The sequence below is a fragment of the Pantoea trifolii genome (assembly GCF_024506435.1).
GTDB lineage: Bacteria > Pseudomonadota > Gammaproteobacteria > Enterobacterales > Enterobacteriaceae > Pantoea > Pantoea trifolii.
Genome location: NZ_JANIET010000001.1, coordinates 2180698 through 2238368 on the forward strand (window position 1 = coordinate 2180698; position 57671 = coordinate 2238368).

Below are 57671 nucleotides of genomic sequence, written 5' to 3' on the forward strand. Positions count from 1 at the left end.
AGTTTGCAGCAGGCCAAATATAACCAGCGCCGCGCCGCCGAGTTGCTGCGTGTGACGTACCACCAGTTGCGCGCCATGATGAAGAAGCACGGGATTCAGGCGCGAGACGAGGATTAACCTGGTCGCCATAAATGGCGCCCCTACGTGTGATTTTTTTAAGAACGCCGCACGGTGTTTTTTTCTAACTGTTTCGAGTGGATGCAAGGCGGCAAGCGAGGACATCCCTGGGAGCATACATAAGTATGTGACCAGGGTGGACGAGCGCAGCCAACGCAGCAGCCGCTCGAAACAGGACGAAAAAAGGCCCGCGGATTAACGCGGGCAACTAATACTGGAAGCAATGTGAGCAATGTCGTGCTCTTCTTCGGTAGAGCCACCGTCGAAGCGCAGAAGAATAATAATCATTCTTATTATCATCTGTAAACCCCTAATTGAGAATTTTTCTCATTTCCACACAGAGATTGTGATTACCCCATCGCCATCTTGGCGAAAAACACAGCAGAAGCGTCGCGAATTTGGGGAGTACGTGACGTTTAAGATACACTCACGCTATTGCCTCAGAATCGTTGAGTTCTATGCCAAAATTATTCCCCTCTCTGCTGCTTGGTCTCAGCATGATGAGCGCGTCAGCGTGGGCCGCGCCAACGGACAACATCCGCAACAGCGGTTTTGTCTATTGCGTTAACGGCACGGTTAATACCTTCAACCCACAAATGGTCAGCAGCGGCTTAGTCGTTGATACGCTGGCGGCGCAGCTGTATGACCGGCTGCTGGACGTGGATCCTTATACTTATCGTTTAATCCCCGACCTCGCTCAGAGCTGGGAGGTGCGGGATAACGGCGCAACCTACCGTTTCCACCTGCGCAAAGATGTCGCCTTCCAGCACACCAACTGGTTTAAACCGACGCGTAAAATGAACGCCGACGATGTGGTGTTCAGCTTTGCGCGCATGTTTGATCGCAAGCATCCGTGGCACAACGTCAACGGCGGCAGCTATCCCTATTTTGATAGCCTGCAGTTTGCCGATTCCGTGCAGAGCGTGAAAAAGCTCGATATTGATACGGTTGAAATCCGCCTCAACAGCCCGGATGCCTCATTCCTGTGGCACATCGCGACGCATTACGCGCCGATTCTTTCGCAGGAGTACGCCAATAATCTCAGCGCCAAAGGCCAGCAGGAACAGCTGGATCGCGAACCGGTCGGCACCGGCCCGTTCCAGCTGAGCGAATACCGCACCGGACAATATCTGCGCCTGGCGCGTAATCCGCAGTACTGGAAAGGCGTGCCGCGTCTGCAGCAGGTGGTGATTGATTTGGGCGTCGGCGGCACCGGACGTTTGTCCAAACTGCTCACCGGCGAATGCGATGTACTGGCCTATCCCGCCGCCAGCCAGCTGAGCATATTGCGCGACGATCCGCGTCTGCGCATGACGCTGCGCCCCGGCATGAACATCGCCTATCTGGCGTTTAACACACGCAAGCCGCCGCTCGATCGCCCGGAAGTGCGCCACGCGCTGGCGCTGGCGATCAATAACGAACGCCTGATGGAGTCGATCTATTACGGCACCGCCGAAACTGCCGCCTCGATTCTGCCGCGTGCATCCTGGGCTTATGACAACGATGCGCGCGTCACCGAATACAATCCGGCCAGAGCGCGTGAAGAGTTGAAAGCGCTGGGGCTGGAAGATCTGCATTTACGTTTAGTGGTGCCCTCTTCCTCGCAGTCGTGGAATCCCAGCCCGCTGAAAACCGCCGAGCTGTTGCAGGCGGATTTGGCGCAGATTGGCGTGCGCGTCACCATCGCGCCGGTGGAAGGCCGCTTCCAGGAAGCGCAGTTAATGGAGATGAATCACGATCTCACGCTTACCGGCTGGGCAACCGACAGTAACGATCCCGACAGTTTCTTCCGTCCGCTGTTAAGCTGCGCGGCGATCCGTTCGCAGACCAATTATGCACACTGGTGCTCGCCCGCCTTTGATGAGGCGTTGCAGCACGCGCTGCTGTCCCAGCAGCTGTCGGCACGCATTGATAGCTACGACAAAGCGCAGCAAATTTTGGCGCAAGAGCTGCCGGTGTTGCCGCTGGCCTCATCGCTGCGTTTGCAGGCCTATCGGCATGACATCAAAGGTCTGGTGTTGAGCCCGTTTGGTAACGCCTCGTTCGCCGGCGTTTACCGCGATGAGAGCAGCGAGGAATAAGCATGATTATCTATATTCTGCGTCGCGTGGTGCTGCTGCTGATCACCCTGTTTTTGCTGTCGCTGGTGAGCTTCAGCCTGAGCTACTTCACGCCAAACGCCCCGCTTGAAGGCGCGTCGCTGTTTGATGCGTGGTGGTTCTGGTTTAAGGGCTTGCTGCAGTTTGATTTTGGCGTCTCCAGCACCAACGGCCAGCCGATTGATCTTCAGCTGCGCGAAGTGTTCCCTGCCACGCTGGAGCTGTGCGTTATGGCATTTATTCTGGCGCTGCTGGTGGGCATCCCGCTGGGAATCTGCGCCGGCGTGATGCGCAAAAAATGGCAGGATAAAGCCATCAGCGCGCTGGCGCTGCTCGGCTTCTCAATGCCGGTATTCTGGCTGGCGCTGCTGTTTACGCTGTTCTTCTCATTAACGCTCGGCTGGTTGCCGGTTTCCGGGCGTTTCGACCTGCTCTATCCGGTGCAAAACATTACCGGCTTTGCGCTGATTGATGCCTGGCTAAGCCCATCGCCGTGGCGGCATGAAATGCTGATCAGTGCCTTGACGCACATGATTCTGCCGGTGGTGGTGTTGGCGGTTGCGCCCGCCACCGAGATGATCCGCTTACTGCGCAGCAGCACCAGCGATGTGATGGACAAGAACTACGTTAAAGCCGCCGCCACGCGCGGGCTATCACGCTTCACGGTGATCCGTCGCCACGTGTTACATAACGCGCTGCCGCCGGTGATTCCGCGCCTTGGCCTGCAATTTTCCACCATGCTGACGTTGGCGATGATTACCGAAGTGGTATTCAACTGGCCGGGAATCGGCCGCTGGCTGATTAATGCCATTCGCCAGCAGGATTACGCGGCGATTTCCGCTGGCGTGATGGTGGTTGGCGGACTGGTGATTCTGGTCAGCGTGTTATCCGATATTTTAGGCGCGGCACTTAACCCGCTGAAACATAAGGAATGGTATGCCCTTAGATAATGTCTACGACGAGAAGCGGCTGCCTAGCACGCTGCGTCGCAGCTGGCAGCGTTTATATCGTGATACCAGCGGCATGGTCGGTTTGTACGGCTTTGGCCTGCTGCTGTTCCTGTGCCTGTTTGGCGGCCTGCTGGCGCCGTATGGCATCGATCAGCAATTCCTCGGTTATCAGCTGCTGCCACCGTCGTGGTCGCGCTATGGCGATGTCTCCTTCTTCCTCGGCACCGACGATTTAGGTCGCGATTTGCTGAGCCGCCTGCTGAGCGGCGTAGCGCCGACAGTGGGCTCAGCGATTCTGGTGACGGTGCTGGCGGCGATTTGCGCGCTGGTGCTTGGCGTGTTTGCCGGTATCACGCACGGCGTGCGCTCAGCGGTGATGAATCACGTGCTGGATACCTTGCTGTCGATTCCCTCGCTGCTGCTGGCGATTATCGTGGTGGCGTTTCTCGGCCCGCGCCTCGAACACGCGATGCTGGCGGTGTTTCTCGCACTGATCCCACGTCTGGTGCGCGAGATCTATACTGCGGTGCATGATGAGATGGAAAAAGAGTATGTGGTGGCGCTGCGTCTCGATGGCGCGCGCAACCTGAATATCTTGTGGAATGCGGTGCTGCCCAACGTGCTGCCGCTGCTGGTGAGCGAATTTACCCGCTCGCTGTCGATGGCGATTCTCGACATCGCGGCACTCGGTTTTCTCGATCTTGGCGCGCAGCTGCCGTCACCCGAATGGGGGGCGATGCTCGGTGACGCGTTGGAGCTGATCTACGTTGCGCCTTGGACGGTGATGCTACCGGGCGTAGCGCTGATGGTCAGCGTGTTGATCGTTAACCTGCTGGGCGACGGCATTCGTCGCGCAGTAGAAGCGGGAGTTGAATAATGCCGCTACTGGATATCCGTAACCTGACCATTGAATTTATGACCGCTGACGGTCCGGTCAAAGCGGTCGACCGCATCAACCTGACGCTGACCGAAGGCGAAATTCGCGGTTTAGTGGGTGAATCAGGTTCTGGCAAAAGCCTGATCGCTAAAGCGATTTGCGGCGTCACCAAAGATAACTGGCGCGTCACCGCCGATCGCATGGTGTTTGATGATATCGACCTGCTGCGCTTGTCACCGCGTGAACGCCGTCGGATTGTTGGTCATAACGTGTCGATGATTTTCCAGGAGCCGCAATCCTGTCTTGATCCGTCGGAAAGTATCGGCCGCCAGTTGATGCAGGCGATTCCGCGCTGGACGCATAAAGGTCGCTGGTTTAAACGCCTGTGGTTCTGGCGCAAAGTGCGCGCCATTGAGCTGCTGCACCGCGTCGGTATCAAAGATCATAAAGACATCATGCGCAGTTTCCCGTACGAACTCACCGACGGCGAATGCCAGAAAGTGATGATCGCCATCGCGCTGGCCAATCAGCCGCGTTTGCTGATTGCCGATGAACCGACCAATGCGATGGAGCCGACCACGCAGGCGCAGATTTTCCGCCTGCTGAGCCGCCTTAACCAGAATAACAACACCACCATTTTGCTGATCAGCCACGATCTGCGCACCATGAGCCACTGGGCCGACCGCATCAATGTGATGTACTGCGGCCAGACGGTGGAGAGCGCGCAAAGCGAAGAGTTGATGGAGTCACCGCATCATCCTTACACTCAGGCGCTGATCCGTGCGATGCCCGATTTCGGTAGCGCGCTGCCGCACAAAAGCCGCCTGAACACGCTGTCAGGCGCGATTCCTTCGCTGGAACATCTGCCGATTGGCTGTCGTTTGGGTCCGCGCTGTCCGTATGCGCAACGTAAGTGCATCGAAACGCCGCGCCTGACCGGCACTAAAGCGCATCTGTTTGCCTGCCACTTCCCGCTGAATATGGAGAGCCAGTAAACATGGAAACGCTGCTGGAAGTGCGCAACCTGAGTAAAACCTACCGCTATCGCACCGGCCTGTTCCGTCGTCAGCACGTTGAGGCGGTGAAAGGCGTCAGTTTTACCCTGCGTGAGAAACAGACGCTGGCGGTGATTGGTGAAAACGGTTCGGGGAAATCGACGCTGGCGAAAATGCTCAGCGGCATGGTCGAGCCGAGCGAAGGCGAAATGCTGATTGACGATCACCCGCTGGAGTACGGCGATTACGGCTACCGCAGCCAGCGCATTCGCATGATTTTTCAGGATCCTTCCACCTCGCTCAATCCGCGTCAGCGCATCAGCCAGATTCTCGATTTCCCGCTGCGCCTGAATACCGAGCTGGATGATGAGGCGCGCGAAAAACGCATTATTGCCACGCTGCGTCAGGTCGGTTTGCTGCGCGACCACGCCGGTTACTACCCGCATATGCTGGCGCCCGGCCAGAAGCAGCGTCTGGCGCTGGCGCGTGCGCTGATTCTGCAGCCAAAGGTGATCGTCGCCGATGAAGCCCTCGCCTCGCTGGATATGACCATGCGTTCGCAGCTGGTGAACCTGATGCTGGAACTGCAGGAGAAACACGGCATCGCCTATATTTATGTCACGCAGCATCTCGGCATGATGAAGCACATCAGCGATCAGGTGCTGGTGATGCATCAGGGTGAAGTGGTGGAGCGCGGCGGTACCGCCGATGTCCTGGCCTCGCCGCTGCACGATCTCACCAAACGCCTGATCACCAGCCACTTTGGTGAAGCCTTAACCGCCGAAGCCTGGCGCCGCGAGCGTTAAGGCGCGGAAAACGCGGTGCGATTTACCGCATTTATACAGACGTGCTAGACTTCGCACGAGATTAACGTCGGTCGCCTGTTTTTCAACCATCGCGACCGCCAACAACAATGACCAAAAGGATTACAGCTATGGGTTTTCTTTCCGGTAAGCGCATTCTGATTACTGGCGTTGCCAGTAAACTCTCAATCGCCTACGGTATTGCGCAGGCGATGCACAAACAGGGCGCAGAACTGGCTTTCACCTACCAGAACGACAAACTGAAAAGTCGTGTGGAAGAGTTTGCTAAAGATCTGGGTTCAGACATTGTTCTGCCATGCGATGTGGCTGAAGACGAGAGCATCACTGCGCTGTTCACCGAACTGGCAAAAACCTGGCCGAAATTTGACGGTTTCGTTCACTCCATCGGTTTCGCACCTGGCGATCAGCTGGATGGCGACTACGTGAATGCCGTTACCCGTGAAGGCTTCAAAATCGCTCACGACATCAGCGCGTACAGCTTTGTGGCGATGGCGAAAGAGTGCCGTGCGATGCTGAACCCGAATTCTGCCCTGCTGACCTTGTCTTACCTGGGTGCAGAGCGCGCCATCCCGAACTACAACGTGATGGGTCTGGCGAAAGCGTCTCTGGAAGCTAACGTGCGCTACATGGCGAACGCAATGGGTCCAGAAGGCACGCGTGTTAACGCCGTTTCTGCTGGTCCAATCCGTACGCTGGCTGCATCAGGCATCAAAGATTTCCGTAAGATGCTGGCACACTGCGAAGCGGTTACCCCGATTCGTCGTACCGTTACCATCGAAGACGTGGGTAACTCAGCGGCATTCCTGTGCTCTGATCTGGCGGGTGGTATCACCGGTGAAGTGGTACACGTTGATGGCGGCTTCAGCATTGCCGCAATGAACGAGCTGGAACTGAAATAAGATTTACCCAGGGTCGCCATTCATGGCGACCTCTTCTGCAAAAAAATCTCCACTTATACTCGTAAGCTATTAATTATTCCCCATCATTCTTTTGCCGTGGACAGCCGTTCAGCGACGATAAGCTAGCCCTTTGTTGCACGCCTGCTTTTCAGATTCGCACGTTGTGCAGCAAGTCCGTTTTTAGCGCAAGGAATGACCATGGAACAACGCCGTTCTCCCGGCCATGACCACTGGTTTTATGAAAGCCAGACTCGCCCGAATAGCACTGCCACTGCGCCGCTGGTGCCCGAAGCCGCCTATATCGACGATCGTTTCTTACTCGGTTTGCAACAGGAAGCGACGGCGTTACAGCCGCTGCTGTCGCGTTTTCAGCCTGCGTTATTGGCCGCGCGCGATCTCAGCCAGATTCTGTTTCCCGATACGCTTGCTACCAGTTTGACCCACACCTTAACGCTGTACGATCGCCTCAGCACCGCGCTGACGGTAGCGCAAGTCGCCGGCGTGCAGCGCCTGTGCAATCACTACTCCGCCCGGCTCAATCCGTTGCCTGGTCCGGACTCGTCACGCGAAAGTAATAATCGTCTGACGCAAATCACCCAATATGCGCGCCAGCTGGCGATGCAGCCGGAACTGATCACCGCCCACAGCATCAGCGCGCTGGACGCGGTGGGCTTAACCGAGCCGGATATCGTCACGCTGAATCAGCTGGTGGGATATGTCAGCTATCAGTCACGCGTGGTAGCCGCGCTGCAGGCAATGATGGGCTTGCCGGTGCGCTGGATTCCGGGCGTTTCACCGCCGCCGGATGCCAGCGCAGATCTGTTTACCCGCAATGACGGTTGGCAGCACGCGCTAAAACCGGTTGAACTGCGCTACGCCAGCGCCGATCAGCTGGCGGCGGTGACCTTCTGTCAGGGCATTGAGGGATTGGATGATGCCATTTGGCTGCTGGTGCACGATGCGCAAGCGCTGTATGGCTTCGCCACGCTAAAACAGCGGCTGAGTGAACATTTTGCCGAGGATGAAGCGCTGGCGCAGGCGGTCAGCGCGCGGGTGCTGGGTTGTCGACGTCAGTTTGATCGTGTTTCTGATGAGTGGCGTGCCGCGCTGGAGCAGGATGTCGAAAGCGCTGGCGCAGCATCGCCGGTGATTTCACTCAGTGCCCAGCTCACTCGCCTGCCCGACCGCTTCAGCGCTGCGCATTTGCAGCCGTTGCTTAACGCGGGCTGGGGCACGGAACGTATCTTCACCTTGTTACAAGCGGTAGCCTTTGCCAACTGGCAGGACCGCGTGCTGATGGCGCTTGGCGAAACCCGTTAATCGGGCAGATGCCGCCGCGCTTCATCAAAGAAATGCTGAGCCAGCGGCGATGCTCTGCCCGGCTCGGCAACCACTAACGCCGCCTGCCTGCCCATCGGCGCCATTTCAATCGGCCGCCGCGCCAGATTCTGCATCAGTTCCGGCAACAGATGCCCGCATGGCGACACCATCACGCCCAAGCCAACCTGCGCACTTTGCAGCAGCTGCATGATCGACGCGCTCTCAACAATCACGCGCGGTATCAAGCCGGTTTCACGCAGTTGCCCATCAAGATAACGACGAAAATAGCGCGTCGGTTCCGCCAGACACAGTGGCTGGCTGGCAAGCGTGGTGAGTGAGATGCTCTCTTGCTCCAGCAGCGCCGGGAAATGCGCCGGATTGAACAGCGCCTCGACGCCCGGATCTTTTAACAGCGCAGTCTGGAAATGCAGCTCGCGCAGCGACGTCAGTTCAAAGAAGCCGATACCGCCATCAACCGTATGGCTGTTGAGCGCTTCCAGCAGCTGATCGGCGCTCATCGCGGCAACGCGATAGTCGAGCTGCGGATAACGCGCTTCCACTGCTTTCAACAACGCAGGCAGCGCCACGCTGCATTGCGGCATGACGCCAAGCCGCAAGGTGCCGTTGACGCCATGCTTGAGCGACTCCACTTCCAGCTTCAATCCCTGATATACCGAGACAATTTCCCGCGCCCAGGTCAGCACGCGCTCGCCTTCCGGCGTAAAACCATCGAAATTGTTACTGCGGTTGATCAGCGACAGCCCTAATTCGCGCTCAAGGTTTTTCAGACGCATCGATAGCGTCGGCTGGCTGACAAAGCTGACTTCTGCCGCACGGCCAAAATGGCGTTCGCGCTCAAGATTAGTCAGGTAGATTAATTGTTTGATGTCCATGGAAAGCAGAATTGGCTGGAAAACGGCAGTGTATCATGGCGGTTGCCGCTGCGCTGAATCCACGCGCAGCGGCCATTGCGTTACGCCACGCCCAAGGCACTTTTTACGTCGTTAGCGATCTTTTCGACCTGCGGGCCGTAAATCACCTGCACATCGTGTTCGCTGACGCGATTAATGCCGTTCGCGCCGGTGGTTAGTAACGTTTGATCAACCACTTCATTCATCTGTTTAACCCGCACGCGCAGCCGCGTGAAGCAGCAATCGACGTCCTCTATATTGGCTTCGCCGCCCAGCCCGCTGATGATCACTTTGGTGCGCTCATCCGCCGCAACTTGTTCCGGTTTGTGCTCCTCATCGGATTCGCGACCCGGCGTTTCTACCCGCATTCGCGTAATGACAAAGCGGAAACCGTAGTAGTAAACCGGCACATAAATCACCCCGAGGACAATCGTCCACCACCAGTGCGTTTTACTGCCGCCGAGAATACCGAACACCACCAGATCGATTGCGCCGCCCTGCACGTTGCCAATCATCAAATGCAGCATCGACATCAACATAAATGACAGGCCGGTTAACAGCGCATGCAGGATATACAGCACCGGAGAAACGAAGATGAAACAGAACTCCAGCGGTTCGGTGATGCCGGTGGTAAAGGAGGTCAGCGCACCAGCCAGCACCAGCGCTTTGACGCGCTGCTTATGTTCGGGACGCGCGGTGTGATAGATCGCCAGCGCGGCGGCAGGTAAGCCAAACATCATGACCGGAATTTTGCCCTGCGCGAGGAACTGGGTGGCGCCGCGCACCGTATCGTTCGGGATGGCGCCGGGATGCGTCAGTGAGGTGTTGAAGATGTTGAGCGCGCCGACAATACTTTGCCCATCCACCGTTGCCATGCCGCCAATCGGCGTGAAGCGCACGGTTTCGTTGAGAATGTGATGTAAACCGGTGGGAATCAATAAGCGTTCGCTGGTGCCGAGCAGAAAGGCGCCGTATTGCCCGCTTTTACCAATCATCAGGCCAACCCACGCGATGCCTGCGCCGATGGTCGGCCAAATCAACGCCAGCAGCACGCCCACCAGCGGCAGCACCACCACGGTAACGATCGGCACAAAGCGACGTCCGCCAAAGAAGCTGATCGCTGTGGGCAGTTGCTGGGTGTAGAAGCGGTTATGCAGCACCACGGTAATCAATCCGGCAATCACGCCGCCCAGCACGCTCATGTTGTAGGTAAAGATGCCGAGCATGTCGATGTATTCGGCGGACGTCATCATTGCTGCAGTTTGGTCCATGCCCGCTTTCTGTAGCGCTTCTGGCGTGGTGGTCGCGGCCGTCAATCCTTTCGAGGCCAGCGTGGAACTGATACCGACGTTCATGGCGATATAGCCAATCACAGCGGCAAAGGCGGCGGTGGGTTTCTCCGCTTTCGCCAGCCCGATGGCGCTGGCCACCGCAAAGAACAGCGGCAGATTGGCGAAAAGCGCGCCCGCCACTTTGCGAATAAATCCGATGATCAGTTGTGGCACTTGTAGGTTGGCGAAGGCATCGCCGGTAATCGCCGGGTTTTGCATTGCGGCGGCCAGGCCAAGAAAGATCCCTGCGGCAGCGATCACCGAGATTGGCATCATTAAGGCTTTACCGAAGGCGTGAATTTGGCTTGCCAGATTCTTCATGCGCGTGCCCTTTTCAGAAAGGAAAGAGCAATTATTAGTCAGTTATCCCAGCAGCACGTAACCGCCGCCCTTTATCAGCCGGGAAAGTTTGACTTAGGTCACGCTTTACGCCCGATCCGCGATAAACGCCGCCTATCGCACCATTAAACCAATCAATTAGACAACTTTTAAGGAGAGTCGCACACTTCCCGCTAACAGAAGACATATTCTGATAACAACTCATAAACAAATAAGCCTGCAACTATGAAATTTAAACGTAAGATTCAACCCTATCGCGCTGCTGCGGGCGGCTGGGGTTCATTAGAAGCCACCACCCGTTTCGTCCTTGATAGTAAAGCAGCCCTGAAAAACATGCGTAACCTGATGCGCATGAACAAAGCGCGCGGTTTCGACTGCCCGGGTTGCGCATGGGGCGATGACAACAAAAGCACCTTTAGCTTCTGTGAAAACGGGGCGAAAGCGGTGACGTGGGAAGCCACGCGTCGTGTGGTTGAGCCGGAATTTTTTGCCCAGCACAGCGTCAGCACCCTTTATCAGCAGAGCGATTACTTCCTTGAGTATCAGGGACGCTTAACCCATCCAATGCGCTACAACAGCGCCACCGACCACTACGAACCAATCAGCTGGGACGATGCGCTCGCCTTGATTGCTCGCCACCTGCAGGCGATGGATCATCCAAATCAAATGGAGCTTTACACCTCCGGGCGCGCCAGCAACGAAGCCTCCTGGCTTTATCAGCTGTTTGGCCGCGTGATGGGCACCAACAACTTCCCCGACTGCTCCAACATGTGCCATGAAGCCAGCGGCACCGGCCTGAAGCGCAGCATCGGCGTGGGTAAAGGCACTATTCGTCTGGACGATTTTGATCACGCCGACGCGATTTTCGTGCTGGGTCAGAATCCGGGCACCAACCATCCGCGCATGCTGCACAGCCTGCGTCACGCCGCCGATCACGGTGCGAAGATCGTCACCTTTAACACGCTGCGCGAACGCGGCCTTGAGCGCTTTGCCGATCCGCAAAAGCCGTTAGAAGTGGTCACATCGATGGCGGGCACCATTAGTTCTGCCTATTACCAGCCTAATCTGGGCGGCGATATGGCGGCGGTGCGCGGCATGGTAAAAGCCCTGCTCGAGCTACAGCGTGCACGTTTGGCGGCCGGTGAGAAAGGCATTTTCGATCAGGCGTTTATTGATGCGAATACGCATGGTGTAGAAGACTATCTTGCTGCAGTGGATAACACCCGCTGGGACGATATCGTGCGCCAATCCGGTCTGAGCGAAGTGCAGATCCGTGAAGCGGCGGCGATTTATCAAAGTGCTGAACGCGTGATTGTTACCTGGGCGATGGGCATCACGCAGCATAAACATTCGGTGGATACCGTCCGCGAGATCACCAACCTGCAGCTGCTGTTTGGTCAGTTGGGCAAGAAAGGCGCAGGCCTGTGTCCGGTACGCGGCCACAGTAATGTGCAGGGCAACCGCACCATGGGCATCGATGAGAAACCGGGCAAGCCGTTCCTCGATGCCCTCGGCGCGCACTTTGATTTCGAACCACCGCGCGAGCACGGTCACAACACCGTGGAAGCGCTGAACGCGATGCTGCGTGACGAAGTGAAAGTGCTGATTGCGCTGGGCGGCAACCTTGCGGCGGCCGCACCGGATTCACCGGTCACCGAAGAAGCGTTGCAGCATTGCGGTTTAACCGTGCACATCAGCACTAAACTCAACCGCAGCCATTTGGTGCCGGGCCATGAAGGATTGATTCTGCCAACGCTGGGCCGTACCGAACGCGATCGCCAGGCCAGCGGCAATCAGTACATCACCGTGGAAGACTCGTTCAGCATGGTGCACGCCTCAGAAGGCGTTGGCATTCCCTTAGCGGAAACGCAGCGTTCTGAAACCGCGATTGTCGCCGGCATCGCCCATGCGACGTTAGGCAGCGATAAAATCGACTGGTTGGCGATGGCAGGCAATTACGATCTGATTCGCGATCACATCGCCGCCACCATTCCTGGCTTTGCTGATTTCAACAACAAGTGCGACATTCCGGGTGGTTTCTACCTCGGTAGTGCTGCCGCCGAGCTGCGCTTCAATACGCCAAGTAAACGTGCCGAGTTCAGCGCCGCCGCCCTGCCGACTTCGCTGTTCCCGCAGTTAGGTGATGTCGCGGTGCCGTTTACGCTGCAAACCCTGCGTTCACACGATCAGTACAACACCACGATTTACGGCCTCGATGACCGTTATCGCGGCGTGTACGGTCAGCGTGAAGTGGTGTTTATCCATCCGGATGATATGGCGTCGCTGGGCTTCGCTGAAGGCCAGCTGGTGGATATTGAAACGCTGTGGAATGACGGTTTAACCCGCCGCGTCAGCGGTTTCAAACTGGTGCCGTATAACATTCCGCGCGGTAACCTCGCGGCTTATTATCCGGAAACTAACCCGCTGGTGCCGCTCTCCAGCTTTGGCGACGGCAGCGGCACGCCGACCTCAAAATCGGTGCCGGTGAAGCTGGCATTAACCGCCGCCGTAGCCTCACAACGCATCGCCTGACCAAAGCGTTATCAGAAGGTAAAAAGCCGCGTAAAGCGGCTTTTTAGCCTGTTTTGGCCTTGCCGCGCGGACCCGATTCGCGTAAAACTGTCAGCCGCTCTTAGGCCACGAAACTATATAAATTATGTTCCAGGATAATCCGCTGCTCGCGCAGCTTAAAGAGAAGCTTCACGCGCAGACTCCGCGCGTCGAAGGTGTTGTTAAAGGTACGGAAAAAGGCTTTGGCTTCCTCGAAGTTGATGCCCAGAAAAGCTACTTCATTCCGCCACCGCAGATGAAGAAAGTGATGCACGGCGACCGTATTTCTGCCGTGATCCACACCGATAAAGACCGCGAGAGTGCCGAGCCGGAAACCCTGGTTGAGCCGTTCCTGACCCGCTTTGTCGGCCGCGTGCAGAAGAAAGACGATCGCCTGTCAATTGTGCCGGATCATCCGCTGCTGAAAGATGCGATTCAGTGCCGCGCCGAACGTGGCGTGACCCACGATTTCCAGACCGGCGATTGGGCGGTGGCAGAGATGCGTCGTCACCCGCTAAAAGGCGATCGCGGTTTTTATGCCGAATTGACCGAATTCATTGTCACTGCGGACGATCACCTCGCGCCGTGGTGGGTAACCTTGTCGCGCCACAACCTCGAACGTCAGGCTCCGGACGTCGGTTTTGGTGAGATGCTTGATGAAAATCTGCAGCGTGAAGACTTGACCGCGCTGAACTTCGTCACCATCGACAGCGCCAGCACCCAGGATATGGATGATGCGCTACACGTGGAAGAAGCCGCCGACGGCAATCTGATCCTTACCATCGCCATCGCCGATCCAACCGCTTACGTGGCGGAAGGCAGCGAGCTGGATAAACTGGCATCGAAACGCGCGTTCACCAACTATCTGCCGGGCTTTAACATCCCGATGTTGCCGCGCGAACTCTCTGACGACGTCTGTTCTCTGCGTCCGAACGAACGTCGCCCAGCGCTGGCGTGCCGCGTCACCGTATTGAAAGATGGCAGCCTGGCCGATGACGTGCATTTCTTTGCCGCGTGGATCGAGTCAAAAGCCAAACTGGTTTATGACCAGGTTTCTGATTGGCTGGAAAACAGCGGCAGCTGGCAGCCAGAGAACGACGCCATCGCCCAGCAGATTCGCCTGCTGCACCAGGTTTGCCTGGCGCGCAGCGAGTGGCGTCAAACTCACGCGCTGGTGTTTAAAGATCGTCCGGACTACCGCTTTGTGTTGGGCGAGAAAGGCGAAGTACTGGATATCATCTCCGAGCCACGCCGCATCGCTAACCGTATTGTTGAAGAGTCGATGATTCTGGCAAACGTCTGTGCCGCGAAAGTGCTGCAGGAGAAGCTGGGCTTCGGTATCTACAACCTGCACACCGGTTTCGATCTGGCCAACGCTGAGCAGGCCGCTGGCGTGCTGGCGGGTCATGGCATCACCGTGGATCCGCAGGCGATTACGACGCTGGAAGGCTTCCGCCAGCTGCGTCGTGAACTTGATGCGCAGCCAACCCAGTATCTCGACAGCCGCATTCGCCGTTTCCAGTCGTTTGCTGAAGTCGGCACCGAGCCGGGCCCGCACTTTGGTCTGGGCCTCGACGCCTACGCGACCTGGACTTCGCCGATTCGTAAGTTTGGCGACATGATCAACCATCGCTTGCTGAAAGCGATTGTGCGCGGCGAAAGCACCGCTCGTCCGCAGGATGAGCTGACAACCATCATGAGCGAACGTCGTCGCCTCAACCGCATGGCCGAGCGCGATGTCGGTGACTGGCTGTACGCACGCTTCCTTGCGCCGTTTGCTGGCACCGATCGCAAGTTCAGTGCCGAGATCATCGACGTTTCTCGCGGCGGCATGCGCGTGCGCCTGCTGGAGAATGGCGCGGTGGCCTTTATTCCTGCACCGTTCATCCACGCGGTGCGTGATGAGCTGGTATGCTCGCAGGAAAGCGGCACCGTGCAGGTGAAAGGTGAAGTTGCTTACCGTGTAACGGACATCATCGACGTGACCATCGCCGAAGTACGTATGGAAACCCGCAGCGTGGTGGCTCGTCCGGCCGCCTGAGCATGAAAACTGGCGGGATAACAGCCGTTATCCCGCATTTCTCTCCGCCCGCTTTAGCAAATGCTAAATTTGCATTCCGCTTCACATTTCTAACGCCTCTGCCTGTCGTTAACAATTCATTACATTACTTTTAACTTGTTGTATTCGATCGCCTCTTTTCCCGGTCCCTACAAGGAGTTAACTCATGAACAACGTCAAAACCAGTCTCATCTGGTTAGCGGTGGCGTTAATTGGCGCGGGCGCATTTGCCATGCTGGCCCTCAGCCGTGGCGAACACGTCAATGCAGTCTGGCTGGTGATTGCCTCCGTCGCCTGCTACAGCATTGCCTATCGCTTCTACAGCCTGTTTATCGCTAAGCGCATCTTCGAACTGGACGATCGCCGTCGCACGCCGGCGGAGCGCTTAAGTGACGGCCTTGATTATGTGCCCACCAATAAATGGGTGCTGTTCGGTCACCATTTTGCGGCGATTGCCGGTGCGGGCCCGCTGGTCGGCCCAATCCTCGCGGCGCAAATGGGCTTCCTGCCTGGCACCATCTGGATTCTGGTGGGCGTGATGTTTGCCGGTGCGGTGCAGGATTTCCTGATTCTGTTTATCTCTACGCGCCGTGACGGCCGCTCGCTCGGTGAGATGGCGCGCCAGGAACTCGGTTCATTCGCTGGCGTTGTCACCATGCTCGGCGCGCTGGGCGTGATGATCATCATCCTCTCCGCGCTGGCCTTGGTGGTGGTGAAAGCGCTGGCCAACAGTCCGTGGGGCTTGTTCACCATTGCCGCGACCATTCCGATTGCGCTGTTTATGGGCGTGTATATGCGGTTCCTGCGTCCGGGCAAAATCGCGGAGGTGTCGATTATTGGCTTCGTGCTGATGATGGCGGCGATTATCTACGGCGGCAATGTGGCGGCCGATCCCTATTGGGGGCCGCTGTTCACGCTGAAAGGCACGGAGCTGACGTGGGTGCTGGTGATCTACGGTTTTGTCGCCTCTTCGCTGCCGGTGTGGCTGCTGCTGGCGCCGCGCGATTATCTCTCCACCTTCCTGAAAATCGGCGTGATCATCGGTTTAGCCATCGGCATCGTGTTTGCCATGCCCGAGATGAAGATGCCTGCGGTGACCAAATTTATTGATGGCACCGGACCGGTCTTCTCCGGCGCGCTGTTCCCGTTCCTGTTTATCACTATTGCTTGTGGTGCCATTTCAGGTTTCCATGCGCTGGTGTCGAGCGGCACCACGCCGAAACTGGTGGAGCGCGAAAGTCATATCCGCTTTATCGGCTATGGCGCGATGCTGATGGAATCCTTTGTGGCGATCATGGCGCTGATTTGCGCCTCGGTGCTTGATCCGGGCGTCTACTTTGCCATGAACTCACCCGCCGCGCTGATTGGCACCACGGTGGAAAGTGCGTCGCAGGTGATTAACGGCTGGGGTTTCGTGGTGACGCCAGAGATGCTGAGCGGCATTGCGCGCGACGTCGGTGAAAGCACCATTCTTTCGCGTGCCGGTGGTGCACCGACCTTTGCGGTTGGCATGGCACACATCATCACCGACGTGTTTAACAGCCGCGCCATGATGGCATTCTGGTATCACTTCGCCATCCTGTTTGAAGCGCTGTTTATCCTCACCGCTGTGGATGCCGGTACCCGCGCCTGCCGCTTTATGGTGCAGGATTTGGTGGGCACCGTGGTGCCATCAATGGCGAATAACCGTTCATGGTTGGGCAACATGGCGGGCACCACCGTTGCGGTGGCGGGTTGGGGTTTCTTCGTTTATCAGGGCGTGGTCGATCCGCTCGGCGGCATCAATACGCTGTGGCCGCTGTTTGGTATCGGCAACCAGATGCTGGCGTCGATGGCGCTGATTCTCGGCACTGTGGTGCTGTTCAAAATGAAGAAGCAGCGTTATGCGTGGGTGACGATTGTGCCGACCGCCTGGCTGTTTATTACCTCGATGACCGCGGGCTGGCAGAAGATTTTCCACGAGAAGCCATCGATTGGTTTCCTCGCGCAGGCCAACAAGTTCCGTAAAGGCATTGATGACGGCATCGTCATCGCCCCGGCGAAAACTGTTGCTGATATGCAAACCATCGTCTTCAGCAATCAAATTAACGCGGCCCTGTGTGCCTTCTTCATGCTGGTGGCGGTGACCATGCTGGTTTCAGCCTTCTTTGTGATTCGTCGGGCGCTCAACAGCACCGTGCCGACTACCCATGAATCTGAGATTTCTCTGCGTAAAGAGGTGCGAAATGTCTGAGTCCATTTATCACTGGAGAAAACCTACCGGCGCGTGGCAGATTCAGCAGTGCTTACCAATCGCACCCGCTACGGCTGGGCAAAATCTTACGCGCTGGCAACGCCTCTGGCAGGGATTACAGCAAAGTTTTCGTTTAATGGTCGGCGTTCATGACTATCAAACTTATCTGAAGCATATGCGCGAACATCATCCAACTGTCGCCCCCATGGATGAACGCGCTTTTCACCGTCACTGCCTCGATGCCCGCTTTCCCAGCCAGGCCGGAAAACTGGGTAAGTGCCCTTGCTAACCAGGATCAGCCCCGCTTGTCGGGGCTTTTTCGTGCCATTCTTTAATAAAAACAAAAATATATTTGGATTGCATCTTGTGCTGGCGCAGGAGGTTGAATACTGTTGCTAAAATAATGAGATACCGCCCGCTGAGCATTCCCCCGGAGGAAGTTTCCATGACCGATGAACAAGGGCAAACATTGCTATATACCTTGTTTGGCACCACCAGCCCTCATTGGCGTTTAACTTCAGATAGTGATGCTCTGCATTTTGCCGAAGATGAGAACGCGAACACCAATATGGCGGTTCCGCTGACTCCCGCACAAGCCAGTTTATTACGTGCGATGACGGTCATTACCTCAAGTATCAACCTCACGCTGTCGCTGCATGGCGAACCCGTTCCGATGCATTTTGTCGGTCGTAAAGTCAATCAATCGACCTGGGCAGGCACCTCTTCAGCCTGGGGTGATACCTCGGCTGTCGCGCGTGATTTGACGCTGGGATTATCGTTCGCCGAGCAAGTGGTTTCTGAGGCGAACTCAGTGATCGTGATCCTCGACCAACGCGGCAATATTCAACGTTTCAATCGTTTGAGTGAAGAGTACACAGGCCTGAAAGAGCAGGAAGTGATTGGCCGCAACGTATTCCAGCTGTTTATGACCAAGCAGGAAGCGCAAGCATCACGCCGCAATATCGCCGGATTCTTCCGTGAAGGCAGTTCTTACGAAGTTGAACGCTGGATTAAAACCCGCAAAGGTCAGCGACTGTTTCTGTTTCGTAATAAGTTCGTTCACAGCGGTAGCGGAAAAAATGAAATTTTCCTCATCTGTTCCGGAACCGACATCACTGAAGAGCGCCGCGCTCAGGAACGCCTGCGCGTGCTGGCCAACACCGATACCGTGACCGGCTTGCCCAATCGCAACGCGATTCATCAACAGATTAGTTTGGCACTCGAGCTGGCGAATGGCAGTCAAACCGGTGTGGTTTACCTCGATTTAGACAATTTTAAGAAGGTGAACGACGCTTACGGCCATATGTTTGGCGATCAGCTGCTGCAAGCGGTGTCATTAGCCATCCTCAGTTGCCTTGGCAAAGACCAGACGCTGGCGCGCCTCGGCGGCGATGAGTTTGTGGTGCTGGCGGAACACACCAGCCAGGCGGCGCTGGAAGCGATGGCATCGCGCATTCTTGAGCGGCTACGCCAGCCGTTTCGCATTGGCTTAATTGAAGTCTACAGCGGCTGCTCGATTGGTATCGCCCTCGCCCCGCTGCATGGCGAAGATCGTGAAAGCCTGATTCGTAACGCCGATACCGCGATGTATCACGCCAAAGAGAACGGCCGCGGCAAGTTCTGCGTGTTCGCTAACGAGATGAATCAGCGCGTGTTTGAGTATCTGTGGCTCGATACCAACCTGCGTAAAGCGCTCGAACTGGATCATCTGGTGGTGCATTACCAGCCTAAACTCAATGCCGAAGGCGAGGTACTGAGCGCCGAGGCGCTGGTGCGCTGGAATTCCCCAGAGCGCGGTTTGGTGCCGCCGGGCGACTTTATTTCGTATGCCGAAGAGTCCGGGTTGATTGTGCCTTTGGGCCGCTGGGTGATGCTGAATGTGTTACAGCAGATCATCAAGTGGCGCAGCGAAGGCATCTATCTGCGCGTCGCAGTGAACGTCTCAGCTAAACAGCTGATTGACCAGAGTATCTATACCGACCTGAAACATGCTTTGAATGAGGCCGGTTTGACCGATTGTCCGATTGATATCGAACTGACGGAAAGCTGCTTGATTGAGAATGAAGCTGGCGCGCTAATGCTGATGAAGCAGTTTCAGGAACTGGGCGCGCAAGTGCATCTTGATGATTTTGGTACCGGTTACTCCTCTCTTTCCCAGTTGGCGCGCGTCCCGATTGACGCCATTAAACTGGACCAGAGTTTTGTGCGTAATATCAATAAGCAACCTGTTGCGCAGTCGCTGGTCCGTGCAATTGTCGCCGTTGCCAAAGCCTTAAAGCTGCAGGTGATTGCTGAAGGCATTGAAACGAAAGCCGAAGAAAAGTTTGTTATGGCCAATGGTGTCGATGGGCGTCAGGGTTATTATTATGCAAAACCAATGCCCGCAGAAGAGCTCGGGCATTGGCTGGCTAAGCATCCTGCCCGCGTTTAACGCTGGTTTGCGAGATTAGCCGGCTTTGCGCAAGGATGCGCTATGACGGTTCTGCAGTTGTACCAGTCGTTCCATGTAAGCAATGTCTTTCGGTTCCAGTGTGAAGGCATAATCAACCCAATCCTCGGTGATATCCATCAGCTCGGCGCGTGATAATTGCAATACGCGCTGACGCGCTTTCAGCATCGCACGCACGCCGTTGAGCTTTGGACGTAACGTATCGATAAAGGTTCGTGTGGTGCGATAACCATCGCCCGGCTGGAACACTTTGTCGACCAGACCACGTGTTTCATACCACTCCGCGCTGTGTGACTCGCCTTCCATAATCAGCTCTTCGGCCAGCTTCATGCCAGAGCGACGTGCCACTAACGAGTAGCCGCCCATGCCGGGGAACAAGTTGAATGCGATCTCCGGGAAGCCCATGCGCGCGCTGTTCTGCGCCAGAATGAAGTGATGCGCCAGCGCCGCTTCAAAGCCGCCACCGAGCGCACTGCCCTCAATCATCGCCAGCGTGACCGCACCGGTATCGAAACCCCGCGCTGCGGAGTGGATGCAGTCAACACAGGCACGTGCATAAGCGCGCAGTGCTTCACGACGGTTGTTACGAATGCACTCCACGAAGAAACGCAAATCGCCTCCGGCGTTAAACATCTGTGGCACTAACGATCCCGTCACCCAGAAATCAATCGGCAGGCCGGAACGCTGAGCGGAATAGCTCAGGTTCATGATCTCCTCAATTAATTCGTGGTTGAAACTCGGACGGGGTTGCGCACGCAGCATCATCCACATGGTACGTCGGCCCTCTTCATAGTAGGCGGCGAGCTGTGTGGTTTGTCCAACTTCGGTGAACAGTCTGCATGTCGGTTGGTTAATTACTGTCATTGTCTCATCCTCTGTTTATGTTTATGTAGTGCGTTAAACGCCACATCAGCGTAATCCAGAGTGAGGCCAGACCAAATGAGAGATTGATTTATAAAGCAAAATCCAGAGATATCCCCGACCAGCGGCCGGGGAAGCATTAGCGGGCTTACTTGATGGCTGCGCGTTGCCCCACGGCAACATGAGAACGCTTAACGCGTCGTGAATAAACCGCCGTAATGATTGGCACAATGACAGACGTGACAATGACAGAAGTGGCGACCAACGCCGTGGCAGCCGGTGCGACCGGTTTAAACTGTGGCAGCATCTCGGCAATCAATACTGGCGTAGCCACCGCAGCGCCAGCGGTGCTGGATGCCGCAATCCCCGCCGTGCCATCGCCACCGCCAATCAAGCGATCGGCAATAATCAGCGGAATGCCGGTCACAATGATCACTGCGACGCCAAGCATGATTCCCAGCAGGCCAGTTTGCGCGATGACGGTCAAATCAATGGTGTTGCCCAATGCGAAAGCAAAGAACGGAATCAGCGTGTGTACCGCTTTGCCAAAGAACTCGCGCAGTTCGGGATCGAGATTACCGAGCGCAAATCCAACGACAAACGGCAGCACTGCGCCCACGAAGACATGCGGCTCGAATGAGGCGATGCCAGCGGTGCCAAGGATCACCATCGTCATCAGCGGCCCCGACTCCAGTGACATCAAGACGAACGCACCGGCTTCTTCTTTCGAACCGTACTGCTGCATGATGGAAGCGTATAAGCCGCCGTTGGTCATATCCATCGCCGCCACTAACGCCAGCGTGGAGAGTCCGGCAAACATGCCCACTTCCACGCCGTTTTCCGGCATCACACGCGATGCAATCGCCGCGACAACCCACGCCACTGCAATTTTGGTGAGCACCAGCGTGCCCGATTTACGTAGCACCGTGCCGGTGGCACTGAGTTTGATGGATGCGCCCATGCAGAAGAACCACACCGCGAGGATCGGTACGGTGCCGGTCATCAACCCATTGGTGAATGAACCAAAGTATTTACCTGCGCCAGGAGAGAACGTATGGCATAACGCGCCCAAAAACAGCGGAATCAACATCATGCCGCCGGGAATTTTATCGATTGCACGTTTGATATGCATAGGGGTGTCACCTTAACTGAGCCAGAGGGAGGTGTTTTTATGAATTGCCAGATGGCATGGCGAGCAAGATAACGATTGGCTGAAAGGAAAAAAGTGATCGCAAATGCATTTATGAAACGCTGTTTTATTTTTATTGACTGATCATTTTGTATTTATGATGCGCATCGCCATACCAGATGATTGATTGCAAAAAGAAAGGCGCCTGCAGGCGCCTATGAATCTGAATCAGCCTTAATTCTGCCCATACCACGCATTTTTACCGTGCTTGCGCAAGTAGTGAAGATCCAGCAAGGTTTGTGAGATCGGCGGTAACTCAGTGCGCAGCTGCTCGGTATGCAGCGCCATGTAGGCTACTTCTTCTAATACCACGGCACTGTGTACCGCAGCATGCGCATCTTTGCCCCAGGCAAAGGGGCCGTGGGAATTGACCAGCACGGCGGGAATCGCTGTTGGCTCAATTACGCGCTGCGCAAAAGTTTCAATGATCACCTGCCCGGTGTTCCACTCGTATTCCTGCTCAATCTCTTCACGCTTCATCTGACGTGTACAAGGAATGGTGCCGTAGAAATCATCGGCGTGCGTGGTACCCAACGCGATGATTTCGCGTCCAGCCTGCGCCCAAATGGTGGCATGCCGCGAGTGCGTATGTACGATGCCGCCAATCTCTGGCCAGGCGAGATAGAGCGCGCGATGCGTAGCGGTATCCGATGACGGCCGCATGTTACCTTCAACCACCTCACCGCTGGCGAGATCGACAACCACCATATCGTCACGCTGCATCTGTTCGTACTTCACGCCCGACGGCTTAATCACCAATAAACCGCGATCGCGGTCCACCGCACTGACATTGCCCCAGGTAAAAGTGACCAGGTTGTAACGGGGTAGATCGAGATTGGCTTCCAGCACCTGCTGCTTTAACGCTTCCAGCATCTTTTTTCTCCTGCAAACTGTGATAGCTGAATTGTGCGGAGCGGTGAGGAAAAGCGTTATGGAAGGAATGGCTGTAAAAGCTGCGGAAAGTCGCTAAGGCGTTAAATGTGTGGCGCGGGTTGGTTTTGATGATTAAGGCTTGCAAATTCGCATTTTAGGACCGTTTTACCCTGCCGAGTGCGACGTAACATCTATACTTATACCGTTACCGCAGTGATAACAATCAAGGAGAAGTTAATGACTACAACAATGAAACGTCTTACTGCTGCCGTGCTGGCAACAACTTTAGTTGTCGCGCTGAGCGGCTGTTCAAACTGGTCTAAACGCGACCGTAATACCGCAATCGGTGCGGGCGCCGGTGCCATTGGTGGTTCAGTACTGACCAACGGTAGCGGACTCGGTACCGTTGGCGGCGCAGCTGTCGGCGGCATCATCGGCCACCAGATCAGCAAATAAAATATAATTATCAGGCTACGCAGCGCATCTACTTAACAACGGGCCACCTAATAGGTGGCCCGAACTGTTTCAACCGCCCGCCAGTTTGACTTTCATGCCTTTGGCTTCCAGCAGCGTTTTAATCAGGTCGCGTTTATCGCCCTGAATCTCAATCACGCCCTCTTTAACTGCCCCGCCACAACCACACTTTTTCTTTAGTTCAGCGGCCAGTTTTTCGAGCGCGCCATCATCCAGATCGATGCCGGTGATCAGACACACGCCCTTCCCTTTGCGTCCGCTGGTTTGGCGCTGGATACGCACGATACCATCGCCTTTCGGCCGCGGCGCTTTCTCTTCTTCATGGGTGATTCGTCCGCTGTCGGTCGAATACACCAATCGATTGTCCTGAGCCATTAAGCCTCCTGTAAACTCTGCAGGATTTGCTGCAGCGTGGCGGCTGGGTCGGCGGATTGGGTGATCGGACGCCCGATGACCATATAATCCACACCGGCGAGTTTTGCCTGCTGCGGCGTCATAATACGGCGCTGATCGCCTGCATCGCTGCCAGCCGGACGAATGCCTGGGGTAACCAGCGCGAAATCCTGACCAATCACCTGCTTAAAGTGCACGGCTTCCTGCGCCGAGCAAACCACGCCGTGCAGACCGCAATCGCGCGTTAAACGCGCCAGTCGTTCAGCCTGCTCAGCTGGAGACAAGGTAATGCCCAAACCTTTCAGATCGTCCTCATCCATGCTGGTCAACACGGTGACCGCAATCAGCAGCGGTGCATCATTACCAAATGGCACCAGCGCTTCACGTGCCGCATTCATCATGCGTGCGCCACCGCTGGCGTGCACGTTCACCATCCACACCCCAAGATCGGCCGCTGCCGCGACTGCATGTGCGGTGGTGTTTGGGATGTCATGAAACTTGAGATCGAGAAACACGTCAAAACCCCGTCCCTGCAGCGTTTTCACCAGCGATGGACCAAACAGCGTGAACATCTCTTTGCCTACTTTCAGGCGACACTGGCTTGGATCGATGCGGTCAACAAACTGCAGCGCGCTGTTGAGATCATGATAGTCGAGTGCCACCAGAATAGGTGAAGTGGTTACAGGCATAACGTTTCCTCAATGACAGGCACCCGCAGGCGCGATGGACAAACGGCAAGCATTCTACCTGCGCAGGCCGGTGCCGACAATCACGCTGCCGCCAGAACTTGCCTGTTCGACCGCTTGCTGCACGATGCTGAAGAAGTGTTAGTATTAAACATAATAGTATGTTGTAACTAATTAGCTCTGAATAAGAAAAACATACGGCCATTTATTGGCCGTCGAGTCCCCGAATGGGTTTAACCGAAGACCAGGCGCGACAAGATGGGCAATGCCAGTAAAGTGCATGCGCAGTGAAGCCACACTTTTGGCAACGATAACGCGGCTTAGTGCGGATTTGCTCACCAACCATATCGCGCAGCACCATCAAGCTCTCTTTCGCGCGTCCGTCTTCCGCTTCGTGTAAGTGGTAGTCCATTAAACGATGGAACACGCGCATGGTTGGATGACGTTGTAACTGGCGATTGATATACAGCTGTGCCGCTTCCGGGCCCTGCTGCTGCTCAAGGATATCGGAGAGATAAAGCTCTGCTGCGGCGCCGGTATTTTCATCGACACAGCGTTGTAAGAATTGTGCCCAGTTTTCAGGTTGGTTCAGTCGCTGATAGCAGGTTTCCAGCATCGGTAAGGTTTCACTCACCAGCTCTTTATCCTGCTCGAGTACGCGCTGCAGTCGGCTGGCGGCTTTCGCATACTCGCCCTGCTCCATCAAAATGCGGCCCATCATGATGGAGACGCGCGCACTTTGATGATCGGCTGACTCGCCCTTTTTCAACAAACTCATCGCCCGATCGAGGGCGTCGCTGCTTAATGCCTGCAACGCTAATTCACAGTAGAAATGGGCAATTTCGCCTTTCTGTTTGTCTTTGCCGAGCTTAACCAGCTTTTCCGCCACTTCGATGGCTTTTTGCCAGTCGCTGGTTGCCTGATGAATTAACAACAATTGCTGTAGCGCACCGATGCGGAAATCGGTCTCTTCTACCAGTTGCCCAAACATATCTTCGGCACGATCGTACAATCCCGCTGCCATGTAATCTCGGCCGAGTTGCTGGATCGCCAGTAAGCGCTGCTCGTAGCTGAGCGATGCGCTCTCCATCAGGGATTGGTGAATGCGAATGGCGCGATCAACTTCACCGCGCGAACGGAACAGGTTGCCGAGCGTCAGATGCGCTTCAACCGTGCCGCTGTCCTCTTTCAACATGTCGAGAAAGAGATCAACTGCCTTGTCCTGTTGATTGGAGAGCAGGAAATTTACCCCGGTCACATAATCACGCGACAGGCGATTCGCTTCCTGTTGCTTATCCTGATGTGCACTGCGGCGGCCCATATACCAGCCATACGCCGCAGCAACAGGAAGAAGCAGAAACAGCAATTCAAGCATCGAAAATTAATCCCGACGGCTGGCAGTTGGTGATGGGGTCACTGCGGTTGATTGTTCATTTTGTGCCTGCATACGTTTAAGTTTACGCTGCGCGTTAGCCAGCGAAACCCGTAAGCGTAACCAGAACAGGCCACAAATTGCCCATCCCAGCAGGAATCCAGCGCCAAACAAGCTGGCGAGCAGTGTTGAAATGCGGAATTCGCCCTGCGCTAGCAGATAGTTAAAGGTGATGACTTGGTCGTTATGCGCTCCGAGCGTGACGGAGATGATGAAAATGACCAATACCACGAGAAAAATAAGCAAATATTTCACAATGCGTCCTGTCGAGAGGTTATCCAAAGAAGTATGCCAAAAAACCGCCGTCGATGCTGCTTATCCCCACATCAGTTAGCGCTTTTTTCTGCAAGCACAATCAATCATATGGGGACGAATAGCGTAATTACAATCCATCATCACGCTGCGCTATCTCACGATGCTCTTCTGGCGGGATGGTGAGCGGGCCGCAGAAACGCTGCGCAAGTAAAGTGGCAATGGTGACCAACAACCAGGAAATCAGCGTTGCCATCACTAAATCACGCGGCCAGTGCATGCCTAACGCTAAACGACTGCCCATCACCGCGGTCGCCCAAACGAATAACACGGCAACCGTGGCGAAATGGCGGCGCGGCCATAATAACCCAATCGCCAATAACGCCCAGCTGGCGGCAAACATGGTGTGCCCGGAAGGAAACGCATAGCCGGTTTCAAACGCCCAGTGGTTCTTCAGCCATTGCGGCAGCTGAGTATCGTTGGCCAGCAAAGTTGAAACCATTTCGCCGCGCTGCTGGCGATGTAGCTGATAAAACTCATCACCGTTAATACCATGACTTTTTTCCAGCCAGATGACGTACGGGCGCGGTTCCTGCACCTGCTCTTTAATTGTTGATTTGGTGTACTGACCGGCAAGAATTGCGCCGTTCATAATGAGGATGAGCAGAATAGCGGGTTTAAGCCGAAAGCGTAAACACCACAACACCCAGGCGCTGAGGATGATACTGGTGAGAATGCCCCACGGATTGGTGACGGTTTCTGTCATCCAAAACAGCACGCGAAGTAGATTGCCACTTTCACCTGGTTGCCATTGCCAGTTGGATATCCATACGCCCAACGGCATCAACAACAATAAAAACGCCCCTAAGGTGGTGCGCTGAATGATTTTTAACATTCGCTTCCTTTTAGATCCGCATTGATACGTGCGTTGCACATAACTTTAGCTGAAAAAAGAATAACATACCTATTGCAGCTTGGATAATTGTGCTTTATCACTACAATCACTCTGACCGATTAACGGCAGCCGTTCGGGTTGTGGCACAATAGCGTAAGTTTCATCGGGCCACATGGCCCGTGCGTTATCATGATGATAGCGCATCCTCTGAAGGTTCTGGAGAGTCACATGCAGCTTAAACGGGTAGCAGAAGCCAAACTGCCCACGCCATGGGGAGATTTCCTGATGGTTGGTTTTGAAGAACTGGCAACCGGCCACGACCATGTCGCGCTGGTTTATGGTGATATTAGCGATCACAATCCGGTGCTGGCGCGCGTCCATTCCGAATGTTTAACTGGCGATGCCCTGTTCAGCTTGCGCTGTGACTGCGGCTTCCAGCTGGAAGCGGCGTTAACCGCGATTGCGGAAGAAGGTCGTGGCATCCTGATGTATCACCGTCAGGAAGGACGCAACATCGGTTTGCTGAATAAAATCCGTGCTTATGCGTTGCAGGATAAAGGTTACGACACTGTCGAAGCCAACCATCAGCTCGGTTTCGCCGCTGATGAGCGTGACTTCACGCTGTGTGCGGATATGTTCAAACTGTTAGGCGTCAATGAAGTGCGCTTGCTGACGAACAATCCACGCAAAGTTGAGATCCTGACCGAAGCCGGTATCAATATCGTTGAACGCGTGCCGTTGGTTGTCGGGCGTAACCCGAAAAACGCGCACTATCTCGATACGAAAGCCGAGAAAATGGGTCATTTGCTGCCGAAGTCTTAAGCGGATTTTAAAGCAGATAAAAAAGCCGGGAATTCCCGGCTTTTTCTTTTAGTTCAGCATATTGCGGATCACGTAATGCAAAATGCCGTCGTTTTGATAGTAGGTTAATTCGTTACCCGTATCGATACGGCAACGCGTTTCCAGCGTCTCTTTGCTGCCATCCGCGCGCGTCAGCGTCACATTTACAGTGCCACCCGGTTTAAGCTGTGACAGGTTCGCCACATCAATAAACTCTTCACCGGTTAGCTGCAGCGTTTTGCGCGTCACGCCAGCCGGAAACTCGAGCGGCAGAATCCCCATACCAATCAGATTAGAGCGGTGAATACGCTCAAAGGATTCGGAAATAACCACGCGCACGCCTTGTAAGCGCGGCCCTTTTGCTGCCCAGTCACGACTGGAGCCGGAACCGTACTCTTTACCGGCAATCACCGCTAATGGCACGCCTTCCTGCTGATACTTCATCGCCGCATCGTAAATCGCCAGCTGCTCGTTAGACGGGAAGTGTTTGGTATAACCGCCCTCCACGCCCGGCACCATTTCGTTGCGAATACGGATATTGGCGAAAGTGCCGCGCATCATCACTTCGTGGTTGCCACGACGCGAACCATAGGAGTTGAAATCGGTGCGCTCAACGCCGTGTGAGAGTAAATAGCGTCCGGCTGGACTTTCCGCTTTGATGCTACCCGCCGGAGAAATGTGGTCGGTGGTGACGGAATCACCCAGCATCGCCAGAATGCGCGCGCCTTTGATGTCCTGCACCGGCTTCGGCGTTTTCTCCATATCGTCAAAGAATGGCGACAGGCGAATATAAGTAGAATCGCCATCCCAATCATAAGTTGCCGCTTCGCTGACTTTGATCTGCTGCCACTCCGGCGTGCCGTCAAATACCTCGGCATACTCTTTATGGAACATATCGCTGGTCACTTTCTGCACTGCTTCTGCAATTTCTTCCGGTGAAGGCCAGATGTCCTTAAGGAAAACATCGTTGCCCTGTCGATCCTGACCGATCGGATCAGATTGCAGATTGATCTTCATGTTACCCGCTAAGGCATAAGCCACTACCAGCGGCGGTGAAGCCAGCCAATTGGTTTTAATCAACGGATGAATGCGGCCTTCGAAGTTGCGGTTACCCGAAAGCACGGCGGCAACCGTGAGATCACCCTCTTTAATCGCACTTTCTATCGCATCCGGTAACGGACCTGAGTTGCCGATACAAGTGGTGCAACCGTAACCAACTAAATTAAACCCTAATTCATCCAGATAAGGTGTGAGTTGGGCCACAGCAAGATAATCAGAAACCACTTTAGAACCAGGCGCCAGCGACGCTTTGACCCACGGCTTGCGCATCAGGCCGCGTTCCACGGCTTTCTTCGCCAGCAAACCGGCAGCCATCAGCACGCTAGGATTCGAGGTATTAGTACAAGAGGTAATCGCCGAGATCACTACCGCACCGTCATCCAGCTGATAGCTCTCTCCGGTTTCGCTATCGCGATAGCTGACGGTTTTATGCGGTTTTTGCGCCTGATTGACTTCCAGTTCATTGCTGGCATCAAAGGCTGAAGGAACATCGCCCAGCGATACGCGATCCTGTGGGCGTTTTGGTCCGGCAAGGCTGGATTCAACATCACCCATGTCCAGCGCTAAAGAGCTGGTGAACACCGGTTCATCGCCAGCATTGCGCCACATACCTTGTTGCTTGGCATAAGCCTCAACCAGTTCAACCTGCTCCGCATCGCGGCCAGTCAGCGTCATGTAGCTTAAGGTAACGTCATCAACCGGGAAGAAGCCGCAGGTCGCGCCATATTCTGGTGCCATGTTGGCGATGGTGGCGCGATCGGCCAGCGGCAAGTCCGCTAAACCATCACCATAAAACTCAACGAATTTACCTACCACGCCGTGTTTACGCAGCATCTGTGTGACGGTTAGCACTAAATCCGTTGCGGTAATACCGGGACGCAGTTTACCGGTGAGTTTGAAACCGACCACATCCGGAATCAGCATCGAGACCGGCTGGCCAAGCATCGCCGCTTCAGCCTCAATCCCGCCGACGCCCCAACCCAATACGCCGAGCGCATTGATCATAGTAGTGTGCGAATCGGTGCCCACCAGCGTATCGGGATAAGCAATCTCTTGCCCATTCAGCGTCTCATGCCAGACAGATTTACCGAGATATTCCAGATTGACCTGATGACAAATCCCGGTGCCCGGCGGCACGACGCGGAATCGATTGAAGGCTTTTTGTCCCCAGCGCAGGAAAACGTAGCGCTCATGGTTGCGCTCCATTTCCAGATGCACATTTTCACCAAAGGCTTTGTCATCACCGAAATGGTCCACGGTGACAGAGTGGTCGATGACCAGATCAACGGGGGATAAGGGATTGACTTTGGCGACATCGCCGCCAAGGCGTTTCACCGCTTCGCGCATGGCGGCCAAATCCACCACCGCCGGCACGCCGGTAAAATCTTGCATTAATACACGCGCCGGACGATAGGCAATCTCACGCTCGGCGTGAGCATCTTTTTGCCAGGCGACCAACGCTTCAATATCTTCCAGCGTGACAGAATCACCATCCTGCCAGCGTAATAGGTTTTCCAGCAGGACTTTCATCGACTTGGGCAAGCGATCAATATTGCCCAATTGCTGAGCTGCTTTGGGCAAGCTGTAGTAATGATATTTTTTTGCCCGAACATCAAGCATGTCCTGACTCTGCTCGCGTAACGTTAACGACATAGCGCCTCCATGTATGTAAATCTCTTTTTAAACCTCAGTGACTGCAAGGTTTAACTTAAAGATAGACCACATTATCGTTAACGTTTTGATAACAACACGAATTGACACATTAAAGCACAATGAAAAATGCCCCGACGTTTATCAGGGCATTTACATAATTCAGTTTAATTTGAGTTAGTGCTTAAATCATCGCCCCAAAGGCGGCAGCCCAAAAAGCCAGGGAAAAGGTATATACGCTCACCCAGGATAATGTCGTTGTATTAATGTTCATCATTCACTCCCTCCCGGATTCCGGGCAAAAAAAGTCCACCGTCTTCAGCGTTGTACTGATGACACCGTTTTTTTAATGCTGAGTGTTAAAGGACGGGCTTATAAATTGCCCACCGGATAATCCGGTAAAAGAGGGACTCAATGTCTAAATATGGAACAGAACGCATACCGCGTTATTTGGACTTCATATCCATGAAGGATTCAATAAAGTTACGCTGATTCTCACTGAGTTCCCACGAAACAGGAATGGTCACTTGTGGTTCAGTGGATACAACGTCTTTCACTTTGCACGCAGGCGTTTGCGGCTGACGCGCTGAAACCGGATGCTTACGACTGAGTGTATTTGCCCACATGGCTTAACCCCACATACGCCAAATCATTAACGCCACCACTACCCAGAACAATGCTGAAGCAGCGAAGACAGTCATCCAAGCTTTGCGACGGGTGTTGCCAGTACGCTCAACTTTGGTGCTTTTAGTCCGGAAGCCCGGCTGTACAGTTATTCTCGTATTCATAGTTTTTGATAATCACTCTCAATAAAACGATTGATGACAACGATTAAGATTTAGGACGAATCCTAAACTTGTTAAGACCGAAAATCCAGTTATTTTTATTGAGCACAACGATTAACGCTATTTATCAAAACACAAAAGATTGATGAGATAAATTTAATTGCCAACATAACTATTAATTAAATCATTACATTGTAAATTTGGGTTAACAGCAAATTAGATCCAATCTTAATTTGAGTTTAATTTACCAGCCCAGTAAAAAAGCCCTTCTCCATCAACTCTTAACTAGAGTATGGGAATATTCCTGGCGAGCTGCAAAGTAACATCGTAAAAATTGTGTACTGATTCGCATTTAATAGATAACAATGAAAAAACATGTGACCCATGTTTCATTTACATAAAAATAATGATTTTTTTTGAAGTACTCGTGGCGCTAAGCGCTAAGGGATTCCGAAGGTGCCCACTGGACACCTTGGCAAAAGAATGAGTTAGGAATTTACTTGAAGGGTAATTTGATGTCGCGGAACATGGCTTCAATGTCTTCATTGGAGCGCAGTGCGACCGCCGCATCCACCACATCACGCGTGAGGTGCGGTGCAAAACGTTGAATAAAATCATACATATAACTGCGCAGGAAGGTGCTACGTCTAAAGCCAATCTTGGTCGTACTATTCGTAAAGATTTCTGATGCTTCAATACGCACCAAATCGGGGTCTGCAATCGGGTCCACCGCCATGCTGGCAATCACGCCAACGCCCAAGCCTAAACGCACGTAGGTCTTAATTACGTCAGCATCCGTGGCAGTAAAGACAATGCGTGGTGTTAATCCTGCGCGATTGAACGCGGTATCCAGCTCTGAACGGCCGGTAAAGCCAAAGGTGTAGGTCACGAGCGGGAAATCCGCCAGCTCTTCGATCGTCACATTCGATTTACCTGCCAGCGGATGGTCGGGCGTCACGACGATGGCGCGATTCCAGTGATAGCACGGCAGCATGATTAAATCGTCATACAGATGCAGCGCTTCGGTGGCAATGGCAAAGTCGGCATTCCCCTTTGAAACCGCTTCCGCTATTTGCGTAGGCGATCCCTGATGCATATGCAGAGAGACGCGTGGGTAGCGTTCGATAAAGCCTTTAATCACGCCAGGCAGTGCATAACGCGCTTGCGTGTGCGTGGTGGCTACATATAACGAACCTTTATCTGGCCAGGTATGTTCACCGGCAACCGATTTAATCGCATCAACTTTGGAGAGCACTTCACGCGCAATCCGAATAATCTCTTCGCCTGCAGGCGTTACTTGCGTCAGATGCTTACCACTGCGCGCAAATATCTGCACGCCCAGCTCATCTTCTAACATACGGACTTGCTTACTGATGCCTGGCTGCGAGGTATATAAGCCTTCGGCGGTCGATGAGACATTAAGATTGTGATTAACCACTTCGACGATGTAACGCAACTGCTGCAATTTCATAGTTATATCTTCCTGGTAGCGACAGAGGTGCATTCCCGGCAGGCGTGTTTCCGCCTTGATTGCGGTGAGGGAGGGAAAGCGAGTCAGCGAAACGAAAAGAGTTCTATAACTACTATATCAGTTAAAGGAAGAATGTAGAACGATTAGCTATAAGGATAAGAGAAAGGCCAGCGTATGCTGGCCTTGCGGGACATTACTTTTTCGCTTCCTGCCATTTGCCGTCAATATAGAACATTGACCAGCCGGTGGCTTTGCCATCCTTTTCGGAAGAGACATATTGCTGTTTCGTTTTGCGACTGAAACGCACCATCGTCTTATTCCCTTCCGGGTCGGCGGCTGGCGCTTCTGACAGATATTTCAGCTTCTCTGGCAGACGGTCGGCAAAGCGTTGCAGCTCTTCCACCAGCGGCGCGCGCGTTTCACGTGATTTAGGGAAAGTATTCGCGGCAAGGAACACGCCCGCAGCACCATCACGCAACACAAAGTAAGCATCCGATTTTTCACACTGCAGTTCTGGCAGCGGCACCGGATCTTCTTTTGGCGGTGCGACATCACCGTTACGCAGAATCTTACGGGTATTTTTGCACTCGTCGTTGGTACAGGCCATGTACTTACCGAAGCGACCCATTTTCAGGTGCATCTCAGAACCACATTTCTCGCACTCAACAATCGGACCATCGTAGCCCTTGATACGGAATTCGCCCTGCTCGATCTCGTAGCCGTCGCACTCTGGGTTATTACCGCAGACGTGCAGCTTGCGCTGGTTATCGATCAAATAGCTGTCCATCGCGGTGCCACACTTCTGGCAACGACGACGGGCGCGCAGCGCGTTGGTTTCAGCATCATCGCCTTCCAGCACGTTGAGCACTTCATTTTCCGGGATCAGGTTGATGGTCTGCTTGCAGCGCTCTTTAGGCGGCAACGCATAACCCGAGCAACCGAGGAATACGCCGGTACTGGCGGTGCGAATTCCCATCGGACGACTACAGGTCGGACAGTCAATCGACGTCAACACCATCTGGTTCGGCTGCATGCCGCCCTCTTCCGGATCTTTCTCAGCGTCATCTAACTGCTGGCTGAAATCACTGAAGAAGGAGTCAAGCACCGCTTTCCATTCGGCTTCATTATTCGCCACCTGATCGAGGCTGTTTTCCATGCGCGCGGTGAAATCGTAATTCATTAGCTCGCGGAAGTTAGACTCCAGTCGGTCGGTAACAATTTCACCCATTTTTTCAGCGTAGAAACGGCGGTTCTCAACACGCACGTAACCACGATCCTGAATGGTGGAGATGATCGAGGCGTAAGTTGATGGACGACCAATGCCGCGTTTTTCCAGCTCACGGACCAGTGACGCTTCACTGAAGCGTGCCGGCGGTTTGGTGAAGTGCTGGCTTGGCATTAGCTCTTTAAGATCCAGCATGTCGCCAACATCCACCGGCGGCAGCGTCAGATCTTCATCATTTTTACGCAGCGCAGGCATCACGCGCGTCCAGCCATCGAAACGCAGCGTGCGGCCTTTGGCTTTCAATTTGAATTCAGCCGCTCCCACGGTCAGCGTGGTGGAGTCGTACTGAGCCGGTACCATCTGGCAGGCAACGAACTGGCGCCAAATCAGCTGATACAGTTTCTGCGCGTCAGCTTCCATATCCTTCAGCTGCTCAGCGATGATATTCACATCAGAAGGACGAATCGCTTCGTGCGCTTCCTGAGAATTCTCTTTGCTGGCATAGGTATTCGGCGCTTCTGGCAGATACTTTTTACCGAAGCTGCTCTCAACATAGCCACGCGCCATCGCCACGGCATCCTGGCTCAGGTTGGTGGAGTCGGTACGCATATAGGTGATGTGGCCCGCTTCATACAAGCGCTGCGCCATCATCATGGTCTTCTTCACACCGAAGCCCAAACGCGTACTCGCCGCCTGTTGCAGCGTTGAGGTAATAAATGGTGCAGAAGGCTTGCTGCTGGTCGGTTTGTCTTCACGATCCAGCACTTCGTAACGCGCTTTCTGCAAAATCGCCACCGCCGCGTGAGTTTGCTCACGATTAACCGGGCGGAACGCTTTGTCATTCTGATGCGTAACCTGCATAGCCAGATCGGCGCCTTTCGGCGTGGCGAAATCAGCATCGATTTCCCAGTACTCTTCTGGCACAAAGGCTTTGATTTCGTGCTCGCGCTCAACCACCAGACGCACAGCAACCGACTGAACGCGACCGGCTGACAGGCCGCGAGCAATTTTCTTCCACAGCAGTGGCGACACCATGTAACCCACCACGCGATCCATAAAGCGGCGCGCTTGCTGTGCGTTAACACGTTCAATATTGAGCTCGCCCGGCTTGTCGAACGCCTGACGAATCGCATTCTTGGTAATTTCGTTAAACACCACGCGGCTAAAGCGCTTATCGTCCCCACCGATCACTTCCCGCAGGTGCCAGGCAATAGCTTCCCCTTCGCGGTCAAGGTCGGTTGCGAGATAGATGTGGTCTGCATCGGCAGCCAGGTTTTTCAGCTCAGCGACAACTTTCTCTTTGCCCGGCAGAATTTGATAATCCGCTTCCCAACCATGCCAGGGATCCACACCCATGCGGTTTACGAGTGCGGCTTTCTCATCCTTTTTAACCTTTTTTCCAGGTTTCGCTTTTTCCCCGTCGGCACTTTTACGGGCAGTTGAACCGCTGGTCGGCAAATCACGGATATGACCGACACTGGATTTCACCACGTAGTCATTACCGAGGTATTTATTGATTGTTTTGGCCTTTGCCGGGGACTCAACGATTACGAGTGATTTACCCATATGTACCTTTACCTAAATGAAACGTCCTGATAAACGGGAGAGAATTGGAGGTCCCAAAACCCAATGGGTTCAATATTGCTGCCAGCATTTCGCATTTCAAGGCAGCAGGGATAATCTCAGGTCAGATTGCGTCGACTTCTGCAACTTTATGATTAGGAGCGAGTTTTCCATCTGACAGAACCACACATCCGGGTGTGATCTCCCTGAAAGCTGAATCGCCCACACTCTACCTGATAAAATCCGTTACGCAACTTAATTAGCATTCTGCCTAATTTTGCGCCAGTTTTATGACGCCATGCTGATTTGCTGAACGCGATAGCTCGCAAGTAATATAGAAGGAGAAAAATGGCTGTCAAAAAGAGGTGGAAAATGTCAGTGCCAACAGAATCTATTTCACGCCACGCGTTACTGGAAATAGCTAATCAGATAATCACGCAGCACGACAATTATTTTGTCGGGTTAGAAGCCAATGATGTGATTCAACAAGGTGAGGTTTTGGTGTTTCGCGGTCCCTATTTTCTCGATGATCAAGGCTTGCCCACCGCCAAAACCACCACGGTATTTAATGTGTTTAAACACCTCGCGGTCGAACTCTCCTCTCAATATCATCTGGCATAAAAAAGCCCGGCAATTGCCGGGCTCGGTTACAACAGCGGCTTCTCGCCGCGCTGCCATATTTTCAGAATCAACCGCTCTGCCGCCAGACTGGCGCTGTTAGTAAAGCGATCCATCATTTTACGCTTACGTGCATAGTGCACGCCTAACACGGTGAAGCGATCCATATGCTTAATAATCAACGCATCGCTGGTGCCGATTTCATCGACCAGACCTAAATCAAGCGCCTGGCGGCCATACCAATGCTCGCCGGTCGCCACTTTATTTAGATCGAGCGACGGACGCATCTGCTGCACGAAATCCTTAAACAGCTGATGCGTTTCATTGAGATCTTCCTGGAATTTCTCGCGCCCTTCGTCGGTGTTTTCACCAAACAGCGTCAAAGTACGTTTGTATTGACCGGCGGTATGCAGCTCAACGTCAATATCGTTACGCTTTAACAGTCGGTTGAAGTTAGGGATCTGCGCGACCACGCCAATCGAACCAATAATAGAAAACGGAGCGGCGACGATGCGATCCGCCACGCAAGCCATCATGTACCCGCCGCTGGCAGCGACTTTATCCACCACAGCTGTCAATTGCAGGCCGGCATCACGCAGGCGTTGCAGCTGCGAAGCCGCCAAACCATAGCCGTGTACCACGCCGCCTGGGCTTTCCAGACGCAGCAGCACTTCATCGCCCGGCAGCGCTACCGCCAGCACCGCAGAGATCTCTTCACGCAATGAGGTGACTTCACTCGCGTCCATGCTGCCTTTGAACTCCAGCACATACAGCGTGGGTTTCAGCGTCTCACTCACGCCCGCTTTGGCATTGCGTTTATCGGCTTTCGCCTTTTGCTTCTCTTCTTTCTTATGCTGCTTGAGCCACACTTTTTGCGCCTGTGGTTTCATTTTGGCGAGCTGCAGATCTTCCTTCATCTCACGATAATCATCATCAAGATGCGTCAAACGCAGCTGCCCGCTGCTGTGACGTTTACGCAGCGCGGCATTAAGCACAATCAGAACAATAGCTGCGATCGCCACCACCACGGTGACGGCCTTAGCCAGAAATAATCCGTAACTGGAGAAAAAATCCATTCTGCCGCCTTATTAAACAGTAAATTACAACAGCTTCAAGTTTACCCGCTTTACGCGCTGTCGTCGCCTGAAATGCCCGCAGGCGGCACAGAATGCGAGGCTAAGCGATTGCACCGCGCGGCAAATTCAGGCATAAAGCCAAAAACCTCCTGACCCGAGCAAAGGACATCGCTGTGCATTATCAACCGAAAAGCGATCTGCTGGAAAATCGCATCATTCTCGTCACCGGCGCTTCCGACGGCATTGGCCGTGAAGCGGCGCTGACCTATGCGCGCTACGGCGCGCGCGTCATCCTGTTGGGACGCAACGCCGACACGCTGCAGAAAACTGAGCAAGCCATCAACCAGTTAAACAAGCAGCCTGCATCTTCTTTGTTACTGGATCTGGCTCAAGCCACGCCAGAAAGCTGCCAGCAGTTGGCCGATCAGGTCGCTGCGCTGGTGCCGCGTCTGGATGGCGTGCTGCACAATGCCGGCATTCTGGGAGAAATCGTGCCGCTGGAAGAACTCGATCCGCAGATTTGGCGTGACGTGATGCAGATTAACCTTGATGCCACCTTCTATTTAACCCAGGCATTACTGCCGCTGCTGCTGCAATCGGATGCCGGATCGCTGGTATTTACCACCTCCAGCGTGGGCCGCACCGGACGTGCCGGCTGGGGCGCGTATGCGGTTTCGAAGTTTGCCACGGAAGGCATGATGCAGGTACTGGCAGACGAGTATAAAAACCGTCATCTGCGAGTGAACTGCATCAATCCTGGCGGCACGCGCACCAAAATGCGCGCCAGCGCCTTCCCGGAAGAGGATGCCAATTTACTCAAAACCCCGGCTGATTTGATGCCGCTCTACCTCTATTTAATGGGCGATGACAGTCGTCGTAAAACCGGCACCAGCTTCGATGCGCAGCCGGGACGTAAAGCGGGGCCAGCAACCGCATGAGCGATCGCCATCAGCAACGTCAGCAACGACTAAAAGAGCAAGTCGATGCTCGTATCGCCGCCGCCACCGAAACGCGCGGCATTTTGATGGTGTTCACCGGTAACGGCAAAGGCAAAACTACCGCCGCTTTCGGCACCGCGTTGCGCGCCTGCGGGCACGGTAAAAAAGTGGCGGCGGTTCAGTTTATTAAAGGCGAATGGCCAAACGGTGAACGCAACTTGCTGGAGCAGCACGGCGTCGAATTTCAGGTGATGTCCACGGGATTTACCTGGAATACGCAGAACCGCGAGACCGATACCGCCGCCTGTCAGTTGGTGTGGCAGCAGGCGCGTCGCATGTTGGCCGATGACAGCGTCGATCTGGTGATTCTGGATGAAATCACTTACATGGTGAGCATGGATTATCTGGATTTAAATGAGTTGGTCGATGTGCTGAACCAGCGCCCTGCACAGCAAAGCGTGATCATTACCGGTCGCGGCTGTCATCGTACGTTACTGGATTTAGCGGATACCGTGACGGAAATGCGTCCGGTAAAACATGCGTTCGATGCGGGGGTTCAGGCACAGCAAGGAATTGACTGGTAAAACGCTGACGCCGCAGAGCGCGGCGTCAGGCTTCGCATCAGGAACCGCGTTTGGTGTTATTACGACGCGGATTGTTGCTCACCACACCGTGACGTTTTACCGCACGACGGATTTGGTTAGCCTTGGTGCGACGACGATCCTTTTCAACGGCAACTTTAGTCACCGTCTCTTCCGGCATACTGACTAACGTACGCAGATAGTTGACCGCCGGTAACTCCATCTCGATCCAGCCGCCGCGTGGCAAGCCTTTCGGCAACTGGATATCACCGTAACGCACACGCATCAGTCGGCTAACCTGCACGCCGACCGCTTCCCACAGACGACGCACTTCGCGGTTGCGTCCTTCGGTCAGCGTCACGTTGTACCATTGGTTAATGCCTTCGCCACCGGCGAACTTAATGGTTTTGAACGATGCCGGGCCATCTTCCAGCTGCACGCCTTTGCTCAGCTGACGGATTTTATCGTCATCCACTTCGCCAAACACGCGAACCGCGTATTCACGCTCAACTTCACGGCTTGGGTGCATCAGACGGTTTGCCAGTTCACCATCAGTGGTGAACAGCATCAAACCGCAGGTATTCACATCCAGACGACCAACGGCAATCCAGCGTGAACCACGCAGACGCGGCAGACGATCAAACACGGTTGGACGCCCTTCCGGATCGTTACGCGTGCAGAGTTCACCTTCCGGTTTGTAATACGCGAGTACGCGGCACACTTCGGTCGCCGACTCAGCGATAGACACCAAATGGCCATCAATACGAATTTTCAGGGATTTATCACTTTCAACACGATCGCCAAGCGTCGCCAGTTTGCCGTCAACGCTGACGCGTCCGGCTGAAATCATGGTTTCGATTTCGCGACGCGAACCGTGACCGGCGCGCGCTAATACTTTCTGTAATTTTTCGCTCATGGAGCCTCGTTGTCGCCTTCCCAGGCGTCGTGGTAAGAAGAGGTACGATACAGGGATTACCAATTCCCATATCAGAATCTGTTACCGCTCTGCATCGCTGATGCAATCTCAGACGGCCCGCGATTTTACACTAACGCAAGTTTTGTTAACACCTTTTCCTTTGCTGCCGATAACACAGGGTCCGTTAAAAACGGCTTAATAAGCACCACGGCAATAAACATTCAGCTGACTGATAGATCGATCTCATTTTCGTCATCAGCATTTATGCCAAGTGACTGAAATATTGTCACTTACCCCTTACCTCTCACGCCTCAATCAGCCCCCAACTTAAGCCATCTGATACATTAACGCTTCGCAAGACTGTAAGGGCAGTATTGCGCGCCACGCTTACAGATAATCACAAACTTTAAATCTAGTTAAAAATCACAAAACAGCATAAAACACTATTTAATGGCGTTAAGTAAGCCTTTCTACGGTATTAAATATAAATTGATAGTTTATTGGCACTACAGGTTGGATTAAGTCTGTATTTTTGTATTTTTTGATTAATATTAAATTTGCTGAATTGTTCTGAAGAAAAAACTGTGTAAAATTTAAGCCTGAAATCCAGTGAGTCGTCATAATAACATAGCTTTTATTTACTATTTATATTCGTTCAACTAACAATTCATTAACGTTCACTGTGTAATTTCACTGATATTATAAACCGGCGCGCGCGGGATTTGACGCGTTTATTGATTTACGGAATGAAGTTAATTTGCATGTCGAAAGTCTTCACCAGGGATTTTACGGACATGCTTAAATGAAGATCACTGCCATGAAAACCTCTCTGCTTTGGCCTGCGCTTGCTGCGCTGGCACTGAGCGGTTGTTCCGTGGGCCACACTGAGTACAGTCGTACTGCGATGCAACACGTTGATATGAGCGTGACAGGCATCCCGACTGTACTGGGTTTGGGTATCCTCGGCACGACCATTCCTTTGACGCCAGAATACAGCCTGACGGCAGCGCACGTGGCAAAAACCGCCGTGCAACGTGTCAAGGCTTATCATCCCTATTGCGACGTCGCGATTATTTATCATAAGAATAGCCCAGAAACGCTGGCTAAATTCCGCAGCGGTGCGATTGGTGAACCGATTAAAATGTACGGTTACAGCTTTATTTCCGCTATGCCAGTGGAATCGAGCGGCGTTAATTTAGCGCGCACCGCAATTACCAATAAATGGAATAAGAAGCCCTGCATGGCGATGGCATCAAATGCTGGCGTTGTGCAAGGAATGTCAGGTGGGGCGGTATATAATGCTGACCAAACTATTGGCGGCGTGATTGTTGGATACAGCCATGAAATATCTAACGTGCGCAGCAAGAAAGTCATCTTAAAAGATGTCTCTCTGTATATTCCGTACGGAGATTTCAAAAAATGGCTGGAATCCAATATTGGTCAGACGCAGAACGCCACGCCTGACCATGCATAATTATTCGAACGGGCGCGTGTCACCGACGCCTTCGCGCACCACCACTGGCGCATCGCTGGTGAGGTCGATCACCGTGGTTGGCTGCTGTCCCAGCGTACCGCCATCGATGATCAGATCCACCAGCTTGCCAATGCTGTACTGAATCTCCTCCGGATCGGATTCGGTAAAATCGTTGCCCGGCAACATCAGCGAGGTCGACATCATCGGTTCGTTGAGGCGCTCCAGTATTGCCAGCGCTACCGGATTGGACGGCACGCGCAGACCGATGGTTTTACGTTTGTCATTCATCAGACGACGCGGCACTTCTTTCGTCGCCTTCAAAATGAAGGTGTAATTGCCCGGCGTGTTATTTTTCAGGATGCGAAACGCTGAGTTATCCACCTGCGCGTACGTCGACAGCTCCGACAAATCGCGGCACATCAACGTGAAGTTGTGATTGCCATCCAATTGGCGAATACGACAAATGCGCTCCATGGCATTTTTCTCTTCCAGACGACAACCCAGCGCATAGCCAGAATCGGTTGGATAAACAATCACGCTGCCTTTGTTCAGATAATCAACGGCCTGGTTCACCAGGCGCGGCTGCGGATTGTCGGGATGTATGTGAAAATATTGACTCATAAAAACCTCATATCACCTGTCTGCGACAGCAATGCTGGGCGCCAACTCGGGGAAGCGTTCCCAAACCGGCTCCACGCCGCCCGGTAACCATAACTTGCGTCCCAGTTCTATCCACGGACAAGGTTGGTGAAAATCTGATCCCTGCGACCCGGCTAACTGATGGTCACGCGCATAGGTTGCCAGCTGCGTGCGCTCGTTTGGCGCTTGCTGACACTGCGCGACTTCCATGGCATCGCCGCCCACGTCGGCAAAATGCGCAATCAGCCGCTTTAACCATTTAGCCGACAAACCATAACGACCTGGATGCGCCAAAACGGCATAGCCGCCAGAATGATGAATAGCATCAATGGCTTGTTTAATTGTACACCATTGCGGGGGCACGTAGCCGGTTTTCCCGCGCGCCAGATAATTCTTGAACACCTGCGCCATATTATCGGCTTTGCCAATCTCCACCAGATAACGCGCAAAATGGCCACGCGTAATCAAGCCACCTTGCGCCAGACGCTGGGCTCCGGCCAGCGCATCAGGAATACGCGCGCGCTCAAGGCGTTCGGCAATTTGCTGTGCACGATCCACACGTGTCTGATGCTGTTGCGCGAGGAATTCAGTCAGCGCGGGATGCAGGCAATCGACATTCAGCCCCACAATGTGGATTTCGTGGTTTTCCCATAAGGTTGACGCTTCTAAACCGGCCAGTACGCGGATCGGCAGATCCTGTTGCACCACTGCCGCCTGCGCTTCTGCCACGCCCGCCACCGTGTCGTGATCGGTAATCGCTAGCACGCCGACTTTCATCTCAACCGCACGCTGTACCAGCGCAGTCGGCGTTAATAAGCCGTCAGAAGCCAGCGTATGGCTGTGTAAATCATAAAGGGGAAAACGAGCGATGTCCGACAAGATAACTCCAGCAACTACATAAACCGGCAGGCATAATAACGATTTTGTCCCTGGCTGAAAAAGGGTATTGACATTTTTCGCCCGAACCAGTTAACTAGTACACAAGTTCACACGTAACGGGTATTTAATCATGACTATTTTCGGTACGCTTTTAAATGGTTGGTGGCGCGAAGATCCCTTTATCGGGCGACATCGTCGTGCACAACTCGCGTAACCGCAGTGCAGATTGATACCTAAGCCCGCCACCGAGCGGGCTTTTTTTTGAGCGAAATTCAGAGAATCCATTATGGCTATTGCGAAACCTACTTTGAAGTTGATAACCGGTACCGCGCCCTACCGCGAAGATCCGGCCGCAGTGTTTCATCAGTTATGCGGCGCACGTCCAGCAACTCTGCTGCTTGAATCCGCTGATATCGACAGCAAACAAAACCTGAAAAGCCTGTTAATCGTCGATAGCGCGCTGCGCGTCAGCGCGCTGGGCAACATCGTCACCATCAAAGCGCTGTCGGAAAATGGTCGCGCCATCTTGCCGCTGCTGGATGAGGCGTTGCCACCTGAAGTGCGCATCGATGTGCGCCCCGATGGACGCGAGCTGCATTTCACCCAGCCGCAAGGTATGCAGGACGAGGATTCGCGCCTGAAGGCCCTTTCTGTGTTTGATGCGCTGCGCCTGATTCCGCAACTGGTGAACAGCCCAGAAGAAGAGCGTGAAGCGATGCTGCTCGGTGGCTTGTTCGCTTATGACTTAGTCGCGGGTTTCGAAGATCTGCCGGAGCTGCGCAACGAACAGCGTTGCCCGGATTATTGCTTCTATCTGGCCGAAACCTTACTGGTGATCGACCATCAGCAGCGCACGGCGCGCCTGCAAGCCAGCTTATTCAGCCCATCGACCAGCGAGTTTCAGCGCCTGCAAGGCCGCATTGAACAACTACGCGGCCAGATGACGCAAGCTGCGCCAGCGTTGCCGGTTCAGCGCGTCGAGCAAATGACGCTGAGCACCAGTCAAAGCGACGAAGAGTATTGCAACGTGGTACGTGAGATGCAGGAAGCGATTCGCATCGGCGAAATCTTCCAGGTTGTCCCTTCACGTCGCTTCTCGCTGCCGTGCCCTTCTCCACTGGCCGCTTATGACACGCTGAAAAACAGCAACCCAAGCCCTTATATGTTCTTTATGCAGGATCAGGATTTCGCGCTGTTTGGTGCCTCGCCAGAAAGCTCACTGAAATATGACGCAACCTCGCGCCAGATTGAGATCTACCCGATTGCTGGAACCCGTCCACGCGGCCGCCATGCTGATGGCTCGCTGGATCGCGATCTCGACAGCCGCATCGAACTGGAAATGCGCACCGACCATAAAGAGATGGCCGAGCACCTGATGCTGGTGGATTTGGCGCGTAACGATTTGGCGCGCATCTGCGTGCCGGGCAGCCGCTACGTGGCTGACCTGACCAAAGTGGACCGCTACTCGTTCGTGATGCATCTGGTGTCACGCGTGGTGGGCACGCTGCGCGCAGACCTCGACGTGCTGCACGCTTACCGCGCCTGCATGAACATGGGCACGCTGAGTGGCGCACCGAAAGTGCGTGCGATGCAGCTGATTGCCGGAAAAGAAGGTACACGTCGCGGCAGCTACGGCGGCGCAGTGGGTTATTTCACCGCTAACGGCGATCTGGATACCTGCATCGTTATCCGTTCCGCGTGGGTCGAAGACGGTGTCGCCACCGTGCAAGCCGGTGCCGGTGTGGTGCTGGATTCACAACCACAGGCAGAAGCGGACGAGAGCCGCAACAAAGCGCGCGCGGTATTGCGTGCCATCGCAACAGCCCATCACTGCAAGGAGATTTTCTGATGGCCGATATCCTGCTGCTCGATAACATCGACTCCTTTACTTACAACCTCGTTGATCAGCTGCGTACTTTCGGCCACAACGTGTTGATTTACCGTAACAACGTGCCCGCTGAAGTGCTTATTGAACGCCTGCAGCAGATGGAGAATCCGATTCTGATGCTGTCGCCGGGTCCTGGCGCGCCGAAAGATGCCGGTTGCATGCCTGATTTGCTGCAAGCGCTGCGCGGTCGTCTGCCGATTATCGGCATTTGCCTCGGTCATCAGGCGATTGTTGAAGCATACGGCGGACATGTCGGCCAGGCCGGCGAGATCCTGCACGGCAAAGCCTCTTCTATTACCCACGATGGCGAAGGCATGTTCGCTGGCCTGAGTAATCCGCTGCCGGTGGCACGTTATCACTCGCTGGTCGGCAGCAATACGCCAGCCGAATTGACCGTTAACGCCAGCTACAACGGCATGGTGATGGCCGTACGCCACGATGCCGACCGTGTGTGTGGCTTCCAGTTCCACCCCGAGTCCATTCTCACCACTCAGGGCGCGCGCTTGTTAGAACAGACGTTGGCCTGGGCGCTGGCGAAGTAATAGGGAGATTATGATGCAAACTATTCTGGAAAAACTTTATCAGTCCGAGACGCTGAGCCAGGGCGAAAGCCACCAGCTATTTAGCGCCATTATCACCGGTCAGCTGGAGCCGACGCAGTTAGCCGCCGCGCTGATCGCCATGAAAGTCCGTGGCGAGCGTCCGGAAGAGATCGCCGGTGCCGCTTCCGCGTTGCTGGCCGATGCGAAACCGTTCCCGCGTCCGGATTACACCTTTGCCGATATCGTCGGTACCGGTGGCGACGGCAGCAACAGCATCAACATTTCTACCGCCAGCGCCTTTGTCGCGGCGACCTGTGGCCTGAAAGTGGCGAAGCACGGCAATCGCAGCGTCTCCAGCAAATCTGGATCTTCCGACCTGCTGGCGGCATTTGGCATCAATCTGGATATGCCAGCCGAACAGGCACGCAAGGCGCTGGACGATCTCAACGTCTGCTTCCTGTTTGCCCCGCAGTATCACAGCGGTTTCCGTCACGCGATGCCGGTACGCCAGCAGTTGAAAACCCGAACGATCTTTAACGTGCTGGGGCCGCTGATCAATCCCGCGCGTCCACCGCTGGCGGTGATTGGCGTTTATAGCCCAGAACTGGTGCTGCCGATCGCTCAAACGCTGAAAGTGCTCGGTTATCAACGTGCCGCGGTGGTACACGGCGGCGGCATGGATGAAGTGGCGCTGCACAGCCCAACGCAGGTTGCCGAGTTGCGTGATGGCGAAATCACCGGCTATCAGCTGACGCCAGAAGACTTCGGTTTTGGCTTCCATGATAAAGACGCGTTGGCAGGCGGCACGCCGGAAGAAAACCGTGACATTCTCACCCGTTTACTCCAGGGTAAAGGCCAGCCCGCCCATGAGCAGGCGGTTGCGGTGAACGTCGCAATGTTACTGAAAGTGTTCGGAAATGAAGATTTGCGCGACAACGCACAGCGCGCCATCGCAGCCATTCGCAGCGGACAGGCTTACGAACGCGTTGTCGCTCTGGCAGCGAGAGGATGAGATGAGTATTAAGGGCACTGTTTTAGAGAAAATCGTACAAGATAAAGCCGTCTGGGTTGAAGCGCGCAAAGCACAGCAGCCGCTGGCCACCTTCCAGAACGATTTGCAGCCTGCGGAACGTCATTTTTACGATGCACTGCGTGGCTCACGCACCGTATTCATCCTGGAATGCAAAAAAGCCTCGCCTTCCAAAGGGCTGATTCGCGAGGATTTCGATCCCGCGACTATTGCTGGCGTTTACCGTCACCACGCTTCGGCGGTATCGGTGTTGACCGATGAAAAATACTTCCAGGGCGATTTTGCCTTCCTGCCGATTGTCAGCGCCGCCATCACGCAACCGGTGTTGTGCAAAGACTTCATCATCGATCCGTACCAGATCTATCTGGCGCGCCATTATCAAGCCGATGCCATCCTGCTGATGTTGTCGGTGCTGGATGATGAGCAATATCGTCAGCTCGCCGCCGTGGCGCACAGCCTGAAAATGGGCGTGCTGACCGAAGTGAGTAATGAAGAAGAGATGGAACGTGCCATCGCGCTGGAAGCCAAAGTCGTCGGCATTAATAACCGCGATCTGCGCGACCTCTCCATCGACCTGAACCGCACGCGTCAGTTAGCGCCGCGTCTCGGACATGGCGTCACCGTCATTAGCGAATCCGGCATCCACAATTACGCGCAGGTACGTGAATTAAGCCACTTCGCTAACGGCTTCCTGATTGGATCTGCGCTGATGGAAGAAGCGGATCTCAGCGCTGGCGTGCGTCGCGTGTTGCTTGGCGATAACAAAGTCTGCGGCCTGACACGCGCTGAAGATGCACATACAGCGCAGGAAGCTGGTGCCATTTACGGTGGATTGATCTTCTCTGAAGGCTCGCCGCGTAAAATCAGCATTGAGCAGGCGCAGGCGGTTCAGGCTGCCGCCCCGCTGAAGTATGTAGGCGTGTTCCGCAACAACGCGGCAAGTGACATTGTCACGCTTGCGGAGACGTTGAAGCTCACCGCAGTACAACTGCACGGCGATGAAGATCAGGCGTTTGTCGCACAACTGCGTCAGACGCTGCCAGCAAACACCAAAATCTGGAAAGCGCTGAGCATCAAAGATCACTTACCTGCGCGCGACTGGCCGCACGTCGATCGCTACGTGTTTGATAACGGCCAGGGCGGCACCGGCCAGCGTTTCGATTGGTCACTGCTGCAAGGCCAGGATCTCAGCAACGTATTGCTGGCCGGTGGCTTAAGCGCTGATAACTGCGTTGAAGCCGCGCAGTTGGGCTGTGCCGGCCTCGATTTCAACTCCGGCGTAGAATCTGCGCCAGGCATTAAAGATGCCAGCAAAGTCGCGGCGGTATTCCGCACGCTGCGCGCCTATTAATTTCGCTTGCCCGCCATCGCGCGGGCCGAATAAGGAAGATGAAAAAATGACCACGTTATTGAATCCCTATTTTGGCGAGTTTGGTGGCCAATATGTGCCGCAAATCCTGATGCCAGCTTTGCGCCAGCTGGAAAATGCGTTTGTTGAAGCGCAGCGCGATCCCGAGTTTCAGGCCGAATTTACTGACCTGCTGAAAAACTACGCTGGACGCCCAACGGCGTTGACGCTGTGCAGCAACCTGACCAAAGGTACCAAAACCCGCCTTTATCTGAAGCGTGAAGATTTGCTGCACGGTGGCGCGCACAAAACCAACCAGGTGCTGGGTCAGGCGCTGTTGGCTAAGCGTATGGGCAAAAACGAGATCATCGCGGAAACCGGTGCTGGTCAGCATGGTGTGGCGTCAGCGTTAGCCTGTGCCCTGCTGGGTATGAAGTGCCGCATCTATATGGGCGCGAAAGATGTTGAACGTCAATCACCAAACGTATTCCGTATGCGTTTAATGGGCGCGGAAGTGATTCCAGTGCATAGCGGCTCAGCCACGCTGAAAGATGCCTGTAACGAGGCACTGCGCGACTGGTCTGGCAGCTATGAAACCGCGCACTATATGCTCGGCACCGCCGCAGGCCCGCACCCGTTCCCGACTATCGTACGTGAATTCCAGCGCATGATTGGCGAAGAGACCAAAGCCCAGATTCTGGAGCGCGAAGGTCGTCTGCCCGATGCGGTGTTAGCCTGCGTGGGCGGTGGTTCGAACGCTATCGGTATGTTCGCTGATTTCATCGAAGAAGAAAGCGTTGGCCTGATCGGCGTTGAACCGGCGGGTCACGGTATCGAAACCGGTGAACACGGTGCGCCGCTCAAGCACGGTCGCGTCGGGATCTACTTCGGCATGAAAGCGCCGATGATGCAGACCGAAGAGGGTCAGATTGAAGAATCCTACTCTATCTCTGCGGGACTGGACTTCCCATCGGTGGGACCTCAGCATGCGCATCTGAACAGCATCGGCCGCGCGGAATATGTGTCGATCACCGATGATGAAGCGCTCAGCGCCTTTAAAGAGCTGTGTCGTGCTGAAGGGATTATTCCTGCACTCGAATCCTCACACGCGCTGGCACATGCGCTGAAAATGATCCGCGAGAATCCGGAAAAAGAGCAGTTGCTGGTGGTTAACCTTTCCGGGCGCGGCGATAAAGACATCTTCACCGTTCACGATATTTTGAAAGCCAAGGGAGAGATCTGATGGAACGTTATAATCAGCTGTTTCAACGTCTGTCGGCGCAGAAAGAAGGCGCGTTTGTTCCCTTCGTTACCCTTGGCGATCCGTCACCTGAACTGTCGCTGAAAATTATCGATACTTTGGTGGAAGGCGGTGCGGACGCGTTAGAGCTCGGTATTCCGTTCTCGGATCCGCTGGCCGATGGCCCAACCATTCAGGGCGCGACGCTGCGTGCCTTTGCTTCCGGCACCACCGTGGCGCAGTGCTTTGAAATTCTGGCCACCGTACGCCAGAAATATCCCGACCTGCCGATTGGTTTGCTGATGTATGCCAATCTGGTGTTCAGCAAAGGTATCGACAACTTTTATGCGCAGTGTGAAGCGGTGGGCGTCGATTCCGTGCTGGTAGCTGACGTGCCGCTGGAAGAGTCTGCGCCGTTCCGCCAGGCTGCGATGCGCCACAATGTGGCACCGATCTTTATCTGTCCGCCAAATGCCGACGATGAACTGCTGCGCGAGATTGCTGCGCACGGTCGCGGATATACCTATCTGCTGTCACGCGCAGGCGTCACCGGTTCAGAAAATCGAGCCAGCCTGCCGCTGCATCACCTGATCGAAAAACTGCGTGAGTTTAACGCTGCGCCACCGCTGCAGGGCTTTGGTATCTCTGAGCCTGGCCAGGTGAAGGAAGCGATCGCTGCGGGTGCGGCGGGCGCCATTTCCGGTTCGGCGATTGTGAAAATCATTGAGCGTAACCAGAATGATCCGACAACGCTGCTCAGCGAGCTGAAAGCCTTTGTGAGCAGCCTGAAAGCGGCCACTCGCTAAAATCCTTCATGGCCTTATTCCCGCGCGGATAAGGCCTTTTTACCGACATAAACCTCCCCCCTGCTCATTTTCTCGGCCACTCTCAGCTTTTCATACCCAACTAAAACTGGGATTGGATCAATAAGTGGCAAAAATTCCCTATTTCTCACTTTTTTGCACCCGCCGATTTGCCGATTTCGCATCGCCAGACCACAATTAACTGCGCCGCCCCATTGCGGCGAAACATCATCTAAGACAGGGAGATAACCAATGAATTTTTTCAAAGTCGTTGCAGGATTTATGATGGCTGCGGTAATGGCGCTGGCTCTTAGCGCGTGTGCACCCACAGCAACCAAAGAAGGCACTGGCGGTTACATCGACGATACCGTTGTGACCACCAAAGTTAAGGCTCAGCTATTGAATGACGAGTCGCTGAAATCGACCGAAATCAATGTTGAAACCTTTAAGGGTAAAGTTCAGCTGAGCGGTTTTGTCAGCTCACCGCAGATGGCAAATCGCGCAGTGGCCGTAACGCGTAGCGTGGCAGGCGTGAAATCTGTGGTTAACAATATGCAGATCAAATAACACAACGGGCGACCTTCGGGTCGCCCGCTTCATTTCTGGTTGCCGATTAGAATCGATATCCCGCACCAAAGAAGAACACCCACGGATCAACACGCGTGTTGATGTTTTGCTGCTCACCGCCAGCTTTGAATTTCACTTCGGTATCAATATCCATGTACCACAGCGATGCGTTCAGCATCCAGTCGCGGTTGATTTGATAATCCAGACCAACTTGTCCGGCCATGCCCCACGAGTCTTTCACGCTCAGGTCGCTTAAGCCGGCATCCTGTCCAGTCTGATTGAATTTAGCATCATAGAAGGTGGTGTAGTTGATACCCACGCCAACGTAGGGACGAACTTTGCTTTTGCTATCAAAGAAATAGTACTGCGCCATTAAGGTTGGCGGCAGCTGGCGCACGGTGGCCAGATTTCCGGTGGCGCCCAGTCCAACCTTATGACGAAACGGTGTGGCGGCCAGCAGCTCAACGCCGATGTTATCCGTCGCCATATAGGTAAAGGTTAAACCCAACTGCGTATCGTTGCTGACGTTAAAGCCGCCCATGCCCAGCACATTGTCAGAGCCTTCGGTCGGACGGACGGTGGCGCTACCCGCGCGCATAAAGAAATCACCGGCTTCATGAGCCAGAGCCAGTTGCGGAATTGCCAGCGCCATCAGCAGTGCGCATTTTGCCAGTTTCATAATCACTCCTTTGCCAAAAAAGATGGGTCTCATTGTTGAATGCGGCACAACATTTACCCCTTTTTTGGTAAAAGATCATCTGCATCAATCCAAATTAATCACTTAAAAAACAATGGATTGATTCAGATCAATTTTGTCCTTACACCGCGTAATAAAAGTCCGCTTGCGAAAATTTCTCGCCGTGATTAATTTACCTTTCCCCTATGTGATTTTGGTTCGATGCCTTGGGAGTGGCGGGCGATCAGATGAGCGATTCACTAAACCCTTGTATGACGTGTGGCGCATGTTGCGCGCACTTTCGTGTCTCTTTTTACTGGGCCGAAGCCGATGATGGCGCCGGTGCCGTTCCCGTTGAATTAACCGAGCCGTTAGGCCTATTTATGCGCAATATGCGCGGCACCAACCAACACCAACCGCATTGTGTTGCGTTACAGGGCGAGGTCGGCGGCTGCGTCTCCTGCGGCATTTATCAGCAGCGTCCTTCGCCCTGCCGGGAGTTTTCGATGTCCGGCGAGAACGGTGAACTGAACGAAGCCTGCGATCGCGCCCGTGCTCGCTATGGTCTTCCTGCGCTTTTTCACCCTTCTTTACCTGTTATGACAGAAAGTTATCCCAATGCGGGTGCCAGCACGCCAGTAGAACATGTACAATCGCCGGGTTAATTAATCCGGTTCTTTCAAGGAGTTTACATGTCTATCACGGCAAGCTCGTTATACCGTGACACAGGAAATTTTTTGCGCCATCAGCTGGTTACTATTTTACTGCTGGCGCTGCTGACCTCGTTCATCACTGTGATCGTCGGCCACGCGTTAACGCCAGGTGAAGACCAGCTCTCATTATTGAGCCAGTCAGATGACAGCGCATCCTCGCTGTTTGAGCTGGTACAAAATATGTCTCCGGATCAGCAGCGTATTTTGCTGCGCGCTTCCGCTGCAGGCACGTTTGCTGCATTGATTGGTAATACGCTGCTGCTGGGTGGCATGCTATTCCTGATCCCAATGGTGTCAGGCGGACAACGCGTGAGCGCGCTGCGTGCTATGGGTGCGTCTGCGCCGATCCTGCCAAAGCTGCTGCTGCAGACCTTTCTGATCACCTTGCTGGTACAGCTGGGCTTTATGGTGCTGATGGTACCGGGCGTGATTCTGGCCATCCTGTTTTCGCTGGCGCCGGTGATTCTCGCTAATGAAAAGCTCGGCGTGATTGGCGCAATGCGCGCCAGTATGCGTCTCGCCTGGAAGAATATTAAGGTTATTGCACCGGCCATTGTGCTGTGGTTGCTGGCTAAAATTGTACTGATGTTCTTCTTTTCATCGCTGACCGTGCTGCCTGCCAACATCGCCTCCGTGGTGTTGAACGCGTTGGGTAATCTGGTCTCCGCTGTGCTGATTATCTATCTGTACCGGCTGTATATGCTGTTACGTTAATCGTTATGGCGCTCTTCCGGGCGCCATAGCTGAACGCTCCTGCTCTAATTGGAAACGCTATGAAGCAGTTACTCGATTTTCTTCCCCTGGTGGTTTTCTTCATCTTCTACAAGCTATACGACATCTTTGTCGCCTCTGGCGCTTTGATTGTTGCCACCGGTTTGGCGCTGGTCGTCAGTTGGGTGCTCTATCGCAAGCTGGAAAAGATGACCATTTTCACCTTTGTGTTGGTTGCGGTATTCGGCACGTTAACGCTGGTATTCCATAACGATGAATTCATCAAATGGAAAGTTACGGTTATTTATTCGCTATTTGCCGTTGCGCTTCTCTACAGCCAGTGGTTTATGAAGCAACCGCTGATCCAAACCATGTTGGGTAAAGAGTTACAACTGCCGTCAGGCGTGTGGCGCAATCTCAACATTGCCTGGGCAATTTTCTTCCTCGCCTGCGGCTTAGCGAATATTTATGTTGCGTTTTGGTTATCGCAGGAATTTTGGGTTAACTTTAAAGTGTTCGGTCTGACCGGCCTGACCCTACTCTTTACCCTATTAAGCGGCGTGTATATCTGGCGACAGATGCCGCAACAAGAACAAAAATAATGCCACTCCGCCCGACAGCGTCGGGCTTCTCTTCACCTGCAGAAGAACTGAGCAATGGAAGAAAAACATAAGTCGCCGCAAGGCGAGATGGTGTTGCGTACCCTGGCCATGCCAGCGGATACCAATGCCAACGGTGATATCTTTGGTGGCTGGTTGATGTCGCAGATGGATATGGGCGGCGCAATCAAGGCGAAAGAGATTGCCGAAGGACGTGTTGTTACCGTGCGCGTGGATGGAATGACGTTCCTTAAACCCGTTGCGGTTGGCGATGTGGTGAGCTGCTACGCACGCTGCATCCGCACCGGCAACAGTTCCATGACCATTAACGTCGAAGTGTGGATCAAGAAAGTATCGTCCGAACCGATTGGACAGACTTACTGCGCAACCGAAGCGGTATTTGTCTACGTTGCCGTCGACAATACCGGGCAATCTCGCCCATTACCGCCCGGCAGAAGCAATTTAAGCGATCTGTAACACGAAAAAAGCGGTCATCTGACCGCTTTCTTTTTGCCTCTCAGCCACGAGTGCTTATTCGATATTGGCGCCACCATTGATGCGGAATACGATGTTCATGGTCAGATTCTTGCCCGGACGACCCGGCTGATAACGCCATTTCTTCATCGCCTGCTTCACTTCGCGCTCGAACATGTTGCGCGGTTCAGCCGACAAGATCTGAACGTTATCCACACGACCATCACTATCAACATCAAATTGCACGCGTACACGCCCCTCAACGCGCAGTGCGAACGCACGCGCCGGATAAGCAGGCTTGCTGACGTTCATCGCTTTCGGGCCATCAGAGATGCTTGGCGTTGTGGTTGGATTGGCTTTCGGCGCGGTGGTTGGACGCGTCTGCGTGGTTGGCGCGTCCTGCTTAAACGGATTTTCCTGCGGCTTCACTTCCTGACGCGGTTTCGGCTCAACCTTCTTTTCCACCTTTGGCTTTGGTTTAGGTTTTGGCTTCGGCTTGGGTTCTGGTTTAGGAATCGGCACCGGCTCAACCTTTGGCGGCTCTGGCGCTACTTCAGGTTCTGGCTCAGGCTCGGGAGGTGGCGGCGTAACCTGGGCAGGTGCAGGTTCGGGTTGCACTTCAGGCGCCACCAGCGAAACGCTGATAGGCTGCGACGCTTTTGGAACTTCAATGACCTGATGAAACGATGCATAGAGAATGCCAGCGATCAACGAACCGTGAAGTACCACGGATAAAATTACAGCAATGGGGGTACGTGCAGGTAAAGGCGTAGTCAACGTGGTCATATCATTCATGTTCATTGAGTGAAGCGCAGATTTTAAATGCAAATAGCAATCAGTTTCAATAAGCGATGTAAATGTGGCTGCAGAAAGGCCTTTTTTAACCCTGATTGCGCTGAATGACAGCGTATTTATCTTTCGTTTGCACTCTGATTAACGATCACTTAACGTGTCACGCAATTTCGGCAAGTCTAACGGGAGTATCCCATCGTGCTTTACGTCATTTATGCGGAAGATACCGCTGATTCACTGGAAAAACGCAACTCGGTACGTCCCGCGCATCTTGCTCGTTTACAGCTGTTGCAAGATGAAGGTCGTCTGATTGCTGCGGGTCCGCTGCCAGCGGTTGACAGCAACGATCCAGGCCCGGCCGGTTTCAGCGGTTCCGTGATCATCGCCGAATTCTCTTCACTGGAAGTCGCTGAATCATGGGCCAAGGACGATCCCTACATTGCCGCAGGCGTGTATGAGAAAGTCGCGGTCAAACCGTTCAAACGCGTTTTCTAATCTATGTGGCAGTCAGTTTTACTGCTAGTGATAGCTTTCGCTCTCATCGGCAGAGCACTTTGGCTATGGCGTCAGCAAGGCTGGCGCAACGCTCGGCAGCACATTGTGATGTTAATCGTGCTGGCAGCGGCAGTAGAGATGGTCAATGTTATTCGGGTGCTACGCGGCGCATAGTGGCCGCGTAAGCCCATCAGACCATTTGCGAGATAAACAGGATGGAGCGGCGATGCTGCTGCGCCACCTGATGACGAATGGTGTGGATGCGTTTATAACGACGCGACTGCCCTTCCAGCCAGCGAGAACGACGACGGTGTACCTGACGTAACATTCTCCAGCGCGCCACTTCATTTTTGCTGCGTCTCATCACATCCTCTCAGACAGGCTAAACTCGGCAGGCATTATAAAGATCTGTTGGGAAATACCAAATCGAAAGCTTCATCGAAACGTCATTCACGATTAAAGGTTTCACTACCTGTGATCAGCACGTAAACTTTGCTCAACAAAGCGCGAACAGGATGTCCACTTAATGACCACATTTTATACCCTCATCAGTTGGTTGCTGCTGTTTGGTTACTGGCTGCTGATTGCGGGTGTCACGCTACGTATTCTGATGAAACGCCGCGCAGTCACCTCCGCAATGGCCTGGCTGCTGATCATCTACATTCTGCCGCTGGTGGGTATAATCGCCTATCTCTCCTTCGGTGAGCTGCATTTAGGTAAACGGCGTGCCGAGCGCGCGCGCACCATGTGGCCTTCTACCGCCAAATGGCTCAACGACCTCAAACAGTGTCGGCATATCTTTGCCACCGAACACAGTGACGTGGCGCGTTCCCTGTTTGATTTGTGTCGCCATCGTCAGGGCATCGCGGGCGTGAAAGGTAATCAGCTGCAGTTGCTGACCAGCTCCGACGACGTGATGCACGCGCTGATTCGCGATATCCAGCTGGCGCGTCACAACATCGAGATGGTGTTCTATATCTGGCATCCCGGCGGGCTGGCAGATGAAGTGGCGGAATCGTTGATGGCCGCGTCGCGTCGCGGTGTGCATTGCCGCTTGATGCTGGATTCAGCGGGCAGCGTGACCTTCTTCCGCAGTCCGTGGGTCAATATGATGCGCAACGCTGGCATTGACGTGGTTGAAGCGTTGCAGGTAAGCCTGCTGCGTGTGTTCCTGCGTCGCATGGACTTACGTCAGCATCGCAAAGTGGTGCTGATCGATAACTACATCGCCTATACAGGCAGCATGAACCTGGTCGATCCACGCTTCTTTAAGCAGGAAGCGGGCGTGGGCCAGTGGATTGATCTCATGGCGCGCATGGAAGGTCCAGTGGCAACCACCATGGGTATTGTGTATGCCTGCGACTGGGAGATTGAAACCGGTAAACGCATTCTGCCACCCGCGCCGGATGGCAACGTGATGCCCTTCGAACAGGAGAGCGGTCATACCATTCAGGTGATCGCTTCTGGTCCCGGTTTTCCGGAAGATATGATCCATCAGGCGTTGCTCACGGCGGTTTACTCCGCGCGTAAGCAACTGATCATGACCACGCCCTACTTTGTGCCGAGCGATGACCTGCTGCACGCCATCTGTACTGCGGCGTTACGCGGGGTGGAAGTGAGCATCATTGTGCCGCGCCATAATGATTCGCTGCTGGTAGGCTGGGCAAGCCGCGCCTTCTTTACCGAGTTGCTGGAAGCGGGCGTAAAGATTTACCAGTTTGAAGATGGCCTGCTGCATACCAAAAGTGTGCTAGTGGATGGGCAATTGAGTTTAGTCGGTACCGTTAATCTGGATATGCGCAGCCTGTGGCTTAATTTTGAGATCACATTGGTGGTTGATGATGATGGCTTTGGCAGCGATCTCGCTACCGTGCAGGACGATTACATCGCGCGCTCACGCTTACTGGATGGCGCTCGCTGGGCTAAACGTGCCTGGTGGCAACGCATCGTTGAACGACTGTTTTACTTCTTTAGTCCTTTACTGTAAAACGAGCGAAAATATTACCGCCTCAGGGCAAGCAGGAATGACCATGGATTTAAATAATCGCCTTACTGAAGATGAAACGCTGGAACAGGCTTACGATATTTTTCTTGAGCTGGCTGGCGACAATCTCGATCCCGCTGACATTATTCTGTTCAATCTGCAGTTTGAAGAGCGCGGTGGCGCAGAACTGTTCGATCCTGCGGAAGACTGGCAGGAACACGTTGATTTCGATCTCAACCCAGACTTCTTCGCAGAAGTGGTGATTGGCTTAGGTGAAGCCGACGGCGAGCCGATCACTGATGTGTTCGCACGCGTCCTGCTTTGCCGCGAGAAAGATCACAAACTCTGCCACATCCTGTGGCGCGAGTAAGCGACAGACAAAAAAACGCCGGGCAATCGCCCGGCGTTTTCATTTACAGCGGATCGACTTTTAAACAAGAAACCGCATGACGGAAGCTGCCTTCCAGCAGCGGCCGGGTTTTCGCGCACTCTGGTCCGGCAATCGGGCAACGGGTACGGAACACGCAACCCGATGGCGGATTGATCGGTGATGGCAGCTCCCCTTCCAGCAGCTGGATTTGCTTGTTCTTCTCCAGATCCGGATCGGGAATCGGCACCGCAGACATCAGCGCTCGGGTATACGGATGCTGCGGATTGTTGTACACCGCATCGTAAGTACCCAGCTCAACCGCATGCCCGAGATACATCACCAGCACGCGATCGGAGATGTGTTTGACCACCGCCAAATCGTGCGCGATAAAGATCAGTGACAACCCCATTTCTCGCTGCAACTTTTGCAACAGATTGACGACCTGCGCCTGAATCGACACGTCGAGCGCCGATACCGGCTCATCACAGATAATCAGCTTCGGCTCAAGGATTAGCGCACGCGCAATGCCAATACGCTGACACTGACCACCTGAGAACTCGTGGGGATAGCGGTTGATGAGGTTAGGTAACAACCCGACCTTCATCATCATGCTTTTGACCTTATCCTTCACTTGCTGGCCCGGCATCTTCGGATAATAGGTGCGCAGCGGTTCGGCAATGATATCGCCAATGGTCATGCGCGGGTTAAGCGATGCCA

General features: G+C 54.1%; 54 protein-coding genes, 1 pseudogene and 1 other annotated feature (2 of these 56 only partly in view). Of the genes and pseudogenes, 32 read left to right on the forward strand and 23 right to left on the reverse strand.

Going from position 1 to position 57671, the window contains the following annotated elements:
• From pspF to NQH49_RS10155, 8 genes are all read left to right on the forward strand, one after another.
• Positions 1–117 carry the 3' end of a phage shock protein operon transcriptional activator gene (gene pspF / locus NQH49_RS10120; RefSeq protein ID WP_256696537.1) on the forward strand. It extends 882 nt beyond the left edge of the window, so only the last 117 of its 999 coding nucleotides appear in the window; its start codon lies beyond the left edge, outside the window; the stop codon is at positions 115–117.
• A 458-nt stretch (positions 118–575) separates the two neighbouring features.
• Positions 576–2198: an ABC transporter substrate-binding protein SapA gene (gene sapA, locus NQH49_RS10125; RefSeq protein ID WP_256696538.1), complete on the forward strand. Its 1623-nt coding sequence runs from the start codon at positions 576–578 to the stop codon at positions 2196–2198.
• A 2-nt stretch (positions 2199–2200) separates the two neighbouring features.
• Positions 2201–3166, forward strand: coding sequence for a putrescine export ABC transporter permease SapB (sapB, locus tag NQH49_RS10130; protein WP_256696539.1), 966 nt, complete (start codon positions 2201–2203; stop codon positions 3164–3166).
• On the forward strand, positions 3153–4043 hold the full coding sequence (gene sapC, locus NQH49_RS10135; RefSeq protein WP_256696540.1) for a putrescine export ABC transporter permease SapC: 891 nt from the start codon (positions 3153–3155) through the stop codon (positions 4041–4043). The genes sapB and sapC overlap by 14 nt, the downstream gene beginning before the upstream one ends.
• A complete protein-coding gene (gene sapD / locus NQH49_RS10140) occupies positions 4043–5038 on the forward strand; it encodes a putrescine export ABC transporter ATP-binding protein SapD (RefSeq protein WP_256696541.1) in 996 nt (331 codons plus the stop codon). Before sapC ends, sapD begins: the two co-directional genes overlap by 1 nt.
• 2 nt (positions 5039–5040) lie before the next feature.
• The gene (gene sapF / locus NQH49_RS10145; RefSeq protein ID WP_008106485.1) at positions 5041–5844 is read left to right on the forward strand and encodes a putrescine export ABC transporter ATP-binding protein SapF; all 804 of its coding nucleotides are present in this window, start codon (positions 5041–5043) and stop codon (positions 5842–5844) included.
• Between the two features lie 128 nt (positions 5845–5972).
• Complete coding sequence (gene fabI / locus NQH49_RS10150; protein WP_007892455.1) at positions 5973–6761, forward strand: enoyl-ACP reductase FabI; 789 nt, start codon at positions 5973–5975, stop codon at positions 6759–6761.
• 198 nt (positions 6762–6959) lie between these two features.
• Positions 6960–8081, forward strand: coding sequence for a CMD domain-containing protein (locus NQH49_RS10155; RefSeq protein ID WP_256696542.1), 1122 nt, complete (start codon positions 6960–6962; stop codon positions 8079–8081).
• On the opposite strand, the gene NQH49_RS10160 is transcribed toward NQH49_RS10155, so the two are convergent.
• Both NQH49_RS10160 and NQH49_RS10165 read right to left on the reverse strand, forming a co-directional pair.
• Positions 8078–8974, reverse strand: a complete 897-nt coding sequence (locus NQH49_RS10160) for a LysR family transcriptional regulator (RefSeq protein ID WP_256696543.1) — start codon at positions 8972–8974, stop codon at positions 8078–8080. The genes NQH49_RS10155 and NQH49_RS10160 overlap by 4 nt on opposite strands.
• Positions 8975–9054: 80 nt before the next feature.
• Complete coding sequence (locus NQH49_RS10165) at positions 9055–10644, reverse strand: PTS transporter subunit EIIC (RefSeq protein WP_256696544.1); 1590 nt, start codon at positions 10642–10644, stop codon at positions 9055–9057.
• Positions 10645–10887: 243 nt separating this feature from the next.
• Between NQH49_RS10165 and NQH49_RS10170 the strand changes: the two genes are divergently transcribed.
• The 5 genes from NQH49_RS10170 to pdeR all read left to right on the forward strand — a co-directional run bounded on the left by NQH49_RS10170 (position 10888) and on the right by pdeR (position 19935).
• A complete protein-coding gene (locus NQH49_RS10170; RefSeq protein WP_256696545.1) occupies positions 10888–13194 on the forward strand; it encodes an FdhF/YdeP family oxidoreductase in 2307 nt (768 codons plus the stop codon).
• A 124-nt stretch (positions 13195–13318) separates the two neighbouring features.
• Positions 13319–15253 (forward strand): exoribonuclease II, encoded by a 1935-nt coding sequence (locus NQH49_RS10175; protein WP_256696546.1) that lies wholly within the window; start codon positions 13319–13321, stop codon positions 15251–15253.
• A gap of 184 nt (positions 15254–15437) precedes the next feature.
• A complete protein-coding gene (locus NQH49_RS10180; RefSeq protein WP_256696547.1) occupies positions 15438–17504 on the forward strand; it encodes a carbon starvation CstA family protein in 2067 nt (688 codons plus the stop codon).
• Complete coding sequence (locus NQH49_RS10185; protein WP_256696548.1) at positions 17497–17793, forward strand: YbdD/YjiX family protein; 297 nt, start codon at positions 17497–17499, stop codon at positions 17791–17793. The genes NQH49_RS10180 and NQH49_RS10185 overlap by 8 nt, the downstream gene beginning before the upstream one ends.
• A gap of 156 nt (positions 17794–17949) precedes the next feature.
• Complete coding sequence (gene pdeR / locus NQH49_RS10190; RefSeq protein ID WP_256696549.1) at positions 17950–19935, forward strand: cyclic di-GMP phosphodiesterase; 1986 nt, start codon at positions 17950–17952, stop codon at positions 19933–19935.
• A 15-nt stretch (positions 19936–19950) separates the two neighbouring features.
• Here the strand turns inward: pdeR and NQH49_RS10195 are convergent, their stop codons facing one another.
• The 3 genes from NQH49_RS10195 to araD all read right to left on the reverse strand — a co-directional run bounded on the left by NQH49_RS10195 (position 19951) and on the right by araD (position 22876).
• Positions 19951–20817, reverse strand: a complete 867-nt coding sequence (locus NQH49_RS10195) for a crotonase/enoyl-CoA hydratase family protein (protein WP_007892438.1) — start codon at positions 20815–20817, stop codon at positions 19951–19953.
• Between the two features lie 145 nt (positions 20818–20962).
• Entirely contained in the window at positions 20963–21946 is a 984-nt protein-coding gene (kdgT, locus tag NQH49_RS10200; RefSeq protein ID WP_256696550.1) for a 2-keto-3-deoxygluconate transporter, read from the reverse strand.
• A 231-nt stretch (positions 21947–22177) separates the two neighbouring features.
• Positions 22178–22876 (reverse strand): L-ribulose-5-phosphate 4-epimerase, encoded by a 699-nt coding sequence (gene araD / locus NQH49_RS10205; RefSeq protein ID WP_256696551.1) that lies wholly within the window; start codon positions 22874–22876, stop codon positions 22178–22180.
• A 237-nt stretch (positions 22877–23113) separates the two neighbouring features.
• On the opposite strand from araD, the gene osmB reads away from it, so the two are divergent.
• On the forward strand, positions 23114–23332 hold the full coding sequence (osmB, locus tag NQH49_RS10210) for an osmotically-inducible lipoprotein OsmB (RefSeq protein WP_008106509.1): 219 nt from the start codon (positions 23114–23116) through the stop codon (positions 23330–23332).
• 69 nt (positions 23333–23401) lie between these two features.
• On the opposite strand, the gene yciH is transcribed toward osmB, so the two are convergent.
• The 5 genes from yciH to pgpB all read right to left on the reverse strand — a co-directional run bounded on the left by yciH (position 23402) and on the right by pgpB (position 27008).
• Positions 23402–23725 (reverse strand): stress response translation initiation inhibitor YciH, encoded by a 324-nt coding sequence (yciH, locus tag NQH49_RS10215; protein ID WP_256696552.1) that lies wholly within the window; start codon positions 23723–23725, stop codon positions 23402–23404.
• Positions 23725–24432: an orotidine-5'-phosphate decarboxylase gene (gene pyrF, locus NQH49_RS10220; protein ID WP_256696553.1), complete on the reverse strand. Its 708-nt coding sequence runs from the start codon at positions 24430–24432 to the stop codon at positions 23725–23727. The genes yciH and pyrF overlap by 1 nt, the downstream gene beginning before the upstream one ends.
• A 202-nt stretch (positions 24433–24634) precedes the next feature.
• On the reverse strand, positions 24635–25804 hold the full coding sequence (gene lapB, locus NQH49_RS10225; protein WP_256696554.1) for a lipopolysaccharide assembly protein LapB: 1170 nt from the start codon (positions 25802–25804) through the stop codon (positions 24635–24637).
• A 6-nt stretch (positions 25805–25810) separates the two neighbouring features.
• Positions 25811–26116 (reverse strand): LapA family protein, encoded by a 306-nt coding sequence (locus NQH49_RS10230; protein WP_256696555.1) that lies wholly within the window; start codon positions 26114–26116, stop codon positions 25811–25813.
• A 127-nt stretch (positions 26117–26243) separates the two neighbouring features.
• Positions 26244–27008: a phosphatidylglycerophosphatase B gene (gene pgpB, locus NQH49_RS10235; RefSeq protein WP_256696556.1), complete on the reverse strand. Its 765-nt coding sequence runs from the start codon at positions 27006–27008 to the stop codon at positions 26244–26246.
• Positions 27009–27236: 228 nt separating this feature from the next.
• On the opposite strand from pgpB, the gene ribA reads away from it, so the two are divergent.
• Positions 27237–27830 (forward strand): GTP cyclohydrolase II, encoded by a 594-nt coding sequence (gene ribA / locus NQH49_RS10240; RefSeq protein ID WP_008106521.1) that lies wholly within the window; start codon positions 27237–27239, stop codon positions 27828–27830.
• A 48-nt stretch (positions 27831–27878) separates the two neighbouring features.
• On the opposite strand, the gene acnA is transcribed toward ribA, so the two are convergent.
• The 5 genes from acnA to topA form a co-directional block, all read right to left on the reverse strand.
• Positions 27879–30560 (reverse strand): aconitate hydratase AcnA, encoded by a 2682-nt coding sequence (gene acnA, locus NQH49_RS10245; RefSeq protein ID WP_256696557.1) that lies wholly within the window; start codon positions 30558–30560, stop codon positions 27879–27881.
• 443 nt (positions 30561–31003) lie between these two features.
• Entirely contained in the window at positions 31004–31183 is a 180-nt protein-coding gene (locus NQH49_RS10250) for a YciX family protein (protein WP_036648922.1), read from the reverse strand.
• A 3-nt stretch (positions 31184–31186) separates the two neighbouring features.
• Positions 31187–31345 (reverse strand): YmiA family putative membrane protein, encoded by a 159-nt coding sequence (locus NQH49_RS10255; protein WP_071531660.1) that lies wholly within the window; start codon positions 31343–31345, stop codon positions 31187–31189.
• Positions 31346–31838: 493 nt separating this feature from the next.
• Positions 31839–32813, reverse strand: coding sequence for an HTH-type transcriptional regulator CysB (gene cysB / locus NQH49_RS10260; RefSeq protein WP_007892425.1), 975 nt, complete (start codon positions 32811–32813; stop codon positions 31839–31841).
• Between the two features lie 193 nt (positions 32814–33006).
• Positions 33007–35604 (reverse strand): type I DNA topoisomerase, encoded by a 2598-nt coding sequence (gene topA / locus NQH49_RS10265; protein ID WP_256696558.1) that lies wholly within the window; start codon positions 35602–35604, stop codon positions 33007–33009.
• Positions 35605–35973: 369 nt separating this feature from the next.
• On the opposite strand from topA, the gene NQH49_RS10270 reads away from it, so the two are divergent.
• Positions 35974–36222 carry a DUF2498 family protein gene (locus tag NQH49_RS10270; RefSeq protein ID WP_256698412.1) on the forward strand — a complete coding sequence of 83 codons (249 nt, stop codon included), beginning with the start codon at positions 35974–35976 and terminating at the stop codon, positions 36220–36222.
• Positions 36223–36248: 26 nt separating this feature from the next.
• On the opposite strand, the gene sohB is transcribed toward NQH49_RS10270, so the two are convergent.
• Positions 36249–37295, reverse strand: coding sequence for a protease SohB (sohB, locus tag NQH49_RS10275; RefSeq protein ID WP_008106528.1), 1047 nt, complete (start codon positions 37293–37295; stop codon positions 36249–36251).
• Between the two features lie 173 nt (positions 37296–37468).
• Between sohB and NQH49_RS10280 the strand changes: the two genes are divergently transcribed.
• Positions 37469–38233, forward strand: coding sequence for a YciK family oxidoreductase (locus NQH49_RS10280; RefSeq protein ID WP_256696559.1), 765 nt, complete (start codon positions 37469–37471; stop codon positions 38231–38233).
• On the forward strand, positions 38230–38817 hold the full coding sequence (gene cobO, locus NQH49_RS10285) for a cob(I)yrinic acid a,c-diamide adenosyltransferase (RefSeq protein WP_256696560.1): 588 nt from the start codon (positions 38230–38232) through the stop codon (positions 38815–38817). The genes NQH49_RS10280 and cobO overlap by 4 nt, the downstream gene beginning before the upstream one ends.
• Before the next feature lie 37 nt (positions 38818–38854).
• On the opposite strand, the gene rluB is transcribed toward cobO, so the two are convergent.
• Positions 38855–39730 (reverse strand): 23S rRNA pseudouridine(2605) synthase RluB, encoded by an 876-nt coding sequence (rluB, locus tag NQH49_RS10290; RefSeq protein ID WP_008106535.1) that lies wholly within the window; start codon positions 39728–39730, stop codon positions 38855–38857.
• Positions 39731–40532: 802 nt separating this feature from the next.
• On the opposite strand from rluB, the gene NQH49_RS10295 reads away from it, so the two are divergent.
• Positions 40533–41204: a serine protease gene (locus NQH49_RS10295; RefSeq protein WP_256696561.1), complete on the forward strand. Its 672-nt coding sequence runs from the start codon at positions 40533–40535 to the stop codon at positions 41202–41204.
• Here NQH49_RS10295 and NQH49_RS10300 read toward each other — a convergent pair whose 3' ends face one another.
• Together NQH49_RS10300 and rnm are read right to left on the reverse strand one after the other, a co-directional pair.
• The gene (locus NQH49_RS10300) at positions 41205–41825 is read right to left on the reverse strand and encodes an L-threonylcarbamoyladenylate synthase (protein ID WP_008106539.1); all 621 of its coding nucleotides are present in this window, start codon (positions 41823–41825) and stop codon (positions 41205–41207) included.
• Positions 41826–41837: 12 nt separating this feature from the next.
• Positions 41838–42722: an RNase RNM gene (gene rnm, locus NQH49_RS10305; RefSeq protein WP_256696562.1), complete on the reverse strand. Its 885-nt coding sequence runs from the start codon at positions 42720–42722 to the stop codon at positions 41838–41840.
• 154 nt (positions 42723–42876) lie between these two features.
• Positions 42877–42985: a sequence feature (Trp leader region), on the forward strand.
• Positions 42986–43008: 23 nt separating this feature from the next.
• Here rnm and NQH49_RS10310 point away from each other — a divergent pair.
• From NQH49_RS10310 to NQH49_RS10335, 6 genes and pseudogenes are all read left to right on the forward strand, one after another.
• Positions 43009–44571, forward strand: coding sequence for an anthranilate synthase component 1 (locus NQH49_RS10310; RefSeq protein WP_008106546.1), 1563 nt, complete (start codon positions 43009–43011; stop codon positions 44569–44571).
• Positions 44571–46164 (forward strand): annotated as a pseudogene (gene trpD / locus NQH49_RS10315) (bifunctional anthranilate synthase glutamate amidotransferase component TrpG/anthranilate phosphoribosyltransferase TrpD). Before NQH49_RS10310 ends, trpD begins: the two are co-directional and overlap by 1 nt.
• 1 nt (position 46165) lies before the next feature.
• A complete protein-coding gene (gene trpCF, locus NQH49_RS10320) occupies positions 46166–47533 on the forward strand; it encodes a bifunctional indole-3-glycerol-phosphate synthase TrpC/phosphoribosylanthranilate isomerase TrpF (RefSeq protein WP_256696563.1) in 1368 nt (455 codons plus the stop codon).
• A gap of 46 nt (positions 47534–47579) precedes the next feature.
• On the forward strand, positions 47580–48773 hold the full coding sequence (trpB, locus tag NQH49_RS10325) for a tryptophan synthase subunit beta (protein ID WP_007892408.1): 1194 nt from the start codon (positions 47580–47582) through the stop codon (positions 48771–48773).
• Positions 48773–49576 (forward strand): tryptophan synthase subunit alpha, encoded by an 804-nt coding sequence (gene trpA, locus NQH49_RS10330; protein WP_256696564.1) that lies wholly within the window; start codon positions 48773–48775, stop codon positions 49574–49576. The genes trpB and trpA overlap by 1 nt, the downstream gene beginning before the upstream one ends.
• Positions 49577–49825: 249 nt before the next feature.
• The gene (locus NQH49_RS10335) at positions 49826–50140 is read left to right on the forward strand and encodes a BON domain-containing protein (protein ID WP_008106555.1); all 315 of its coding nucleotides are present in this window, start codon (positions 49826–49828) and stop codon (positions 50138–50140) included.
• Positions 50141–50186: 46 nt separating this feature from the next.
• Here the strand turns inward: NQH49_RS10335 and ompW are convergent, their stop codons facing one another.
• Positions 50187–50819 carry an outer membrane protein OmpW gene (gene ompW / locus NQH49_RS10340; RefSeq protein WP_256696565.1) on the reverse strand — a complete coding sequence of 211 codons (633 nt, stop codon included), beginning with the start codon at positions 50817–50819 and terminating at the stop codon, positions 50187–50189.
• A gap of 245 nt (positions 50820–51064) precedes the next feature.
• On the opposite strand from ompW, the gene NQH49_RS10345 reads away from it, so the two are divergent.
• The 4 genes from NQH49_RS10345 to yciA are packed head-to-tail and all read left to right on the forward strand — an operon-like array spanning position 51065 to position 53316.
• Entirely contained in the window at positions 51065–51481 is a 417-nt protein-coding gene (locus NQH49_RS10345) for a YkgJ family cysteine cluster protein (protein ID WP_256696566.1), read from the forward strand.
• A gap of 27 nt (positions 51482–51508) precedes the next feature.
• Positions 51509–52243, forward strand: coding sequence for a YciC family protein (locus NQH49_RS10350; RefSeq protein ID WP_256696567.1), 735 nt, complete (start codon positions 51509–51511; stop codon positions 52241–52243).
• 59 nt (positions 52244–52302) lie between these two features.
• Positions 52303–52842, forward strand: coding sequence for a septation protein A (locus NQH49_RS10355; RefSeq protein ID WP_008106564.1), 540 nt, complete (start codon positions 52303–52305; stop codon positions 52840–52842).
• Positions 52843–52896: 54 nt separating this feature from the next.
• Positions 52897–53316 (forward strand): acyl-CoA thioester hydrolase YciA, encoded by a 420-nt coding sequence (yciA, locus tag NQH49_RS10360; RefSeq protein ID WP_256696568.1) that lies wholly within the window; start codon positions 52897–52899, stop codon positions 53314–53316.
• Between the two features lie 54 nt (positions 53317–53370).
• Here the strand turns inward: yciA and tonB are convergent, their stop codons facing one another.
• A complete protein-coding gene (tonB, locus tag NQH49_RS10365; protein WP_256696569.1) occupies positions 53371–54099 on the reverse strand; it encodes a TonB system transport protein TonB in 729 nt (242 codons plus the stop codon).
• Between the two features lie 204 nt (positions 54100–54303).
• On the opposite strand from tonB, the gene NQH49_RS10370 reads away from it, so the two are divergent.
• Positions 54304–54600: a YciI family protein gene (locus tag NQH49_RS10370; RefSeq protein ID WP_008106569.1), complete on the forward strand. Its 297-nt coding sequence runs from the start codon at positions 54304–54306 to the stop codon at positions 54598–54600.
• A gap of 190 nt (positions 54601–54790) precedes the next feature.
• Here the strand turns inward: NQH49_RS10370 and NQH49_RS10375 are convergent, their stop codons facing one another.
• Complete coding sequence (locus tag NQH49_RS10375) at positions 54791–54964, reverse strand: YciY family protein (RefSeq protein ID WP_007892390.1); 174 nt, start codon at positions 54962–54964, stop codon at positions 54791–54793.
• Positions 54965–55126: 162 nt separating this feature from the next.
• Here NQH49_RS10375 and cls point away from each other — a divergent pair, with 162 nt between their 5' ends.
• Complete coding sequence (gene cls / locus NQH49_RS10380) at positions 55127–56587, forward strand: cardiolipin synthase (protein WP_256696570.1); 1461 nt, start codon at positions 55127–55129, stop codon at positions 56585–56587.
• Between the two features lie 37 nt (positions 56588–56624).
• Positions 56625–56954 (forward strand): HI1450 family dsDNA-mimic protein, encoded by a 330-nt coding sequence (locus NQH49_RS10385; RefSeq protein WP_196761379.1) that lies wholly within the window; start codon positions 56625–56627, stop codon positions 56952–56954.
• A gap of 43 nt (positions 56955–56997) precedes the next feature.
• Here NQH49_RS10385 and oppF read toward each other — a convergent pair whose 3' ends face one another.
• Positions 56998–57671, reverse strand: partial view of a murein tripeptide/oligopeptide ABC transporter ATP binding protein OppF gene (oppF, locus tag NQH49_RS10390; RefSeq protein WP_256696571.1) — the 3' portion only. It continues 331 nt past the right edge of the window; the window shows 674 of its 1005 coding nt (coding positions 332–1005); its start codon lies off the right edge, out of view; the stop codon is at positions 56998–57000.

Excerpts from the sequence above, each read along its gene's own strand:
- NQH49_RS10165 (WP_256696544.1), bottom strand. The coding sequence starts at position 10,644 with ATGAAGAATCTGGCAAGCCAAATTCACGCCTTCGGTAAAGCCTTAATG.
- araD (WP_256696551.1), bottom strand. The coding sequence starts at position 22,876 with ATGCTGGAAGCGTTAAAGCAGCAGGTGCTGGAAGCCAATCTCGATCTA.
- pgpB (WP_256696556.1), bottom strand. The coding sequence starts at position 27,008 with ATGTTAAAAATCATTCAGCGCACCACCTTAGGGGCGTTTTTATTGTTG.
- ompW (WP_256696565.1), bottom strand. The coding sequence starts at position 50,819 with ATGAAACTGGCAAAATGCGCACTGCTGATGGCGCTGGCAATTCCGCAA.
- sapB (WP_256696539.1), top strand. The coding sequence starts at position 2,201 with ATGATTATCTATATTCTGCGTCGCGTGGTGCTGCTGCTGATCACCCTG.
- NQH49_RS10335 (WP_008106555.1), top strand. The coding sequence starts at position 49,826 with ATGAATTTTTTCAAAGTCGTTGCAGGATTTATGATGGCTGCGGTAATG.
- NQH49_RS10270 (WP_256698412.1), top strand. The coding sequence starts at position 35,974 with ATGTCAGTGCCAACAGAATCTATTTCACGCCACGCGTTACTGGAAATA.
- kdgT (WP_256696550.1), bottom strand. The coding sequence starts at position 21,946 with ATGCATATCAAACGTGCAATCGATAAAATTCCCGGCGGCATGATGTTG.
- NQH49_RS10295 (WP_256696561.1), top strand. The coding sequence starts at position 40,533 with ATGAAGATCACTGCCATGAAAACCTCTCTGCTTTGGCCTGCGCTTGCT.
- sapF (WP_008106485.1), top strand. The coding sequence starts at position 5,041 with ATGGAAACGCTGCTGGAAGTGCGCAACCTGAGTAAAACCTACCGCTAT.
- topA (WP_256696558.1), bottom strand. The coding sequence starts at position 35,604 with ATGGGTAAATCACTCGTAATCGTTGAGTCCCCGGCAAAGGCCAAAACA.
- NQH49_RS10385 (WP_196761379.1), top strand. The coding sequence starts at position 56,625 with ATGACCATGGATTTAAATAATCGCCTTACTGAAGATGAAACGCTGGAA.
- osmB (WP_008106509.1), top strand. The coding sequence starts at position 23,114 with ATGACTACAACAATGAAACGTCTTACTGCTGCCGTGCTGGCAACAACT.
- pdeR (WP_256696549.1), top strand. The coding sequence starts at position 17,950 with ATGACCGATGAACAAGGGCAAACATTGCTATATACCTTGTTTGGCACC.
- sapA (WP_256696538.1), top strand. The coding sequence starts at position 576 with ATGCCAAAATTATTCCCCTCTCTGCTGCTTGGTCTCAGCATGATGAGC.
- NQH49_RS10195 (WP_007892438.1), bottom strand. The coding sequence starts at position 20,817 with ATGACAGTAATTAACCAACCGACATGCAGACTGTTCACCGAAGTTGGA.
- NQH49_RS10375 (WP_007892390.1), bottom strand. The coding sequence starts at position 54,964 with ATGAGACGCAGCAAAAATGAAGTGGCGCGCTGGAGAATGTTACGTCAG.
- ribA (WP_008106521.1), top strand. The coding sequence starts at position 27,237 with ATGCAGCTTAAACGGGTAGCAGAAGCCAAACTGCCCACGCCATGGGGA.
- yciA (WP_256696568.1), top strand. The coding sequence starts at position 52,897 with ATGGAAGAAAAACATAAGTCGCCGCAAGGCGAGATGGTGTTGCGTACC.
- NQH49_RS10250 (WP_036648922.1), bottom strand. The coding sequence starts at position 31,183 with ATGTGGGCAAATACACTCAGTCGTAAGCATCCGGTTTCAGCGCGTCAG.
- trpA (WP_256696564.1), top strand. The coding sequence starts at position 48,773 with ATGGAACGTTATAATCAGCTGTTTCAACGTCTGTCGGCGCAGAAAGAA.
- fabI (WP_007892455.1), top strand. The coding sequence starts at position 5,973 with ATGGGTTTTCTTTCCGGTAAGCGCATTCTGATTACTGGCGTTGCCAGT.
- sapC (WP_256696540.1), top strand. The coding sequence starts at position 3,153 with ATGCCCTTAGATAATGTCTACGACGAGAAGCGGCTGCCTAGCACGCTG.
- NQH49_RS10185 (WP_256696548.1), top strand. The coding sequence starts at position 17,497 with ATGTCTGAGTCCATTTATCACTGGAGAAAACCTACCGGCGCGTGGCAG.
- trpB (WP_007892408.1), top strand. The coding sequence starts at position 47,580 with ATGACCACGTTATTGAATCCCTATTTTGGCGAGTTTGGTGGCCAATAT.
- yciH (WP_256696552.1), bottom strand. The coding sequence starts at position 23,725 with ATGGCTCAGGACAATCGATTGGTGTATTCGACCGACAGCGGACGAATC.
- NQH49_RS10355 (WP_008106564.1), top strand. The coding sequence starts at position 52,303 with ATGAAGCAGTTACTCGATTTTCTTCCCCTGGTGGTTTTCTTCATCTTC.
- acnA (WP_256696557.1), bottom strand. The coding sequence starts at position 30,560 with ATGTCGTTAACGTTACGCGAGCAGAGTCAGGACATGCTTGATGTTCGG.
- NQH49_RS10345 (WP_256696566.1), top strand. The coding sequence starts at position 51,065 with ATGAGCGATTCACTAAACCCTTGTATGACGTGTGGCGCATGTTGCGCG.
- NQH49_RS10170 (WP_256696545.1), top strand. The coding sequence starts at position 10,888 with ATGAAATTTAAACGTAAGATTCAACCCTATCGCGCTGCTGCGGGCGGC.
- cobO (WP_256696560.1), top strand. The coding sequence starts at position 38,230 with ATGAGCGATCGCCATCAGCAACGTCAGCAACGACTAAAAGAGCAAGTC.
- NQH49_RS10350 (WP_256696567.1), top strand. The coding sequence starts at position 51,509 with ATGTCTATCACGGCAAGCTCGTTATACCGTGACACAGGAAATTTTTTG.
- NQH49_RS10155 (WP_256696542.1), top strand. The coding sequence starts at position 6,960 with ATGGAACAACGCCGTTCTCCCGGCCATGACCACTGGTTTTATGAAAGC.
- pyrF (WP_256696553.1), bottom strand. The coding sequence starts at position 24,432 with ATGCCTGTAACCACTTCACCTATTCTGGTGGCACTCGACTATCATGAT.
- rluB (WP_008106535.1), bottom strand. The coding sequence starts at position 39,730 with ATGAGCGAAAAATTACAGAAAGTATTAGCGCGCGCCGGTCACGGTTCG.
- NQH49_RS10175 (WP_256696546.1), top strand. The coding sequence starts at position 13,319 with ATGTTCCAGGATAATCCGCTGCTCGCGCAGCTTAAAGAGAAGCTTCAC.
- NQH49_RS10160 (WP_256696543.1), bottom strand. The coding sequence starts at position 8,974 with ATGGACATCAAACAATTAATCTACCTGACTAATCTTGAGCGCGAACGC.
- tonB (WP_256696569.1), bottom strand. The coding sequence starts at position 54,099 with ATGACCACGTTGACTACGCCTTTACCTGCACGTACCCCCATTGCTGTA.
- cysB (WP_007892425.1), bottom strand. The coding sequence starts at position 32,813 with ATGAAATTGCAGCAGTTGCGTTACATCGTCGAAGTGGTTAATCACAAT.
- lapB (WP_256696554.1), bottom strand. The coding sequence starts at position 25,804 with ATGCTTGAATTGCTGTTTCTGCTTCTTCCTGTTGCTGCGGCGTATGGC.
- NQH49_RS10310 (WP_008106546.1), top strand. The coding sequence starts at position 43,009 with ATGGCTATTGCGAAACCTACTTTGAAGTTGATAACCGGTACCGCGCCC.
- sapD (WP_256696541.1), top strand. The coding sequence starts at position 4,043 with ATGCCGCTACTGGATATCCGTAACCTGACCATTGAATTTATGACCGCT.
- sohB (WP_008106528.1), bottom strand. The coding sequence starts at position 37,295 with ATGGATTTTTTCTCCAGTTACGGATTATTTCTGGCTAAGGCCGTCACC.
- cls (WP_256696570.1), top strand. The coding sequence starts at position 55,127 with ATGACCACATTTTATACCCTCATCAGTTGGTTGCTGCTGTTTGGTTAC.
- NQH49_RS10300 (WP_008106539.1), bottom strand. The coding sequence starts at position 41,825 with ATGAGTCAATATTTTCACATACATCCCGACAATCCGCAGCCGCGCCTG.
- NQH49_RS10255 (WP_071531660.1), bottom strand. The coding sequence starts at position 31,345 with ATGAATACGAGAATAACTGTACAGCCGGGCTTCCGGACTAAAAGCACC.
- NQH49_RS10180 (WP_256696547.1), top strand. The coding sequence starts at position 15,438 with ATGAACAACGTCAAAACCAGTCTCATCTGGTTAGCGGTGGCGTTAATT.
- trpCF (WP_256696563.1), top strand. The coding sequence starts at position 46,166 with ATGAGTATTAAGGGCACTGTTTTAGAGAAAATCGTACAAGATAAAGCC.